At 55.0% G+C, this 52,695-nt stretch carries 42 protein-coding genes and 2 pseudogenes (1 of these 44 cut by a window edge); 24 read left to right on the top strand and 20 right to left on the bottom strand.

Annotated features, from left to right (window positions below; translation table 11 throughout):
- Positions 1-415: 415 nt before the first annotated feature.
- Together B9Z39_RS09265 and B9Z39_RS09260 are read right to left on the bottom strand one after the other, a co-directional pair.
- Positions 416-1,207 carry an ImmA/IrrE family metallo-endopeptidase gene (locus B9Z39_RS09265; RefSeq protein ID WP_108301485.1) on the bottom strand — a complete coding sequence of 264 codons (792 nt, stop codon included), beginning with the start codon at positions 1,205-1,207 and terminating at the stop codon, positions 416-418.
- Positions 1,194-1,532 carry a helix-turn-helix domain-containing protein gene (locus B9Z39_RS09260; RefSeq protein WP_108301510.1) on the bottom strand — a complete coding sequence of 113 codons (339 nt, stop codon included), beginning with the start codon at positions 1,530-1,532 and terminating at the stop codon, positions 1,194-1,196. The genes B9Z39_RS09265 and B9Z39_RS09260 overlap by 14 nt, the downstream gene beginning before the upstream one ends.
- A gap of 129 nt (positions 1,533-1,661) precedes the next feature.
- Between B9Z39_RS09260 and B9Z39_RS09255 the strand changes: the two genes are divergently transcribed.
- The 5 genes from B9Z39_RS09255 to B9Z39_RS09235 are packed head-to-tail and all read left to right on the top strand — an operon-like array spanning position 1,662 to position 6,125.
- Positions 1,662-1,886, top strand: coding sequence for a DUF2188 domain-containing protein (locus B9Z39_RS09255; RefSeq protein ID WP_108301484.1), 225 nt, complete (start codon positions 1,662-1,664; stop codon positions 1,884-1,886).
- 6 nt (positions 1,887-1,892) lie between these two features.
- The gene (locus B9Z39_RS09250) at positions 1,893-2,882 is read left to right on the top strand and encodes a CBASS cGAMP-activated phospholipase (protein WP_108301483.1); all 990 of its coding nucleotides are present in this window, start codon (positions 1,893-1,895) and stop codon (positions 2,880-2,882) included.
- An 8-nt stretch (positions 2,883-2,890) separates the two neighbouring features.
- Positions 2,891-4,033: a cyclic GMP-AMP synthase DncV-like nucleotidyltransferase gene (locus tag B9Z39_RS09245; protein WP_108301482.1), complete on the top strand. Its 1,143-nt coding sequence runs from the start codon at positions 2,891-2,893 to the stop codon at positions 4,031-4,033.
- Positions 4,030-5,661 (top strand): ThiF family adenylyltransferase, encoded by a 1,632-nt coding sequence (locus tag B9Z39_RS09240; protein ID WP_108301481.1) that lies wholly within the window; start codon positions 4,030-4,032, stop codon positions 5,659-5,661. The genes B9Z39_RS09245 and B9Z39_RS09240 overlap by 4 nt, the downstream gene beginning before the upstream one ends.
- Positions 5,649-6,125 carry a Mov34/MPN/PAD-1 family protein gene (locus tag B9Z39_RS09235; protein ID WP_108301480.1) on the top strand — a complete coding sequence of 159 codons (477 nt, stop codon included), beginning with the start codon at positions 5,649-5,651 and terminating at the stop codon, positions 6,123-6,125. Before B9Z39_RS09240 ends, B9Z39_RS09235 begins: the two co-directional genes overlap by 13 nt.
- Before the next feature lie 475 nt (positions 6,126-6,600).
- On the opposite strand, the gene B9Z39_RS09230 is transcribed toward B9Z39_RS09235, so the two are convergent.
- On the bottom strand, positions 6,601-8,046 hold the full coding sequence (locus B9Z39_RS09230) for an IS1182 family transposase (RefSeq protein WP_108301479.1): 1,446 nt from the start codon (positions 8,044-8,046) through the stop codon (positions 6,601-6,603).
- Between the two features lie 315 nt (positions 8,047-8,361).
- On the opposite strand from B9Z39_RS09230, the gene B9Z39_RS09225 reads away from it, so the two are divergent.
- The gene (locus B9Z39_RS09225) at positions 8,362-9,549 is read left to right on the top strand and encodes a hypothetical protein (protein ID WP_108301478.1); all 1,188 of its coding nucleotides are present in this window, start codon (positions 8,362-8,364) and stop codon (positions 9,547-9,549) included.
- A 98-nt stretch (positions 9,550-9,647) separates the two neighbouring features.
- Here B9Z39_RS09225 and B9Z39_RS09220 read toward each other — a convergent pair whose 3' ends face one another.
- From B9Z39_RS09220 to B9Z39_RS09200, 5 genes are all read right to left on the bottom strand, one after another.
- Positions 9,648-11,024: a TniQ family protein gene (locus tag B9Z39_RS09220; RefSeq protein WP_108301477.1), complete on the bottom strand. Its 1,377-nt coding sequence runs from the start codon at positions 11,022-11,024 to the stop codon at positions 9,648-9,650.
- Positions 10,981-12,432: an ATP-binding protein gene (locus B9Z39_RS09215; RefSeq protein WP_158269479.1), complete on the bottom strand. Its 1,452-nt coding sequence runs from the start codon at positions 12,430-12,432 to the stop codon at positions 10,981-10,983. Before B9Z39_RS09215 ends, B9Z39_RS09220 begins: the two co-directional genes overlap by 44 nt.
- Complete coding sequence (locus B9Z39_RS09210; RefSeq protein WP_158269478.1) at positions 12,425-14,668, bottom strand: hypothetical protein; 2,244 nt, start codon at positions 14,666-14,668, stop codon at positions 12,425-12,427. Before B9Z39_RS09210 ends, B9Z39_RS09215 begins: the two co-directional genes overlap by 8 nt.
- A 50-nt stretch (positions 14,669-14,718) precedes the next feature.
- Positions 14,719-15,717: a hypothetical protein gene (locus tag B9Z39_RS09205; protein ID WP_108301474.1), complete on the bottom strand. Its 999-nt coding sequence runs from the start codon at positions 15,715-15,717 to the stop codon at positions 14,719-14,721.
- 296 nt (positions 15,718-16,013) lie between these two features.
- The gene (locus tag B9Z39_RS09200) at positions 16,014-16,451 is read right to left on the bottom strand and encodes a helix-turn-helix transcriptional regulator (protein WP_146183308.1); all 438 of its coding nucleotides are present in this window, start codon (positions 16,449-16,451) and stop codon (positions 16,014-16,016) included.
- 182 nt (positions 16,452-16,633) lie between these two features.
- On the opposite strand from B9Z39_RS09200, the gene B9Z39_RS16900 reads away from it, so the two are divergent.
- The 8 genes and pseudogenes from B9Z39_RS16900 (at position 16,634) to B9Z39_RS09165 (ending at position 28,700) form a co-directional block, all read left to right on the top strand.
- Positions 16,634-17,611 carry a hypothetical protein gene (locus B9Z39_RS16900; protein WP_146183307.1) on the top strand — a complete coding sequence of 326 codons (978 nt, stop codon included), beginning with the start codon at positions 16,634-16,636 and terminating at the stop codon, positions 17,609-17,611.
- Between the two features lie 9 nt (positions 17,612-17,620).
- Positions 17,621-18,631: a TniQ family protein gene (locus B9Z39_RS09195; protein ID WP_108301472.1), complete on the top strand. Its 1,011-nt coding sequence runs from the start codon at positions 17,621-17,623 to the stop codon at positions 18,629-18,631.
- Between the two features lie 216 nt (positions 18,632-18,847).
- Positions 18,848-24,163: a hypothetical protein gene (locus B9Z39_RS09190; RefSeq protein WP_108301471.1), complete on the top strand. Its 5,316-nt coding sequence runs from the start codon at positions 18,848-18,850 to the stop codon at positions 24,161-24,163.
- 87 nt (positions 24,164-24,250) lie between these two features.
- On the top strand, positions 24,251-25,627 hold the full coding sequence (locus tag B9Z39_RS09185; RefSeq protein WP_108301509.1) for an IS30 family transposase: 1,377 nt from the start codon (positions 24,251-24,253) through the stop codon (positions 25,625-25,627).
- Positions 25,599-25,910: pseudogene (locus B9Z39_RS09180) on the top strand (IS3 family transposase); the annotation flags it as partial. The gene B9Z39_RS09185 and the pseudogene B9Z39_RS09180, both read left to right, overlap by 29 nt.
- A gap of 589 nt (positions 25,911-26,499) precedes the next feature.
- Positions 26,500-27,267 carry a DUF1353 domain-containing protein gene (locus tag B9Z39_RS09175; RefSeq protein WP_199221191.1) on the top strand — a complete coding sequence of 256 codons (768 nt, stop codon included), beginning with the start codon at positions 26,500-26,502 and terminating at the stop codon, positions 27,265-27,267.
- A 291-nt stretch (positions 27,268-27,558) separates the two neighbouring features.
- Positions 27,559-27,678: pseudogene (locus B9Z39_RS09170) on the top strand (IS5/IS1182 family transposase); the annotation flags it as partial.
- A 383-nt stretch (positions 27,679-28,061) separates the two neighbouring features.
- Entirely contained in the window at positions 28,062-28,700 is a 639-nt protein-coding gene (locus B9Z39_RS09165; RefSeq protein WP_108301470.1) for an MBL fold metallo-hydrolase, read from the top strand.
- A gap of 44 nt (positions 28,701-28,744) precedes the next feature.
- On the opposite strand, the gene B9Z39_RS09160 is transcribed toward B9Z39_RS09165, so the two are convergent.
- The 10 genes from B9Z39_RS09160 to B9Z39_RS09120 all read right to left on the bottom strand — a co-directional run bounded on the left by B9Z39_RS09160 (position 28,745) and on the right by B9Z39_RS09120 (position 40,175).
- Positions 28,745-29,344, bottom strand: a complete 600-nt coding sequence (locus B9Z39_RS09160; RefSeq protein ID WP_146183306.1) for a hypothetical protein — start codon at positions 29,342-29,344, stop codon at positions 28,745-28,747.
- Between the two features lie 26 nt (positions 29,345-29,370).
- Entirely contained in the window at positions 29,371-30,639 is a 1,269-nt protein-coding gene (locus B9Z39_RS09155; RefSeq protein WP_146183305.1) for a hypothetical protein, read from the bottom strand.
- A 13-nt stretch (positions 30,640-30,652) separates the two neighbouring features.
- Entirely contained in the window at positions 30,653-31,312 is a 660-nt protein-coding gene (locus B9Z39_RS09150; RefSeq protein WP_108301467.1) for a type 4 pilus major pilin, read from the bottom strand.
- A gap of 59 nt (positions 31,313-31,371) precedes the next feature.
- Positions 31,372-32,466 carry a hypothetical protein gene (locus B9Z39_RS09145; RefSeq protein ID WP_108301466.1) on the bottom strand — a complete coding sequence of 365 codons (1,095 nt, stop codon included), beginning with the start codon at positions 32,464-32,466 and terminating at the stop codon, positions 31,372-31,374.
- Positions 32,463-34,352, bottom strand: a complete 1,890-nt coding sequence (locus B9Z39_RS09140) for an ATPase, T2SS/T4P/T4SS family (RefSeq protein WP_108301465.1) — start codon at positions 34,350-34,352, stop codon at positions 32,463-32,465. Before B9Z39_RS09140 ends, B9Z39_RS09145 begins: the two co-directional genes overlap by 4 nt.
- 8 nt (positions 34,353-34,360) lie before the next feature.
- On the bottom strand, positions 34,361-34,951 hold the full coding sequence (locus tag B9Z39_RS16895; RefSeq protein ID WP_146183304.1) for a hypothetical protein: 591 nt from the start codon (positions 34,949-34,951) through the stop codon (positions 34,361-34,363).
- Complete coding sequence (locus B9Z39_RS09135; protein ID WP_108301464.1) at positions 34,938-36,416, bottom strand: type 4b pilus protein PilO2; 1,479 nt, start codon at positions 36,414-36,416, stop codon at positions 34,938-34,940. The genes B9Z39_RS16895 and B9Z39_RS09135 overlap by 14 nt, the downstream gene beginning before the upstream one ends.
- 1 nt (position 36,417) lies before the next feature.
- Complete coding sequence (locus B9Z39_RS09130) at positions 36,418-38,061, bottom strand: hypothetical protein (RefSeq protein WP_146183303.1); 1,644 nt, start codon at positions 38,059-38,061, stop codon at positions 36,418-36,420.
- An 18-nt stretch (positions 38,062-38,079) separates the two neighbouring features.
- Complete coding sequence (locus tag B9Z39_RS09125) at positions 38,080-38,718, bottom strand: TcpQ domain-containing protein (protein ID WP_233248965.1); 639 nt, start codon at positions 38,716-38,718, stop codon at positions 38,080-38,082.
- Between the two features lie 623 nt (positions 38,719-39,341).
- Positions 39,342-40,175 carry a M48 family metallopeptidase gene (locus B9Z39_RS09120; RefSeq protein WP_108301462.1) on the bottom strand — a complete coding sequence of 278 codons (834 nt, stop codon included), beginning with the start codon at positions 40,173-40,175 and terminating at the stop codon, positions 39,342-39,344.
- A 38-nt stretch (positions 40,176-40,213) separates the two neighbouring features.
- On the opposite strand from B9Z39_RS09120, the gene B9Z39_RS09115 reads away from it, so the two are divergent.
- From B9Z39_RS09115 to B9Z39_RS09105, 3 genes are all read left to right on the top strand, one after another.
- Entirely contained in the window at positions 40,214-41,581 is a 1,368-nt protein-coding gene (locus B9Z39_RS09115; protein ID WP_108301461.1) for an AmpG family muropeptide MFS transporter, read from the top strand.
- A gap of 63 nt (positions 41,582-41,644) precedes the next feature.
- On the top strand, positions 41,645-42,367 hold the full coding sequence (locus B9Z39_RS09110) for a response regulator (protein WP_100146647.1): 723 nt from the start codon (positions 41,645-41,647) through the stop codon (positions 42,365-42,367).
- A gap of 7 nt (positions 42,368-42,374) precedes the next feature.
- Entirely contained in the window at positions 42,375-43,631 is a 1,257-nt protein-coding gene (locus B9Z39_RS09105; protein ID WP_108301460.1) for a HAMP domain-containing sensor histidine kinase, read from the top strand.
- 41 nt (positions 43,632-43,672) lie between these two features.
- Here the strand turns inward: B9Z39_RS09105 and B9Z39_RS09100 are convergent, their stop codons facing one another.
- A complete protein-coding gene (locus tag B9Z39_RS09100) occupies positions 43,673-44,788 on the bottom strand; it encodes an LLM class flavin-dependent oxidoreductase (protein ID WP_100146645.1) in 1,116 nt (371 codons plus the stop codon).
- A gap of 40 nt (positions 44,789-44,828) precedes the next feature.
- Positions 44,829-45,821 carry a tripartite tricarboxylate transporter substrate binding protein gene (locus B9Z39_RS09095; protein ID WP_108301459.1) on the bottom strand — a complete coding sequence of 331 codons (993 nt, stop codon included), beginning with the start codon at positions 45,819-45,821 and terminating at the stop codon, positions 44,829-44,831.
- Positions 45,822-46,029: 208 nt separating this feature from the next.
- Between B9Z39_RS09095 and B9Z39_RS09090 the strand changes: the two genes are divergently transcribed.
- From B9Z39_RS09090 to B9Z39_RS09055, 7 genes are all read left to right on the top strand, one after another.
- On the top strand, positions 46,030-47,010 hold the full coding sequence (locus tag B9Z39_RS09090) for a tripartite tricarboxylate transporter substrate binding protein (protein WP_108301458.1): 981 nt from the start codon (positions 46,030-46,032) through the stop codon (positions 47,008-47,010).
- Between the two features lie 34 nt (positions 47,011-47,044).
- Positions 47,045-47,956 (top strand): polysaccharide deacetylase family protein, encoded by a 912-nt coding sequence (locus tag B9Z39_RS09085; protein WP_108301457.1) that lies wholly within the window; start codon positions 47,045-47,047, stop codon positions 47,954-47,956.
- Positions 47,956-49,401, top strand: coding sequence for an amidase (locus tag B9Z39_RS09080; RefSeq protein WP_108301456.1), 1,446 nt, complete (start codon positions 47,956-47,958; stop codon positions 49,399-49,401). Before B9Z39_RS09085 ends, B9Z39_RS09080 begins: the two co-directional genes overlap by 1 nt.
- Before the next feature lie 151 nt (positions 49,402-49,552).
- The gene (locus B9Z39_RS09075) at positions 49,553-50,545 is read left to right on the top strand and encodes a tripartite tricarboxylate transporter substrate binding protein (RefSeq protein WP_100146640.1); all 993 of its coding nucleotides are present in this window, start codon (positions 49,553-49,555) and stop codon (positions 50,543-50,545) included.
- Between the two features lie 21 nt (positions 50,546-50,566).
- The gene (locus B9Z39_RS09065; protein WP_158269477.1) at positions 50,567-51,736 is read left to right on the top strand and encodes a tripartite tricarboxylate transporter substrate binding protein; all 1,170 of its coding nucleotides are present in this window, start codon (positions 50,567-50,569) and stop codon (positions 51,734-51,736) included.
- Positions 51,733-52,668, top strand: a complete 936-nt coding sequence (locus tag B9Z39_RS09060) for an NAD(P)-dependent oxidoreductase (RefSeq protein WP_108301453.1) — start codon at positions 51,733-51,735, stop codon at positions 52,666-52,668. The genes B9Z39_RS09065 and B9Z39_RS09060 overlap by 4 nt, the downstream gene beginning before the upstream one ends.
- A gap of 20 nt (positions 52,669-52,688) precedes the next feature.
- Positions 52,689-52,695 carry the start of an amidohydrolase gene (locus B9Z39_RS09055; RefSeq protein WP_108301452.1) on the top strand. It continues 902 nt past the right edge of the window, so 7 of the gene's 909 nt are visible here — the first part of the coding sequence; it begins with the start codon at positions 52,689-52,691; its stop codon lies beyond the right edge, outside the window.

The following is a 52,695-nucleotide window of genomic DNA, read 5'->3' as shown; positions in this document are numbered from 1 at the left end:
CTTGAATTCAAGTGAGTGAGTGCGGCGAATGAGAGTTTTGGGATGCATAGGTGTCCACCAAATTTAAGTGGACACCATCGTCTGGCCAAATAGATTTAACTTCAATATGGGATAACTGGACGCTCACCGCTCTCCAGTAGCTAGCGAGGGTCGGCGATGCAGCGTAAGCGGGTATTCCAGGTTGACTGGCTAACTTACACAATGGGCCACCTACGGCCATTCCCGAATGACCGATAACTGGAAGCCAATCATAGATTGGCTTCCAGCATAGATTCGCTCCCAGCTATGACTTGGGTGCTGCGAATGCCGACATACAGCACTGCAGGATGCGCATCAGCGATGTTAGCAAACAGATGACTGCGTATGCACCACTGAAAATTTCAATGTCCTCGGTGAAAAATTTGCATCTTTGTGCTCAGTCGTATGCCAGAAGCGTCACTTTGTACCCATCATCCTGACACAAGGTTTGCTCATAAACAGACTCTGGAAATTCGAGGCCCTTACGCTCTTGAAGCCACCAGGTTGCATCAATTTCGAACCAATCGTCCGGATCGGTTTCTTTTTGTCGACTGAAACTTTTGGACGGCAAAGTGCTACCTTTTCGTATGCAAAGTTTTTCAGTGAAATTGTCACTTTTCACTGAGTACCGGACTTCGTTGTCCTTTGAAAACACGATTGCGCAGGCGTATTCGCTCAGCTCCGTCAGTCGGCGGGAAGCCATTTCAAAGCTAGTTTCAAATTCTTCTGTCAACGCTGAAATGTGAGCGAGTTCGGGGTCTTTGTTAGCGACAAGTCGCCTCTTAACCAGTTGACGAGGCATCAGGAGTTCTGCGGAAAATTGGTTGGCTTGAATCTCCCAGTCTGCGTTTGCGCGCGAAGAAATATCGTCGGATGTGCAACTGAAGTTAGTCTGTCTGTGCCAAGGAAGTAGGAAGTGCCCTAGCTCATGACCAATGGTGAATCTGCGTCTTGGCTTTGGACGATTTGCGTTGAAAAAAATTGCACCTTTTGATTTCTCCGGGTTCGAAATCAAAGCGCCTTCAAAGCCTTCGCTAGTGACAGCTTCAATTTTGGAAATTCCAGCAAGCCTTGCCAGGTCCTCAATGGGCACTGGGAGTGGAAGGTTCGGATTCTGTTTCAGAATTTCATCGACTAGCTGCTCGGGCCGTACGAGGTCGGCCAATTCAATGAGGTCAAGTGTCAACATCTCCCTGGGGCCTCTTGTTCTTGAACACCTCCAGAGTTTGCATCAGAACAGCACGTTCAGGTTCAGAAAGAGACTTGAAGTCCCGGAAAAATTGGTGTGCAACCTCTTCATCAAGACTGCTGACCTCGCCGGTTCCAGCGAGGTACTCAACAGTCACTTTAAAGTGGTCCGACAGTTTTTTCAACAAGTCCAAAGAGGGATTTTTGGTGTTGCCTCGTTCGAGGGCCCAAACATGAGTCTTGGAAACACAAACCGCATCTGCGGTTTGTTGCAGCGATTCACCCTTGCGCAACCTTAACTCGGTCAGTTTGGCTCCAATAGACATGAATGTCTCCAGTTGTGAGCATGCACTCGGTGTGCTTGCGATTATATATATAAGACGATACATCAACTGTACTTGACGCAACATTGCATTAACTATATATTACGACTTGTTAACCATCGGAGAAGCAATATGCCCGGAAAAAATCAACACGTTGTTCCCCACAAAGACGGCTGGGCCGTCAAAGGCGAGGGAAACAAGCGCGCCACAAGCGTTCACGACACCCAAAAGCAAGCTTCGAATGCCGCAAGGGAAATTGCTAAGAACCAGCATTCAGAGACCGTGATTCACCGTCCTGATGGCCGAATTCGGGATAAAGACAGCTACGGAAACGACCCGTTTCCTCCAAAAGGTTGAGTAGCAATGACCGAAGAGCAGCCGATTTTTCATGTTCTTGCGCTTTCTGGTGGGGGATACCGAGGTCTGTACACGGCAACGGTATTGACCGAGCTGGAGGCTGCTCTCGGTCACCCTATCGCAAAACATTTCGACTTGATATGCGGGACTTCCGCAGGTGGGCTTTTGGCATTGGGTTTGGCGCAAGAAGTGCCAGCCAAAGAATTGCAGGCGCTTTTTCTGGAAAAGGGAAAGCGGATATTTGATGACCGCACCCTGATTCGCCGATTGCTTGGATTTTGGTTTGGGGCAAAGCACTCTAACGTTGGCCTGAGGGAGGTCCTTGAGGCGCAGTTCAAAACGGCAACGATTGGCGACCTCAAGCACCGCGTACTTGTTCCAACGGTGAACTATTCCACAGGCCTCGGGCAGTTTTTCAAGACGCCTCACCACGAGAAGTTTGAATTGGACCATCGCATGAGCCTTGTCGATGTGGCCATGGCCACATCTGCGGCACCTGTTTATTTCCCGCTCGTCCGCAATAGCCGCGGCGTGTATGCCGATGGGGGGCTCGTTGGCAATGCCCCCGGATTTTTTGGGTTGCATGAAGTAAATACGTTTTTGGCACCTGACCGAAAGGCGAAAGTGCGCGTACTTTCCATCGGAACTATGACGATTGGTACCACGATTCGCGGTGGGGCTAGTCTTGACCGTGGCATCTTTAACTGGGGCGGTAGCCTATTTGACCTAGTAATTTCTGCACAGGCCTCGTCCTCCAACTACATGTTGCGTCAGTCATTGCAGGACGACTACTTCCAAATCGATGATGCGGCCACCCCAGACCAAAGCAAGGATGTCAAGGCGCTTGACCGGGTCACTCCTGCATCAACCAATACATTGCGTGACAGGGCCACCCATGCCGCCCAGAAAGCCCTTGGTGAACCTTTGTTTCAACCGTTCCGCAGTCACTTCGCAGCTGCCCCCACTTTCTTCCATGGTCCCAACAAGAATTCATAGGCTTCCCAATGCTTAACCTCAGCCCACTATTCAATACCGCAGACGGCAATCAACTCGGCTTCGTTGACAAGCTGGAGCTGGACGAGGCGGAGAAAAATTACATTGCAGCGGCAAAACTCGAAGTCCGAAACTGCCTGAAGCTCGGCATTCCCCGCGTATTGAAGAGTCAGGGCTTTGAGGGAGAGGTACCCGACCCGCGATTTTTTACACAGGGGTCATGGGCGTATAGGACACTAAACGCGCCAGCTCAAAACCCGCAGCAAGCGGATGTGGATGATGGAGCGTACATGCCACTCAGTTTTGTTGCTCAGACGTCGCGCCCAAGCGTTGCAAGTTCCATTTTCTTTGCTGCGGCAGAGGCGGCATTGGCTCCCCTTATTACCGCCAAATCCTGGCAGCTGGTGACGGATAAACCGACTTGCATCCGCATAGTCATAGGGCCACGTGCCCACATTGACGTACCCCTCTATGCAATTCCAGACAAAGAGTTCGGCACCCTTGCAAAAGCCGCGTTCGACCATGGACACAAGGGACTAATGGAGGCGATGCGTGCAAAGGCAGAAAAAGACGCGTGGACCGCACTGCCTCGTAATTCCGTATTACTGGCGCATCGCGAAGACAATTGGATTGCGTCTGACCCACGACCTGTCAAAGAGTGGTTTGTGAACGAAGTGACCGCCAAAGGAGAACAGCTCCGTCGTGTGGTTCGCTACCTTAAGGCGTTTCGTGACTGGAAGTGGTCGAGCGGAGGTCCCTCATCAATTCTGCTTATGGCGGCGGCAACCCCGCATTTTGAAAAACGTGATCGCAGGGATGATTTAGCTCTCCTCGAAGTCGTTGCCAAGATACCAGAGACGTTGCGCAAGGGAGTAGTAAATCCAGTGGACAAGAAAGAGTCCCTGACTGATCGTTTGGGTGCGGAGAAAGTGGAAGAAGCTGCAAAAAGCTTCGAAGAGTTTGAGAAGTTTTTACGTGGTGCGGTCAATGCCGGCAGTGCTTCTCAGGCCTGCGTTTGGATGGTCGGGCAATTTGGACCCCGCTTCCCTAATGAGCCTTCACGGGTAGTAGTCACGTCGGTTGCCGCAACCGTTGCAGTTGCACCTGCGGCTTATGGGCCTTCCGAAATTGTTGGGCGCTCCCAAGCGGGATGAATCCGTCTAGGGAATCCACTTCCATAGTTATCGACGCGTTGAAGTCGAGGGGATTTCGCTACGTCAGCACATCTCAAGACGGGTGGCTTCACTTAAAAGGTTCTCTCAACGCGGGTGATGCAGCGCATCCCTGCGAAATAGATATTGACCCTAATTTCTTTGACCTGCCATGCATTCGACTTCTTGATGTGCCCGCACAGCTGCGCCCAATTGCGCCGCACATCAATGATAAGGGAGAGATTTGCTACTTGGCCAAAGCCGTCATTGTTCTAGATATTTTTGACCCTGTCGGGCAGACCATTGCTTGCCTGGAGAGAGCAGAGCATGTTCTCGGCCGTCTTCTTCGCGCCGAAATGGTCGAAGACCTTGAAGAAGAGTTTTTCGCCTACTGGGACGGTTGGCCATGTGTATCTGACCTTGAGGATCATGCGGACGGAAAGCGGCAAGCTGTTCTTGGGACCGTCGAAGATTTAGACTTTCCGGTAGTGTCAGACAACCTGGAACGAACCAAGAAGAAGATTGCGGTGTTGGGTTGGCGGCAGTCGGACATGCCGCTTGCTACCTATCAAATCTCAACTACCGCAAAGCCACGGCCAAGCCAAGTCGTATGGCCTCTTTCAAATTTGCGAGAGTTCCTTTGGTGGCAAGCTCAATTCGACTCTGCTAGCCGCCAAAAAATTGAAACCCATGTAAAAGATGCGGCGAACAATGGCTCGTTTGGCACAGTTTTACTCATTGAGTCGCCTGCCTTGGTTTACGGGGTACTGGTCCTATTCAATAAGCCCGCAGGTGGTTGGGCTGCAAACGGTAAGCCTAACAAAATCCCTAATCTCTTTGAATCCAGAGTCAAGGCTCTTTCGGTGACCAGGGTTGACGACCGATACATTGCTGAGCGAAACGTGCCAAATAGAAAAACTTTAGCGGGGAAGCGAATTGCCATCGTTGGTATTGGCACCATCGGGGGCTACTTGGCGGACATGTTAGTAAAGGCTGGCGCTGGCACCGGTGGTGGGCAACTGACCCTTGTAGACATGGACACACTTGGCACCAACAACATTGGCCGGCATCGGCTTGGTTTTTCCAGTCTCTTTTTGAACAAAGCAAAAGCCCTTCGCAAGGAACTTCTCAGAGATGCTCCCAGTGCCGAAATCCGCGCATTACCGGTAAGGGTTCAAAGCGCCAACATTATTGGCATTGACCTCCTGATTAACGCCACAGGAGAAGAGGCGCTTGGACATTGGTTAGCGGCGAACCATGAATCCAGCACTCCTATGCTGTCAGTATGGATTGAAGGTCCTGGAGTCGCTGTTCGGGGGCTAATGCAGAACGACATGGGAGGAGCATGTTGTCGGTGTTTGACCAGTCACGTTCGGAATGGCCGCTACAAGGCCACGGAAGAAGATATTCCTTTAGTCACTTCGGGACAGGGCTGCGAGGGACTCTACGTTCCATTCCCAGCGACGGTTTCTGTTCAAGCTGCCAGTCTTGGTGCAGAAATGGCGATTGATTGGGCGAATGACTCGAACACCCCAAAACTACGAACCCGCATCACGGACTCAAAGTGGAGTTTAGGTGCAAATGATTGCAATCCAAAGCAAGTGGAAGGCTGCCCAGCATGCAGCAAGTGAGCACGTGGGGCACGGCAGACCTTCGCCTGCTCGTATCAATTAACGAACTGTCTTTGAGTGCTTTTGAGAGGCATGTTCAGCATCATGAAGCTGACCCCGAGAGCGGCGGAATTTTGCTAGGTTGTGTGCGTGGGCCTCACTTGGAGGTCCTTGAAGCGTCAACCCCGACAAAGTGGGATAGGAGATTTCGATACTTTTTTGAAAGGCTACCGTTTGGGCATCAACTGCTAGCCGATGAAAAATGGACGAAGAGCAGCGGTACTGTGCGGTATTTGGGAGAGTGGCATACACACCCTGAGGACGACCCGTCGCCATCTAGTCTCGACCGAAGTGAGTGGCAAAAGCAGGCCGCACGCCGTAAGGATGGTAGGTCTACGCTATCCATCATCGTTGGCAGACATTCTCTGCACGTCGAGCTTGTTGCTAGCGATGGAGCGAGCATCAAACTACTGAGGGTGGAATAGGCTACGTCTTAGCAAAGCCTTTAAGTACATCGAGCCATAGAGGGTTCTATGTAGCAAGGAACTGAGGTAGCGTGCCTGAGTTCGCAACTGGTCGATTCATGACGGCCACTACGCGATGGGGTAATCGCTAAGCGGTGACAAGCACTGCGATTTCGGAAATCAGTGAATATCGGCTTTCGGGCGTGGAAATCGAGGGACGCTAGGGCCGCTTTGGGTCGCTGTGTGAATTCAACCGGCACACCAGTCTGACCGGAATCAGCCTGAAGCCGCTGCTTGTCAATATTCGCAAAGTCAACAATATTGTTGGTCTGCAGCAGGCTGAGGCCGTGTGATAACTCGCAAGGAGCTCGTTCGACATTAACGCAACGAGCCGCCTTGCTGGTTTTCCCGATTGGACGCATCTGCGCTCCGTCAAATTGATCTTGGAGCCTCCTCTGGGTCGCAATTTGGTCCTGTAGCGACCGTAAAAGGGTGCCTATGCACCCATCGACCGCATCGCGTTTCTGGTCTTCTCGAAGCCCAAGATGCTGAGGACGCGTTTGAAGTTGTATGCAAGCACGTTCAGACTCATCTCGGTTGACACGTTCTTGATGCCTCGCGTTAGGAAGTGCGTTGAGCCCATCCAGTGTTTCAGTGTTCCAAAGACGTGTTCGATTGTCCGTCGCCGCACTTTCATGGCATCTGGCTCGCGATCAAGTCGCCGCTGTACAGCGTCCATCACGTCCTCATGCTCCCAGCGCCTGATGCGACGGTATTTACTTGTCGTGCACTGCTCCTTCAGCGAACAACCAGGGCAGGCACTCGGCCAGTACACGTGGATCTGGAGTCCCCGCTCATCGTTGGTGAAGCGATGAATGGCACGCTGCCCCGATGGGCACTGGTATTCGTCATCTCGAGCTATATAAATGAAGTCGGCCTTGTCGTAGCGACCCGCCGCTTTTGCGTTTGAGGTCATTGGCTTGGACACATAGGCCGCGATCCCCTCGTCTTGGCCGGCCTTCAGCTCGACACCGTTGTAGTAACCCCGATCAGCGAGGGCGTGCAAATCGAGGATGCCCATGGCTTCGCGCGAAGCCAACGCCATCTTGCTCAACTGCGATCTATCGCTACTGTCGCTTGTTACTTCGTGGGCAACGATCAGGTGGTGTTTGGCGTCAACCGCCGCCTGGACGTTATAGCCAATGATCGCAGAGCCGGGTCGGCTGGTGGCCATAGCGCGTGCATCGGGGTCTGTCACTGACAGCTGTCCATCGGGCTCTGCTTTCAGCTTCTCCCTGATCTGCTCGAACTGTTGCATGCTCTTGCGCAACTTCTTGACCTTCTCATGTACCCGTTCAGTCTTGGCTTGTAATTCAGTTGACTGTGTACGGTCAGCCGTCTCCAATCCATCCAGATAGCGCTGAATGCTTTGCTCAATGTGCTCTTGAAATCGGTCGATCTTCACCCCAGTGAAATTCCGGTCGCGGTTGTTGACGGCCTTGAACTTACTGCCGTCAATGGCCACGACAGCCTCAGTGAAGAGTCTCAACTCGCGGTACAGCATCACGAAGCGGCGACAGACGTTGCGGATACCTTTGCCGTTGTCGCGGCGCAAGTCAGAGATGGTCTTGAAGTCGGGAGCGAGCCGGCCGGTCAACCACATCAGTTCGACGTTGCGCTGGCATTCGCGCTCCAGTCTGCGACTGGACTGGATGCGATTGAGATAGTCGTAGAGATAGAGCTTCAATAGCACTGAGGGGTGATACGAGGGTCTGCCCGTTGTCGCCGGCTTTGCGCCATCGAACCCCAAGTCAATCAAGTTCAACTCATCAATGAAGACGTCCACGATCCGAACGGTGTTGTCTTCTGCAATGAAGTCATCCAGGCACTCTGGCAACAGCGTGACCTGCTGTCTGTCCTGACCTTCGATGTATCTCGACATATTGCCCCCAGCGCTCAATATGTCTGTGAACTCTACCGAGTTTGGCCTCGGGTCGTGACAGGGTTTTCACACAGCCTCAGCCTTTTCCAGACTAACAATAGTGTTTGCCCTGTGAATATTGAGTGCCGGTTTTAGGCTGAACAGAGTCTTCGCGGCTGGAGACCCCTACCGGGCATTTGGTTGGCAGCGGCTCGTGCGCAGGAAACTATCCGTGTGCCGCTCGATTTTTGACCGATGGTGGCAAGTGGCCAAGCTGTTATGCGATAGGCTTAACAAGGGCGACAAACGCTGAATATCAAAATTGAGGGAGGCTACATGCCAGACATGTTGGAAACGCGGGGTGACTTCATGTCCATGGCCCGAAGCGCTGGAGCGCTCAACTTGCTTGCAGCGGTGGAGAAACCGCTTAATGCATACGGGCCTTGTTGGTGCGCGTCCGGCAAAAGCTGGAAGTTTTGCCACAAAAACCGTGAGAAACAACAGCCTCTGCCATTCGGGAGGGCCAATGCAGAGCGACTGAAGTACTACGCCACCGGGCCTTGCCAGCATCCGCAGGCGTCCGCAACGACATGCTCATCGCCGTCTTCCATAAAGTCCCACACTATCCAACGTCGGGGAGGGCTGGGCGCCATCGCCGAAAATGGTCATGTTTGCTCGACCAAGAAGGCCTTCTCGGACTTGGAGAAGCGGGGTGGTCAGGTTGATATGGAAAAGATTGGTGTTGGCCAAGCATCCACCTTCCCCGGCTTCTGCAGCTATCACGACACGGAACTATTTCGGCCGGTGGAGCAGGTGAACTCGAAGCTAGATGCTTATAGTGGCTTCCTGCTGTCACTTCGTGCGGTTACCTATGAGTTGGCCATCAAGGGCTCCCAGTTGCGCTCGCATGTGGCAAGCAAGGAGTTCATCGACTATGGTCGCTCGTTCGAACAGCAGGCGATGCTTCAAAATTTCCTCAGCATGCAACAGGTTGGAATAGAGCAAGGCCTCATGGACATCACTCAGCTGAAGGCACTGTACGACGATGCTTTCCAGTCCCAGGACTTCCGTAAGTTCAGCTTCTATGGTGTTGAATTTGATAAGATTCTGCCGTTCGCTGCAGCGGGTGCCTTCATGCCGGAGTTCGATTTCTCGGGTGCTCAGCTCCAGGAGATAAAAGTAGGGCTGCCGGTCAGCCATATCGCACTGAATATCACGCAACTGGGCGACAACACCTGCGTTGTCTTCGGCTGGTTCGGGGGGCCTGACTGTGCTGCAGCTCGATTCGTGGACTCCTATAAGGCCATCCCGCACGAAGAGAAGGCGAACTCACTGCTGGTGCTAGCCATGGAGCACCTTGAGAACTTCTTCTGCACACCGAGCTGGTGGGCCGGTCTGGCTCCCGAAGTCAGCGCAAAGTTGCATCAGAAGATTGCGGGGGGCTTGCAGACTCGGTCTCCATCGGCGCTCGTTGAGCTCGGTTTGAATGCTGTCACCGCAGGCGTAGCAGGGAGCATTGGATGAGTCTCTCGCTGGGAACAAACGGCACTTGCATGTCGAACGCCCGCTTGGCAACGCCCATTGGTCCTTGTCATGTGGCAAGTAAACAGCAGCAACGCTTATTACACCCCCTGTGTGTAATTACTCATCTCAAGTTCAAGTTGTCGTTCTCGCACCTCAGGTATCTGAGTCATCAGTGATGCCAAGAGCTCTGGCTCCCACTTTGACAACCAGCTGACCGCCCCTTTGCACTTCCGGTGGATTTCTGATTTTGAGACATCGGGGTTAGCTTGAATCAGTGATTCAATTTGAGCCAGCGCCTCATTTTTCCTGATCTGCCGCCTATCTTCAGCATGCACCAACCTCGGTGAACATTGCGCCTCCCGCATGTAGCGCCTGACCGTCGCGATGGAGACATTTAGCTGCAGAGCTGCATCTCGGATCGTTTCTGCATTCCGGACGATGGCTTGAACACGGTCATCTCCTTGAAAATTTTCCTCCACCCAAAGCATTCCTTGCCCGTCCTCTTGCCAGATGAGGGTGGCATCTGGCTCATGAAATCCCCGCACCATTTCTTGCTGGGACGATCCTTGAAAAGCGGACACCCAGAGCATCATCCAAAGCAGGGGGTGATTTGAGCGGCGCTTGAGCAGGGTTTCGTAGATCCAGGGACCGTCAAGAACGGGCTGCAATTCAGACTCAAATAGCTGAATTGCTTTAGCCAGATACGTTTTGGTAAACCACTGCTGCAAACCTTCTGGGGATACCGGTTTCATAGATGTCACCACCCCGATGTCCCTCAAGCGAGAAAGAAGTGCTCGCTTCATGAATACCAAGTCGATCCGCTCACGGCCAATAAGACTGGCGGTCAATGCCGACAATATTCGCAACACTTGCCGCTCATCGATGTTCAACAGCACATCTGGGATCGGCTCTGAACCATTGGGCACGGACCACTCTGCCCGTTGAGGTTTCAACCTGTTGAGTGGTATATCGTGTTCTACGCACCACCAAGCTCCTGGCATTTGGTGAGACACCCGCCATCTGGACGCACCCCACATGCGTACATCTTCCTCGACACAGTACCGGCACCAGCGCACTTCAGATCCATCAAGGGCGCTGGCACGCATGCCAAATCGAGTCAGCCAGGGGGTTCGCTGAGCGTTTGCTGCGCGGTCATCAAACTCTTGTCGCTGTTCTGCCCGAAGGAAAGGGTAGTAAGCCGCGAGCACAGTTCTATTGAGCAAGATGCTTCGACTGCTCCCGAGCAATCCATCTGTAACAGACTTCAGATGATCCAATCGACTGCTGGCAGCCCATTCTTTGTACGCATGAAGAGCGCCAAAGAGCCGCTGCCCCGTCTCTTTGGTTGGCCCGCCCAGAAGTCGATGCATACGTGCAGACCATGAGTACAGCGTCTCATCCCCGCGCCAATCGGGAATGAGATGCAGCAGATTACTCGGCATCTTTTTTTCTACGCTTACTTGCCTGTCGGACATGTCGTGCGAGGCTAGCTTCTTTGGTTAGAGACTTCAGCCCGGCTATCAATCGCTTTCGCTCCGCAGTATCTGGCGATTCTTCTTGGTCTCCAATGCTCACTTTGGGATGTCGAGGCTCGAGAGATGGTCCAGGTTTAGGCTTTTTCGGGTACGTGCCAGGCATATCCCTCAACCAATATTCACGCAATTGATTGAGAGGTAGGTCCCGATACCCCATCAGAGCGTTCATGTCATGGTTAGCCAATGCACGATTTCTTGCCTGCACGCCAGAGAACTTCGGCGACTGAACGAACACTTGGAAAACAATATCAGTCGTCACCTGCGACATCTTGTTGATCAGTGCCCAGTCCATGACTTCGGCTCTCAACCTAGCCAACTGCCTTGGTAAACCTCCAGTCATTTGCCACAAAAGCGATGGCCAGTCCGTTGCTTCCGGCATAGTGTCCAGAGTTTTGAATGGTGCATCCACCAAATCGAGCAAGCACGGTTGCCACAGCCCAGGTAGCCACGACTTAGTCCAAGTATCGCTTTGTGGTCCCCATTCCGGAAGCATGGTGAACCACCCGCCCTCCGAAAATCGATCCACGTCCTGCGCGTGTGTTCGCAACTCCAAGAATGAAAGCGGATTGCCCACAATCATCGTCGGTATGCCCCAGTTCAGAATTCTCAAGAAGAAATTTAGGAAGTCTCGCGAGAACACCTTAGACCCCAAATTGGCCTCTTGAGCCTCTTCGATAATCAACATGCCGCATCGGTGCTGAACTAGTAGCTGCATCACCCCAACAATCAGGTTTTCGATCCTATTAGTGGGGCGCATCAAAGACCTGTAATAGTCGGTCTCTAGCACGCGGTCCATTTCGGCCAAGATGGAAGCTAGAAGACCTCGTCTGGAATGGTCAGCAGGCATAGGCACCTTGAGCCACACCAGTTGCCTGAGCTTGAGCATCCCCCAGTCACCCTTGGGCTCATGGTCTACCACCTGCGGCAACAAGCCAAGCACTCGCTCAACGATGTGCGATTTCCCGATACCGGTCATCCCTTCCAGGATCATGCCCTTGGCCTGAACTGGATTCCATGGAATTTCATCCACACTGCGCCGATACCACTGCTGAGTCGAGTTGATCCAACGTTGCACCTCCGGCCAGGTTGGATTGCGCCGTTCCAATCCGTGCTGCAGCGCACTCAGCATGCGGTCAGCAATGCGTATGGCTGGGTAGGTGGGCACAAAGATCTTCTGGTACTGATCCGTCAACCTGCGGCGTTGCGACATGGGCAAGGAGCACTCTCCGGCAAACGGGACGGGTGAATGAATCAGCGCCTTAACCAGCAATTTGGAGTCAGCAAGCCATCCGGAGATGGATGAGAGTCCTGGTGCTTGCAGTAATGGGTTTTCAACGGAGTTATCCATTGGGTCCTCCACTGTGGTTTTCATAGATCTGAGCGGCGATGTCGAGCCACAGGTCATTGGATGAGTTGGGCTGTGTCTGAGGGACCATCTGTGGCTCAGAGAGCAGTTTTTCTGCCTTATCCGCCTCTTGCGATTCCCATGGCAAGGATTGCTTCACCGGCACGCCTGTCAGGATGGCTTTTTCCATTTCGGTCATGGCTCGGACATCTCGTTTCATGCCGGTCTTGGTGAGCTTTCCGTGCGTCTTGATGGCCTGTTGCTGAGCCCTCTTCCCCACCTTGTAGCGGTTCTCCACATTAGCCAGCTTGTCAGCTAGATGCTGTTTTTCAAACCTATTGGCTAGAAACCTAGCCAATCTGTCGTCTTCACTGATGGCCAGCCAGTCCATCAGCGTCACCCCTTCGAAATCCTGGTCGCCCGTAGCAAGATCAAAGCGCTTAAGCCCGTCAATGTTGGCCCAGATATGGGACAGGTCCATCGGGTTCATGTGAACCAACAGCCTGCCGACCTTGCGTCGGCTTTGGTGTAAGAGACCTTGTAAGAGCAGGTAGTCGCTGCGATAGACCAGTCTGCGAATCAACCGCTTCCCACCAGAGCCTGGAACAAAGAGGTGAATGCCATCGGTATGCATGGAGGCTTCAAACCGAGGCAGGCAGGTCACCCGGAGGACATCAATGTCCATCGGGGAAGACGACAGATAGTGGTGGTCGATCATCCACTCGACAACACCTCTGCGTGTCCGCTCCTTGATTTTTGGGTACATCTCTATGCGAGGTGGATCGAGGTATTCTTCGTTGTTGTGCCTTAGGATTTCGCCTATCAGCAAATGCATGTAGTCTTCAAACCGTAACCCGGCGGCCTCTATCCGGTTGGCCTCTCCCCGAATCTTTGTACGTCCCATCGTGGTGCCGGGCAGTAAATGGTCATTTCTTTTTTGGCGCTGGTGGTGCCCTGACTCATTGGGTGCTTTATTGATAGCGTCATACACCTTGCCGTAGCTGGCAGATGTGCTCAGCTCTTGCAGCGTGTACATGGTCAGCTTGTTCTTGGCTTCCCCGTTGTCCGCCTCAAACATATTGAAGGTGCTGCCATACCAATCTCGGGGTTCGATGATGTGCCCGAACCGGGCGCACATGTCTACCTTGTCTGTGGCAGCGCTCAATATCGCCAGCAATGCTGTAGTGGCGCTAGCAGCCTCAAATCCCACATAGATCCCGAAGATGTAATCAATCGAAGCACCCAAGACTTCTGTTCGCCATGGCGATTTCAACCGCTTGAGTGGATGAATGGAGGAAATCAGGGTTTGGTCAGTGGATGTGCTGTCGATGTATGCAACACCGTTGAGAGTGTCATATCGGTCTCGGGCCTTGTGCATACGTCGCAGCGTCTCATCTCGCGATGGCAACAATCCGCGATTCAATTCAATAGAGCGCAGCGTTTGCTGACTCCGTAGCCCCCAATACGCAAACATGGCCTGGCTGATATCAAATGCCTCTGGCAAAAGCTCTACCTTGATGCCTTGCCCCGAGGGAGTAACCGACTTCACGAAATAGTCGTTCAGTGTCTTGGCTAATGCCACCCGATCCGATACCCCTTTGGTTTTGTGTCGCTGCCACCCTAGGGCCAATTTGGCCCTCGCTTCTGGCGAAAGATTAGGCTTGTGCTTTTTTTCTCCCAGCATTCGGGCCGCGATGGTTGGACGTCCTGTATCTTTGGTGCTGAATTTTTGCTGACCTGGGGCTCCGCAATTTGCGTATCCAGGCATCAGTGCTCTCTTGTCGCCTAATCCCAGCAAATAGGCTTGAAGTGCCCGCCTGATCTTGATCCCAGATTTCAAGCCCAGCTCTTGTGCACGCTGTGCGGGCCAAGACTGCAAATCGGGATGCTCCAAAATTTCTTGAACCGTGCACCTCTCCACAAATGGTTGGATTAACTCATAGGATCTGTCACGGACCTCTTTCCACTTACCAAGTTTTCGCCTGTGCCGTCGTATGGGGTTGCTCTCAAGCTCAGACTCAAGCTGAGCATCTGTCCACAGCCAGTGTTCTGGCGTCTTGAAATCCACCAGTTCACATTTCTCGGAATTCTCCAATGCCTTTGCCAAACCAATGGCCGAAATTGCGCGTGGAGCTGGGACATAGTTGGCTAGTCTTTTTCCCAGTGACTTCGGAAACGGCACATGGATCACTAACTCTTGTGCCAAATCCACATGAATGATCCTAGACGTCTGAATCATCTTGCCAGTCGCCGACCTCTGAACGATGCATTTACCCACCCAACTTCGACTCATTTGGCATCTCCCAGGAAATGCGCAGCCAGCAGCCCAAGACAGCGGTCTTTGCCACGCTTGATTGGTTTGAGCATGGAAATACGTTGCCCCATGTCTATATCGATGAGATGCACCCAAGCCCCCACGCGCCAAAGCGTAGATGCCAACGGATCACCTATGCGAACAACCTTTCCTGCTTGAGTAATGGCCGCGTGCAGTGGCTGGCCGTCATAGGAGAGATTTAGGTGATTACAGAAATCCTGCAATTGCCCAGTACTCGCCCACTTCAGCACCTCGTGTTGGGCTGGTTGATACGCCTGCAAATTCTTGACTAAGGTGGGGTTGAATTGCGATCCCCCTTCGCGAAGATGCATTGCTCCGACCATGCGGCAATAAATTTCGTCCAGCGTCGCCCGCTCTTGCGCTCTGATACTGCCCATCAGAATTTCCTTCGGCTTGCAGCTGACCCCCAGATGGTGCGTTTTGCCTTGCCACTGGATCGTGGCCATCATGTCCACCGAGGCTATGTAAGGGACATCGCTGCCCACAAAATTCCCGTGCTCAATGCCAGCATCGCGGGCGATATCCATCAACCCAACCGTTCGTGCCTTCGGATCTATCTCAATCGGGTGTTGATGCTCTGTCGGCCACAACGGTAGGCATTCCCGCAGCTCCACAGCCCCCAAATACGCCAGCTGCAAGGCCGTGTGATGTTCCAGTTTGCTCAAAAAATGGTGGTTACGCTTGTGGATGCTCAACGATGAAAACATCTGATGGCTCACCGGACTTGAAAAGCCCCTGGTGATTCGAATCCACGGGCTATATGACTCCCCACGGCCTAGTCCTCGACCTGCATTGATCCAACCGAAAACCTGCTTGAGTTTTCGCTCCGTGTAGGTCTTCTTGAGCTTGCTGCGGTCCATTCGCGTGATTCGATCGAGCAACCGGTACTCATAGAGGTACTGGCCGGGTGAATCTTTCACGTCCAAATACTTTTGCGCCCCAATATCTGACATGCGTTATCCCTCCGAGCGCACATGCGCTCAGTCATTCGTTGTTGATGCAGCAGCGAGTGCCGTGCATGACGAGGGAGCACGGAGATGAGTTTGTTGGCTTTTCTGAAAATTTACGGACGCGTTCTCACCACGCATGCCAAATTTCTTGGCAAACGAATGCAAATTTCCGGAGGTACATCGACAGACGCAACCCGAGCCCCATTGACAGGGAATCGAGCTGGCTAGAGAATAAAGGTGCTTATTGGTTTGGCTCTAGCCAGATCGTTCCCGGCGGGCCCTGTGCCCGCCGTTTTCTTTTAAGTCATAGCAACCTCCAGCAAAGAGGTGGACTTACCTAGCGCAGCAACAAGACTGGCACTTTTATCTATTTGTTGAAGGCTAGCCATCAGTCCCTTGATCTGCTGGGGTTGCAGATGCCGAAGCGCATGCAGTCCCGTAGAGATGAACGCCATTTCGGCCTCGGTTGCTCCTTTATGCCCTAGGTGGCCAACTAATCGATCATGATGTGCTGCCCATTGCAGTTGAGCGGCCTCCTCTTCTGAGAGACGTAGCACATCAATTACTTGTTTGATTTGCTCATCGTCGAGTGGTGCACGCGCACCCTTTTCAATGGCGCAAAGCACTGTCGGGTCAATTCCCATCTCCAACGCTGCAGTTTTTTGCAATACAGCACGGCTTTTTCTGAGTCTTGTGAGGACCATTGGAAATAGAAATGGAATAGTTTTTGTATTCATTGTCTTGGTGCTTTTTTGTAAAACAGTTGAGCAATCTTATGAATTCCAGACCTTGTTGACCACCTACTCAACTTCTGTCGTGGAATACTTCAGGTGCGTGTTTGAAAGTGACTCGGAAAACACGGATTCAAGAGTGAAATTGAGGCAATAAAAAACGTACTTTTTTGTCGGAACACCTGAAAATGAAGTCTCACACATTAGCTATCGACGGCATCAGATCACGAGTTTGGCTTGCTGAAATTCGCGCAATGGCTGACCTACAACCTGTACATGGAATTGCATCAAGGTTTGACCCTGATTCAATTTGGAGAGATGACGCTGGGATTCCTCATCAATCCAAGTGGTACAGGTATGAAAACGGTACGGCCGTACCATCTGAAAAATTGACCCGGACAGTCACTGCAGCTTTACCGACGCTGTCATTTCAAGTTCATCATCCAGTTTGGACATTGCTACGGAATCCAAAACCATCGGTTAGAACAATTGAGCGAATGGTTGCCCATATGCCGATTAAATGGAGACAGATTTTTCAAGATCTGAAGAGCGAATACTTCCCGTATCGACAGATCAATCTGCGATTGGTATCTAAGTACAACATGGCTGAAATGTCGTACCTGGATGCGCTTCTTTTATTTGAGCTCGTGCGACGACAAACAAGCCTTAGAAGCGTAAAAAAATTAGAAAATTTGACGTTTGTGATCTTGGTCTTGCCGTTGCTTTACATCGATGACCCCGTCTGGAAGTACCAAGATGCAGAACAAACGAAAGCTAGCTTACGCACTATCGTTCAATCAATGAGGTTGAGTGGTGGCTACTGGGGAGAAATTCTTTTTCCTGTCGATCGCTTGGTCCAAGCTATTTCAATGCAACGAGTTTTAGTTGAACGTCATCTACAACGCAATCCAAGAGCATTAAATACAAGACCGAGGCGAATACGATTTCTGGCCAGTGCGCTCAGTAATGATTCAGATGAGCATTATGTTATTGCAACAACAGCTTTTTTTCGGGAGCACCCTTTCATTCTTCATGGAGGGACTATTTTTTGGAATCCAGATGCTTGCGTTAAAGCCGTTTGGCGGAGAGCTTGGCAATCTCTAAAACAAGATGCGAAGTACAGCCATTTTGCGGGTTGCCTCACAAGGCCGAGCCATTGCAAATAATTTTTGAAAATGTACGCAAACATCCCCGCACCTTTGCCAGACGAATTTCTTCGCAGTTACGGATTTCGGATTGGTCTGATGAATTCAACCCATATTGCTAAGCAAGAAAAGCCCTTATCTCGACTAGTTGAAATCACTGGGTTGAGCATTTCATATTTCATTTATCACCACACCTCTCTCGGATATCAACGATTTGTGAGTGGTGACTTTTTTCATAAAGACATAGGCACTCATCCTGACTTGCTCACAAACAATCGAATTTATGGAAGCGCGCTTTCAGTTGAGCTTCCACAATTTTGCCCATCTTGCGTTCAAGAGGATATGGACTTTCATGGAGTCAGCTATTGGCGAAGAGGGCATCAACTTCCTGGTGTAGATCACTGCACTAAGCATGCTCGATCCTTGATTGCAGCTAAAAGATGGTGCATGGATGGTCGTGCGCCACTAAATGCAGTAGCTGTTAATGAATCCATTCCAGAAATGGAGCGGGATCTTTATTTCTCGAACCCATACATTCAACGCTATTCGGTGTTGAGTGATTTGGCAATGCATACACGTGTACCTCTGAGTCCATCCGTCATAACACGTACATTAGTTTCCAAAGCAAACCCATTGCTGGGCGGGGAACGCGGCGTTCTCACTAAATTTGCACTTAAAAAACTACCACCAGCTTGGCTTATGCGTCACTTTCCGCTGATATTCACGAAGCCGGAAGATGCCAGATTTGCGGCTGTAGATGAGGTTCTTCGCTCTTCAAGAAATGCATATGCAACGAAACTGTATTTGCTTGCAATGGCGCTTCTTTGGGATGACCCCGATGACGCTATGAGGGCGTGCCAACAAGAAGCCCGAGTTCATGTCAGTGGATTTCACGAAAGCGGTGGAGAAATGGCGCTGAAGGATGTCTTGTCAGGGCAGTCGATCATCAAATCTTGCCGTCGCCACGGCGTTCAACTTCGAGATTTTGAATACGCCCTCCAGCAGTTTCTAAAAAGTATTCGATCTGTTTCCACATCGTAATTGTCAAATTTAACCGCGCATCTTTAATGACCGTGATTTGGCCTTCTTTGTTTAGATTTGGCCCAGAAAGTTGAGCATCTATGGCGAACCGCTTGCGAACCTCCGAACGTTGACTTTCTACTCGAGGTCAGCATCGTGCGAAAGGGTCCCGAACGGAGTAAAGCTGCAAATGCAAGGAGTAACATTAAGAAATAAACAGTTACTTAGGTGGTAAAAATGGCCAAAAAAAAGGACCAAGGGGATCAAGCCACAGGCACGCCGCACGAAGTACAAAGTGGGACCTCGCCTGAGCTGACTGGCGGTCAAGGCTTTAGCTTCGAGGATGCTGTCTCTTCGGTGTATGTGGCCGCGTTGCTTTGCGAAACGACAGCTCCAGGTCTGCCGGGTCGCGTCGTCAGGCATGTCTCTGTGCAGCAAGGTTCGTTCGGACAACCGCTGGACGACCTTATTGTTCGCGCACAAGGTACCGACCAAGTTTCTATAACCTTTAGTGTCCAAGTTAAGCGTAGGCTGGTAATAAGCGCGGCGAAGACGAATACTGATTTTAGGGAAACGATTGAGCGCGCATATGAAACGCTCTTGAATGCGGGTTTTCAGGTGTCATTGGACAAGGTGGGCGCCATCGTTGGTGAAATTTCGGAGGCAGCCAAGAGGAGCTTCGAGACGCTTTGTGAGTGGGCGCGGGCAGATAGCTCCTCGGTACAGTTTGTCCGTAAGCTGCAAACAGATGGCGCCGCCGGAGACAAGCTCTCGCATTTCGAAGCGGTTCGCGACATCCTTTCGTCCAAGGTGGCTCCTGGCGAGCTTGATGCAGCCACACACAAACTACTAGGTCACTTTGTCCTCATACGCCTGGATTTGCTTTCCGAAGGCTCACCCACCGAGGCGCAGGTAGTTGCTAGCCTTGCCAACACTTTGGCACCAGTGGACCGTCCTCGCGCTGACGACCTATGGCGTCGGTTGCTGGCGTTAGTGCGCGTTTCGCAAGGGCGCGCTGCAGGGTACGACCGCAAGACCCTCGTCGCTCGTCTGAACGGTGCATTCCGGCTTACAGGGGCGTCGAGTGCGCAAGGAGCACTGCAAGCCATACAGCAGGAAAGCCGACTTGCCACTACCGAAATCACGAGCAGCATCTCTGGCTTGAGAGTGCCGCGCGACACCAGCGTTCAAGCGGTGGTCGAAGCTGCGAAGTCGCCTGGGTTTGTGCAGATTGGTGGCATGCCCGGTGCGGGCAAGTCTGTCGTCCTCCGCTCGGCGGTCGAACAACTTGCCGCCTCTGGCGCTGTCCTTTTCCTAAAGTCCGACCGCCTGCGCGGGAGCACGTGGGCTCAGTACGCCGCCGCCTCGGGCATGACGCACAGCAACTTGGAAGAGCTTCTGGTGGAGCTATCCGCGTCCGGCTCCAGTGTTCTGTTTGTCGACGGTATTGACCGTGTCGAGGTCGAACACCGTGGCGTCCTACTTGACCTATTGAACACCATCCATTCCTCTCAGCTGCTGTCAGACTGGTGCGTTGTGGCCACCGTGCGCGACACGGGAATGGAGCCTCTACGCACTTGGCTACCCGCGCGTCTGTTCTCCAGTGGAGTGCGGACGCTGACCATCGACTCTTTCGACGATGATGAGGCTGAGGAGCTCGCGCAAGCCAAGCCCGCTTTGAGGCCCCTTCTTTTCGGAAGTGATTCTGTTCGCGCAGTCGTTCGCAGGCCATTCTTTGCGGCAATCCTTGCTAAGGAGGTTGACGCCTCCAATGCTCCCGCCACTTCTGAGGTCGACCTTGCGGCTCTGTGGTGGGAGCGCGGCGGCTATGGCGTCGACCCGACGCGCACGGGCTACCGGCGAAATGCCCTGGTGCAGTTGGCTAAGGCCGGTGCACATCAATTGGGAAGGCGAATTCCTGTAGCAGATGTCGATGCGCAGGTGCTCTCCGAACTCGAAGCTGACGGCATCGTCCGACCCGTCAGAAGCGGACATACCGTGCAGTTCTCCCACGACATCTTCTTCGAATGGGCGTTCCTCCAGCATCTGGTCCGGGCGGATGACGCCTGGCCAGAGGTTATTCGCGAAGTTGGGGAGCCGCCGGCGCTTGGGCGGGTCGTCGAGCTGCTCTCCCAAGCCGAGCTCGCCCACGGCGAGAACTGGGCCAACCACTTGGCGGCCTTGGAGGAAAATCGAAGACTTCGCTCCCAGTGGCTGCGCGCGTGGATGGCCGGCCCGTTCTCCCTGGAGACGTTCGCGCAGTACTCCGCCGCCTTCGACCGAGCGATGCTCGACACTGCCCACTCGCGGGTCCGCAAGGTGGTCGTTTGGTACCAAGCTGAAAAGACGAAGCCGAATACTGCCATCCTCGAGAGGTCCGACGCTCCTGACCTAGACCTGGCCAAGCGCATGCTGTACGCAGACATGTGGGGGCACCCTTCGGATGTAGCAGCCTGGGCTCGCTTCTGCGTCTGGCTTCTGGACCACGCCTCAGACCTACCGACCAGTGTCATTCCCGACGTGGTCTCGGCGTTCGAGGTATGGCAGAACAGGTTCGCCTACAACCGAAACTGGGTGTCTGAGCGCATTGTTCAGACCTGCCTCGCTTGGCTGTACCACATCGAGCATCAGCGATATCGCGTTGGGTTCTCGACGGATCGTGGCGTCTGGGCAGAGATTGAGGACTGGCGGAGTGGGCTCGACGAACTCGAGTCTGCTCTGCGCACGTTAGTGTTCAATGCTTCGCTCATCCAAGGTCCCTTGGTCACTCAATATCTCCGCGATTTGCGCCATTTGGAACGGATGCCACGTCAGGCCGTTAAGTCCGTGTTCACGCATGCTCCATTTCTTTCGCGTGCTTGCCCTGCGGAGTTGGCCGAATTTACTCGTACCGTCGTGAGCAAGTTACTGCCAGTGGACCTAGAGAAAGACAGGCGAGGTCGGGACTACTTGGTTTCGCGCAGCTTCACTCATTTCGAGTGGGACCATCTCTCCATCGACGATCACTTCTCCTTTTTCCCTGCGGCGCCGACAAGGGAGCCGTTTCACTCGCTGCTGCAGCAAGCACCGGACCAGGGTAGAAGACTTATTCGGGAACTTGCCAACCATTCCATTCGGTCTTGGCGGCAGTTGCATCGTCTCTCCCGCGATAAGGATGGAACACCTATCCCGCTCGTCATGCAGTTTCCGTGGGGCAGGCAAGTGTTCTGGGGCGACAGCCGTCTTTATCTGGGTGCGCGTGGTCTTTTCGGGTCTTCAACCGTGAACTCGGGCTGGATGGCTCTTGAAGCATGGGCTTTTCGAGAAATTGATAAGGGCACCCCGGTAGACGACATCCTCAAGGCGGTTCTGGAAGGGCAGCAGTCTGTAGGCGCACTGGCCATTGCCGCTGTGGTTGCGCTGCAGACCCAACACACTTCTGCGGTGAGTTTGCCTATCGCGACGAATCAACGCCTTTGGCATTGGGACATTCGACGCCTAGTGGAAGACAGGCCGCAGATGGCAAACCTCATCGGGTTCTTCAAACCGCAGGACAGACTTCACGGGTTGGCTGTTAAGGAAGGCAACGAACGACCAGTGCGTCGTACGGAAATCCGCTCGCTCAGCACCCTCATGGTCCTGAGGGGAGGTGCACTAGGGGCGCAAGCGGCTGCGGCCATCCAGGGCTTTACGGGGGACCTTCCCTTTGACTACGCCGAGCAGCGGGAGAGCGATGGAGTGCGCTCGGACCTGGCAAGAACTGCGGAAATTTGGGCGGAAGTCGGTAAGCCAGAAAACTATCGCGCAGAGCTCAGTCCGGATGAATCCCAAATAGTCATCTCTCTCGAAAATCCCAAGGCAAATGACGAGGACATCCAGGCGATACAGGCGCATCAAAGCGAGATGGGGCGCAATCTCACTCTTTTGAACTGGACCTACTCCTACTTTGATGACGGTAAGCTGAAGGAGTCACTCACGCTCGAAGCTGCTGCGACAGAGGCAAAAGCGCTCGACTTCGAAGACCTTTTCGCCACTGGGTACGACCACATAGAGTTGGCACATCAACGTCAATCAGCCGTTGCCGGTGTAGCTGCAATTCTTTTGCTGGAGAAGGCTGAGGCGCACATCGAATGGGCCGCTGAAGTGTGCGCTCGTGCCGCGAGAACACCGGAGGTGCCGCAGCAGTTTTTCACCCGGAGCGTGAAGCTCATGCACCATCCGGTGCTCTACGCGACCAAAGGGCTTGGTGCATTGTTCACACTTGCGGGAGACGACGAAGACGTCAAGCCGCTGCAGTTTTTTCTAACGGAGCTGTGTGCCCATCCCTATGAGGAAATCGCAGTCGCAGCATTCGGCTCCTTGCTGAGTGCCTGGCCAATGTATCCAGACATCGCGTGGGCTGCGTTGCGGCTGGCAACTGCGCTTGCTCTCTTCGAGGTTAACTATCTTCCCGAGGGAGACGCAGAGACGCGGCAATACGCGCGAATTCAGGGCGTCATCAACGAGGAACTCCAACGTCTTCAAAATGGAGCTCCAGTAGCGAACGTTTTTCCGGCCTGGCCGGAGCCTTGGCTACCCATCACTGAGGGTGAGGCTGTTCAAGCTCGCCGCCGACGTGGTCGAACTGCAGATGCCGAGTGGCGGACCAATCCAGTGCACGTCGATACATCGCTTCTGGAGAAGGTTCTGCAGGTCATTCCTTTGGAGGCCGCATTGGAGGACCAATTGCACGCGGCACTTTTCTTGGACTGGTGCGAGGGCTTGGCCAAGTGGACCGTCAAACGAATCGCGCCTGAGTGGGCGAGGAGCCGAAGGGACCTTGATGACCACTACGGTCCAGACTACTTCGAGTGGCGTCGTCATCTATACCGCTTTTTGGCTCGAATCTCACTAATGCTGCCTGTTGAGGAGGGCGCACGACGTTTCCTGCAACCTGCCATGGCCGCCAATGACGAGGCCTTTGCGAGTCTCGGTGAATGTTTCACCAGTCATCTGGTTGCCCAAATTGCAGATAGCGCTGAGATTCCTCAAACCGCCTTGGAGTTGCTCGCGGTCGTCGCCCAGCGCGTTCTTGCATGTCAGGACTGGCGCTACGCTGGTCACGGAGGACTCGCAGAGCAGGACCTTGAAGATATCGTCAAACACTTTTTCTTTTCAGACTTCAGGTACGCAGGTGGCGCAGTTCGCTTTGCCAACCGAAACTGGTCTGAAGTTAGTGTTGTGATTCCAGTTTTTGAACCAATATTGAGCGCCCACGGGTCTGTCACTTTTGTCGCTCGCGCTTGGATGAACCTTTGCGAAAACAGCTTGGAACACTACCCAGTTCAGCACTTCGTCGATAACCTTGAGCACCTCTTGGTCGGAGAGGAAACACCGCCTGGATGGCGCGGTACGCAATTGCCGGCGCGGCTTTCGGGGCTGATTCAGCGCCTGAGCGAGCGGCAACAACATATGCTCTTGCCGATGGCACAGAAGTTTTTACGAGCACTCGACCGGCTCGTTGACATGGGCGACAGGCGCGCTGCTGCTGTGCAGCTTAGCGAGGTTTTCCGGTCAGTTCGTATTGTTAGCTAAAGACATTACTAGAACACTAGGCGGATTCAACCGGTCGTCGCAACACCTTTAACAATGGAGGTGTTTATGGGTCGACCTGCGGGATGGATGCAAGAGGTGACGGGGCGAGGAGCAATGCGCTCACCAGGTGCTCCGTCGCATCGAAATGAAATTGAGCGGCGATTCTGGAAAGAGGTCGCGACCGGTGTTACGAGCGAGAAAGCTGCAGAGGCGGTTGGCGTGTCGCAGGCGGTAGGCTCGCGTTGGTTCCGCCATCGTGGCGGCATGCCATTATTTATGTCAAAACCTCTTTCTGAAAGATACTTGTCGTTTGCGGAGCGAGAAGAGATTGGGCTGCTGCGCGCCCAAGACGTCGGCGTGCGCGAGATAGCTCGCCTTATCGGGCGGAGTCCCTCGACGGTCTCGCGGGAGCTGACACGCAACGCTGCAACACGGGGTGACCAACTCGAGTATCGAGCTTCGGTTGCGCAGTGGAAAGCAGAGCTGGTGGCCAGAAGGCCGAAGCCGGCAAAACTTGTGATTCATCCGAAGTTGCGCCAATATGTTCAAGACCGCCTGGAAGGCAAAATCCATGGCACTGATGGACGTGAGATTACTGGCCCCCAACAGGCACCGTTCAAGGGGCGCAACAAACCCCATCGCGGTGACCGCAAATGGGTCAACGGCTGGTCGCCAGAGCAGATTGCCAATCGACTGCAAATTGACTTCCCGGACGACAAATCTATGCGAATCTCCCACGAAACCATTTACCAATCTCTCTATATTCAAGGCAGAGGCGCCCTCAAGCGCGAATTGGTAAGTTGTCTAAGGACCGGACGGGCCTTGCGCGTGCCGCGGGCCAGGGCCCAGGCCAAGGCGTGGGCGCATGTCAGCGAGAACGTGATGATCTCCAGTCGGCCCGCAGAGGCGAAAGATCGGGCTGTGCCTGGACATTGGGAGGGTGACCTGATCATTGGTCTGAACCGATCGGCGATTGGTACGCTGGTGGAGCGATCAAGCAGATTCACCACGCTTGTTCACCTACCTCGGGAGAATGGCTATGGATTGAGTCCTCGGACGAAGAACGGTCCCCCGTTGGCCGGCTACGGAGCCATCACCATGGCCAATGCGCTCAAGAAAACTGTGACCACCCTTCCGGCCCAGCTATGGCAATCACTGACTTGGGATCGTGGAAAAGAACTATCAGACCACGCTCGGTTCACGATCGAGTCCGGGGTGAGTGTCTTCTTTGCTGACCCTCACAGTCCATGGCAGCGCGGCACAAACGAGAACACGAACGGACTGCTGCGGCAATACTTCCCAAAGGGCACTGACCTGTCTCGGTGGAGCGAACAAGAGATCCAGGCCGTAGCTCACACCCTGAATACGAGGCCGCGGAAAACGCTTGGCTGGAAGACGCCAGCCGAAGCCTTGAATGAGTATCTAAAATCCGTTCGACAACCAAGTGTTGCGACGACCGGTTGAATCCGCCCAGTTTGGCAGTGATGAGTTCAACCGCTGGTGCAAAGACAACCACCTGGTGCCCAGCATGAGCCGGCGCGGGAACTGCTGGGACAACGCTGTTGCGGAGTCGTTCTTCAGTAACTTGAAGAAGGAGCGAATCAAGCGCCGCATCTATGCTTCCCGCCAAGAAGCAAAGTCAGACGTATTTGATTACATTGAAGGTTTTTACAATCGAGTCCGCAGGCACAGTCATCTTGACCAAATGAGCCCGCTTGCGTTCGAGCAACTTCAAACCGGAAGTTGATTTATGTCTACGAAAGCGGGTGACATCCATCCGTTGGAAAAAATTCTACTTCTCAGCCCGTTGGTTCTAGGGGACGATTACCGTCATACTTATTGGTCGAGCGCTTCAGCTTAATTCGACCACTTACGAGATCATCACGGATTGTGATGTCACAGCCGTGATAGGCGAGTACTAAGTTACAGTGACTCAACTGTATGCAAGAGCCAGTTTGCCACTGGGGGTGACGATGCCCATAGCTCTGAGAAGATCCAAGGCTTCTGGTCCTTTAAGGGGCTTTGTCGCAACCAACGACTGAGCCTCTGACGCCACTTTTACATTGGCTGCGAAACGAGCTTTCTTCGCACGAACTGCAATTCGTTTGTGAGCGGCTTTTTTAGCGGGGCTGGTAGATGCTTTAGGCATGCGAAAAGTATGGCACATATTTGATGAATGCTCAATGACCCCACTGACGAAGACGAGGCCTGGTAAAAATCAATTCAGAGGAGTGCCGACGGTCTAACGCTTAAAGAAAAACACCCTGTTGGGTGCTTGCGCCTTTCGAAAATGTTTTCTTAATGGTAAAAAAGAACACATGGCAGAAAGGAATCCTATGTTCTTCATTGACATGGCCAGAAGCAAGTCATGGTGGCTGGTTCATTCACTCAAGAATGCCTTACTTCTCGGGATCATCACTCTGAGTGCTTCTTGTGCAGCCCAATCTCCAGTGCGATCACCAAAGAAAGCCATACCGCCCCATCCAACAGTCACAAGCTTTGCTGACTTTAGGGTCTTCATGCTCAAAGAAGACATGCGTTGGGAAATTGGTAACACAGGTGTGTTCGTCACGGTTCCAGCTGGCTTCGTCACCGACCTGGCCAGCGTGCCACAGGCGCTGTGGTCCTTTGGCTTGTCGCCCATTGATAAGTACACACGAGCTGCAATCATTCATGACTACCTGTATTGGTCACAGAGCTGCTCCAAGGAGCAGTCTGACAATTTGTTGGCGATCGCTATGAAAGAGAGTGATGTGGGCTGGCTTCAAGGCGGTGCGGTGTATACCGGCGTGGTGGTTGGTGGCCAGAAGAGCTGGGACAACAACAAGAATGAATTTGCAATTGGCCTGCCAAAGATTGCCCCGCCTGAGTGGCGAAATATTCCTCCTGGAATCGATTGGGATAATCAACGTGCCGCCATGTATAAAAAAGGAGTTCGCGACCCAAGGGTCAGCAAAGACCTGCCATATTGCAAGTTTGGGGACTCAACCAACGTACCTTTTGATGCAACTAGGCCCGCCAGCACCAAAAGTTTTTATAACGAATTGGGTGACTTGATCACGGTTTCGTATGTCACTCGCAAAGTCGATGTTAAGAGTGAATAAGTCCTGACCAAAGCGACGAAAGACTGAATCGCTTTGCCTGCGCACGCCCTGGATCTGGCACCAAGCAACTAATTGGAACAAGTCATGAATTCGACCATCTAAAGATGTCAAATTTTGAGCGCAAAGGCAAAAACTGATGGTTTCACGTTCGATGAGCAAGTCGTAACTGGAGCAATGAAAAACTAGGGCGTGTCATCATTCTGGTGATGTCGAACGTTCAATGCGTGTTGCAACAACGGGTACAAAGCGATGGGACGCAGATACGCATTGAGAGACGACCAATAGGAGCGCATCAAAGAACTACTGCTGGGACGCCCGAGACACGTCGGTGTCACCGCCAAGGACAGTCGGCTGTTTATCGAGGCGGTGCTTTACCGATACCGCGCTGGCATACTGTGGCGCGATCTACCTGCCTGTCCTGACCCTCGATGTATCTCGACATATTGACTCCCGTGTTCAATATGTCTGTGAACTCTACCCAGTTCGACTTCGAGCAGAGAGAGGGTTTTCACAAAGCCTCCAGCGATTGCGGACAACAGATTCGTTCTGTGCCAAGGGCGGCACTCTGCCTTAAACAGTCACTGATGAGAACGGCTCAGCCCATCCCTGAACTTACAAGCCGTATGCCTTTTCAATCAACGCAGTTCTAGACATTGACTCACAAAAGATTAGGCATCTGTCTCTACTGGGCACAGATATTCGACACTTTTACAAAGATTTTTTGACCTGATTTCGTCTTTTGACAGATGAAGTCAAGTTCTAAACTTTGTTATCAGATCCCATATATTGGCAACATGCTCCAGTACGAAACCATCCCCGTCACACCTTTCCAGCAAAACTGTTCCATCGTGTGGTGCGATGAAACGATGCAGGCGGCCATCATTGACCCAGGTGGTGACTTGGATGTGTTGCTGGCTGCAGTCAAACAACTTGGCTTGACGCTAGAACAAATCTGGATCACCCATGCCCACATCGACCACGCAGGTGGCACCGCCGAATTGGCTGAGCGCTTGGGGCTTCCCATCATCGGCCCACAAGAAGACGATCAGTTTTGGATTGACGGGTTGGCGCAGGCTGCAGCGAGTTATGGTTTCCCGCCATCGCGTGCCTTCACGCCCACGCGTTGGCTGCATGACGGTGATACCGTCACCCTGGGTGCGCACACACTGCAAGTGCGCCACTGCCCAGGCCACACACCAGGACATGTGGTGTTTTATTCGCCAGAGATCAAACGTGCGTTTGTGGGCGATGTGCTGTTTGCAGGCAGCATAGGCCGCACCGACTTTCCAAGAGGCAACCACCAAGACTTGATCGACAGCATCACTCAGCGGCTATGGCCCATGGGTGACGACACAGTGTTCATCCCAGGGCACGGACCTGAAAGCACATTTGGCCGCGAGCGTGTGAGCAACCCTTATGTGGGTGGGACCTGAGCAGAAACTCTGCAACCGTCAAAATGCGCTTTGACATCGGTCGATCACTTAGGTCCTGGGCCTTTGCCTGAAGCCCCGGTTTTTACTTTTGAAGGCTTGGCTTTGCCCGAGCCTGATTGGTCCACATCGCCGCCGCACGTATTGGTTGTCGTGGTAGTGCCTTTTGGTCCCGTACTGACCGTTGTCGTTTTACCCCGGACAGACAAGGTCCAGTCCGATACTGAGCCAGCTGTGATAGTAGGCTTGATGGTGAATGTGCAATCGGTCCCAACCAATGAATAACTGGTCAAGCCATTGCTGACATACCAAGCAGGTAGGGTCACACTCCAGTAATCGGCGGTGCTCGCTGTGGCATCGCTGCTCATTTCCTGCAAATAGATGCTGCCATCCGCATTGATATGCGCCAAAGCGACGTTATCGACATAGCGATATGACAAAGTGTCTGTTGCCGTGAACAAGCACGTCCATGTCAGGTTGGTATCACATGTGATGCTTGGTTTACTGGGTACCGTTGCCGTGCCCCCGCCAAGATTCGAGCGTGTGAAATCCATCACCACCGTACTCGCGGAGTGGACGGAAGCAGCACACAACATGGTCAGCGCAATGGCTGTGAAATAGTCAGCACACAGTTTTAAGTTTTTCATACAGTTCCTCATTTCCAGTTGAAACATCAATAAACACAATACGTCATCGCGAGTGCATCGCCCTGAATCGCCGCACTGTTGGCATCAGCAATTGAAATCGTCCAATACGTGGTGTTATCGGTTGCACTCCTGTACACAATTTGGTTGGTTTGCACATCAGTCATGGGAAATAAATAAATGGCCGAATTGGCACCTGAAACGGCACAACTGGGCTTAGTGACCGTTGAGCCGTTAGAAACAATTCGTGACTCCATCGCCACCAGCCCCCCCATCCGACTGACAAAATCTACATACTTCAAAGTGCCTGTTCCTTGACAAATCAATGTGGCCCCAGTCGCTGTCGCGGCCAGCCCGCCTGTTGTCGAACAAACAGAACCTGCTGTCGAAATCGGCAACCCGCCTCCTGCGGCAACCCAAACAGTCCCATTGCAACGCGCAGGTAAAAAGGCGCTGCCGCTTTGCACCCATGCAATCGCACCTGAGGCGGCGCAAGAGGCACCGCTTGCAACGCTTGTAATGGCTAAGGTGCCTGTCGCATTGACAACGCCCGTGGCATTGACAACTCCAGAAAAATTCAAAATTCGTCCATCTTGTTGACGCGCAAAAGAACTGTAAAAAGCGTTACTCAACAAATTAACCGAACACAAAATACCAACCGGCGTGCCCGCCACAGGGTTAGGCAATACACCCGAACCTGTTGCCATCAAAGCGCCACGGATGGTGGCACCGCTATCAGCGATCACACTGCGCCCCCCTCTGCCAGACATGGACTGCATAGCAACAGTGACCAAATCATCTCTATAGCCACCGCGCCATCTCAAAGGCGCATTCAGGCATGCCGTAGCTCGAAGCTCAACCGCACCAGCAGCGTTCGTAATGCGCTGGATGTCAAACTGCAAGGCCTGCTTTGTTGGTGACAAAACAGGGAAGGTGTTAGGCAGCATGGGGCTGTTGTTCACTGTCAAAGCTTGTAACTCGACCAAGGTGGGCTGCAAAGCAATCGCTACACCCGTGACCGCTTGCGCATTCGTCAGTGCAGTCGTGTTGGCCATGACATACGTTTCCAGACCAGCCGCACCGGCTAACACATAGGTACCCGTTGCTGCGGCAACCACATCGTCCATTTCTTGCAGTGCCACAGAGCGGGTATAGATCGCGATCACGCCTACCAACATCAGCGTGATCGCCAACTCCAGCAGCAAATAGCCTTTGGCTATGCGCTGTCGCGCCTCAACGCGCGACGGCAAGGCTAAACATATTGCCTGACTTGCGTGAAACAAGCTACGACTGCGCATCTATTACCGTTAATTAACGGAAAGTAAACACGAATGTATTGTTATTACCCGCTGCACAAGCAGCTTGCGCTGTTGTACCGTTATAGGCTGTCGCATTAGCGTTAACAGAATTAACCGTAGATTTCACGGTAGTACCGTTGATGGTCGTGATCTCCGTTTGTGCTTGTAGCGCAGAAGCGAATTCTGGGCATGCAGCATCACTCACGTTATTAAATGTGATAGAGAATGAATCTCCCGCAGCACCACCCGCTGCTGCAAGTCCAGTTTGCAAAGCTGCCACAGCCGTGTTGGCCCCGTTAGCACCAAGTCGATGCAGAACAGTCGAGTTTGCGGGTAACGCAGCCACTGTAGGTATCAGTGCATTTGCACGGTTATCTAAAGCTCGCGCCAGTGCGTCAATTCCGATGCCAACATAAGGCTGTGCCGCAGCAGCATTGGCAGAAGCATTCGCACGAATCCGCCCAACTGCCGCTCCAATTTCAGTAGCTGTAGGCTGAACCTTACCGCCAATCAGATAGCCTTGCACGCGAGGCACTGCAAACAAAGCCAAGATGGCCACAATGGTCAAGACAATGCCCAGCTCAATGAGGGTGAAGCCACGCATTTTTTGTTTCAACTTTTTGCGCGGTGTGTCAATAACGGCTTCAGGTGCAGTTGCGATTTCGATAGTCATGATGTAGTCCTTTTGAAATTTTTAAAACAATTAGAGATTTGGTTAACAAGGAGTCAAGGTCATTGCATATAGCTCATGGCGGCTCCTTTCATTTCAAAGCTGACAGCCTGAATCCAGAAGGACATGCCCCCGGTACAAACCACGCCGAGCAGTAATAAAACCCAGCGCCAACGGCTGAGGTTGTTGATCAACCGGGGCACCAAGTCAGCGGCCACGTATTCACTGGTCACTTGAAATGCCGTGGCAAAGCCACGGCCTTCTTCAACATCACGTAACCGCCAAAAAATATCTTGTGATAAAAGACCCACATCAAACACCTCACAGGTGGTGGCCCCAGTGTCTGCAATGCGTTCCAAAATTTGTTCAATGCGCCAACGCAACCACACCGACACCTGGCTCTCCGTCAAGTTCAGCAAGGCATCTTCTAAGGTGTGCATCACGTTGCCACGCCGCTGGGTCAGGGTTGAGAGCGTCATCAAAAATCGCACAGCGGCCACGTCACGCTGCATGCTGTAGAGCACGATGGTTCGGTCTGCCACATTGCGCAAAGGTCCGACCCAGTTGTTGAACGACCACACCAACCAAGTCAGCGCCAAGCCCAAGCAAGCAGCAAACGGCAGCGCATAGGTTTTGACCGTGGTATCCCACGCCAACATCGCTTTGCCCATGGGGCCCCAGTGGGCCACCGGTATGTCCATGGCTTGCTTCACCGCGTTGATGGCATAACCCGGCAACACCGTCAAAGCCCCCGCCGCCAGGCCCAAGGCCAACAGGCCCACGCCCAAAGTGGTAATCACCGCCGCACGCATGCGGTCCACCAAGCGAGCCATCACGGCGAGGTCGCGCAGTGCAGAGGGCACAGCGTCACTGCCCGCTTGTTGCTGGACTTGCAAAATGGCAACTTCAGCGTCGGGCAAGCTGCCCTGCCAGGCCATGGCCAAGTCAGCCCCGTTGTCGATGAAGCGTTGCGCCCAGAGGGTAGCCAACACGCCCCTGGGTGTGCCTGCAAAACGCTGCGCATCGGCCTCAAAAATGGACAACATTTTGCGGCTGGTAGTGGTCAGCAGCGACGCCATGTCCTCGTAGTAATCGGCACGCTGCTTATGAAACTTTTTAACCGCGCGCTTTTGCGCCAAGGTCAATGCACTGCTCATGAGAGACCTGCGGGCACTTGTGTCTGAGGCTGCACGACAGAAACACGGGGACGTTGCGCAACAGCACGCTTGTGCTCAATCGCGGCAAAGCTTTCAAACTGACGCTCTATTTCTCTAGGGTCTACTTCGCCACATGACGCTTTATAGATAGCTGACTCCATCGCCGTTTTACCAGTGAAGTCCGGGCTGTCGAATTGGTTATTCGACAACTCTCGCCAGTAACGAAACAGTTGCACATGATTACCCGCTAACAACAACTCGCACATGTTGTCATCAGGCTCGACCATTTCGCACGCAATGGTGCGACCTGAAAAACCAGTAAGTGCGGGCAAGTCTTTGTTGACGCAATGCATACAGCCATTAGGGTTGCGCAACCGCAGTTTGTTGCGGTCAAACTGATACAGCCGCTCAAACCGCTCCATGTATTGTTGGTGACCGCTCAAAGTCAAAGAATCAAGCTTGAAATCCAGGACGTAGTCATTCGGCGACAACGCACAATGCGGACAGTTTTTTGCCAACAGTGTTTGGTAAACATTCAAACGTACGTTGCCAGGTGTAGCCAGCACATCCACCGGGATACCGACTTGAGGACTGATGAATTTCGAAAAAATACCTAATGCGCTAGGCGCATGGGTGGTGGTGAATACCGAGTGCCCAGACTCCAACACAGCACGTGCTACCCGTGCGCCCTCGGGGTCACGAATCTCACCCAACATGAAAACATCCAAGGCTGAACGAAACAGAGCACGAACACCTGCCGCGAATGACGAGTTGGAACCCTCGCCTGTTTGCACCAAATCACGGATGATGGTTTTTTGGTAAACACCCGGCATGTCCAATTCCACCGGATCTTCAAACGTCACTTTTTTGATGTGACTCGGCAACATGCACATCAAAATAGCTGTGGTCACTGATTTGCCTGACCCAACCGTGCCCGCTAACGTGGTCAAACCACCTTTGGTTTGCAGCACACGATGGAAAACGTCCATGTGCCACGGCAAATAACCGGCACCTTCTAGTGTTCTTACCATGGCCGATGCGCCTAGTTTTTGTAAACGCAAGGTGATAACGGGGCCTTTGTCCGTGGCCATGCCCGACCAACGCAAGCGGACATGCACATTGTTGGCCAAATCAATTTCCAGCTGACATTGCTGTTCAATGCGCTGTTGAAATGTGGCGTCACTACCACCATCGCCACGTTGCCACGCAATGCCGAGCATTTGCAGCATGGTGTCGGTAGGCAAACGCCAACGCTCAGGTTGCAAGTACCGTCCATCAATCTTGAACGCCACTTGGGACATCGACTCATAACTGTGCACAGCAAAGTCAATGTCATTTGCGCCTTGGTCGAATGCCCATTGCGTGACATCCACAAACGATTGCCACAACGCGCTCTTGCTACTTTCTCCTTGTTGAACGCCCGCGTTTTGCTGGTTACCCATGTGGCCTTGGTTTACCGCGATGAGGATGGAAGGCGCAGCACGCCAAACACCAATGCCTTCATCAGGCAACGACCAATCATGCTCGCTAAGTATTTCTACAAAACTATTGATCTCTTCAAGGCTGACGCTGGGTGCAACAAGCAACACAGCTTTTTTATTGACTTTCGAGGCCTGAATAATCGCCACAGACACATATAAATGCGAAGACAACGACAACTTGGCGTTCAAGCAAGCTTCAAACGGTACATGGGCCATGTCCTCTACACGTTCAACCACCTGTTTGGCAAATCGGTAGGTACCGATTTGCATCCAGGCCTGTCGATCAAAAGACTGCGTCGCCTCCTTTGCAGTCTCGGTGCTGGTGGGGTCAAGCGTGCGCACGACAAGTCGGGACAACCGTCCGTCGGTGTTCGACTTTTCTTTGTTGTGACTGAATGCAAACATGCGAGAGCCTATTGAGGCACCGACGGCAGGGGGAGGGACGAAGGAATTACACCGCGCTCGAGACCTAGAAAACCAGCAACCCCAGGCAGGGAAGGCAAATTCATGCCACTGGGTAAAGGGGTGTTTTGAACTGGATCAGACTTTGCCGGGGATGGCATCGACTGACGGTTCGCCACCAGTTGTGACCAGCACTGTCGAACTGGTCGATGGTCTTCTTGCGAGATCAAGAGCTGAGCACACACTCCGTCGATAGACACCACTTGAAGTGGGCCTGCTTTTTGACCTGGGGTGAGGCCTACATAAATGAAGTTACCATATTTCACATCGATGCGTAAATCGGAAGAGACGCCATAGACCGACAACAAAGCAAGTTCTCTGTTGACCAGGGCTGCTTGGGAGTTTGCTGCCCCTTGGGCAACACTTTGCCGATTCGTCGCATTGACGCGCTGCATGATGGCTTTGTTCTCTGCTTGTAACAACGCCTCGACGGTGTCAGTGCTGGTGATCGCTGGCGTGGATTGTGCACATACGACTGGTAAATAGATGTGGCAACACATAGACAGTGCAAACACGAAAACAGAACGTTCAATCCTTTGCATAGAGCACTCCATCTAGCTGAGCTTCCAATACAGAACTGAGTGGGCGGTCTTTGTCGATACCACCTTCAATGTATGAAAAAGAAATCGCCCGCCACTCCGCACTGAGATCGCGCTGCACAAGAGCGTCAATGGTTCGCAAAGGGCCTCGAATCGTCAGTGGCGCTTCGCTAGGAACATACAAATTGGCAGGCTTGATAATTTCTGTGCCAAGACTCGTTTTAGGTGGCGTCACTTTCAACGACGTAAATACAACCTCAGAAACGGACGACATGACAGGTGAATAGCGTTGTAACAGCGAGGTTGTATCTAGCAAATGCACCTGTCGGGTCGGTAGCTTGCTGATGTTCAGTGGCTGTACATTGCCTGTCACAGACCACTCCAAAGAAGCCTGTTTCATGGTCACGAATTTCGCCTTGAACCCTTCAGGTGCAGCCGCATTCAATTCCAGATTGGTTGCAACATCTACACTTGTTTGCGGACCATAACTGGCTGAACAATTCCAAGTTTGTTTGCGAGCCACGACTGACTGTGCCTTGCAATATGCAGAGAGCAATTTCCAGTTTTTCCAATTTGCGGGTAACTGTCCTAAGCGTTTTCTCACTTCGGAAAAATTTTCTGCATTGGGATCGACGTGGGAAGCACTTAATTCATCCAACACCTGCCGCCACCGCAGGATGGGATCGTCTGACTGCTTCTGCAAGACAGCAAGCGCGACTTCCGCTTGTTCTTTGGCATGAGCATTCCATAGCTCGTAGGCGTAATTGCTCAACCACAAGACGACCACGACACCGCCAAGTTGCATCACTGGCTTAGGAATTTGAATTTTTGTCAACCAACTGCTGGGTGGAAGCACCCGCAAGATATCGCTGGCCATTGCAGTCGACGACATCAAGCTCGCCAATGAACACGGCTGCGGCTTGACGTCCATCAGCCCAATATCGACGTCGGTGTAGACACTGGCGCTGGCACATTGGTCTGTTTTGGTAAGTAACCAATCGCGTGTAAGGCCCGCCAAATTACCAGACGGGTCGATCAATACCTCATCAAATCCATGCGGCCTGCCGTTGCGAATGGCCACCACCCAGACTTCGGTAGAACTCAATGTGAGTGCAAAAAAGCCTTCACTTGAAGTCATTCGGCTCGCAAGCAAAGCTGCCGGATAAGCTTTCTCGGGAATGAGGGCTTGGTTTTTATTTGATGGCACCTTTCCGTAGGCCACGGTTTGTACCCCAACCATGCAGTAGTGCGTTGCACCGGCTTGGCGTGCTTTCTCAAGCGCAGAATTGACACCGCCAGAAATCAAAATGGCGCGCCAATTCAAGCCCAATACCAACGTGCGACTTCCATTGGCGCTCTGCAAAAACTGCAAGGTGCGTGCTGCCAGTCGATCTGCCTCGCGGATCGATGGCAAGGCCTTGGTTAGCCCTTTTTTAGGCCACAAACTTGATAAAGAAAGGGCCGCCATATTAAATGCTGTCCTCGGCGATAGCGGTGACCAACAACACCATGTGTCGCTTGGATTGACTGGTGGCATCCGAGCCACCCAAGACGATAGGTGCGTTTTCGTCTAAGCGACGCGAAGCGCCATCACTCAATGCTTCATCCAAGCCCCCTATCATGTGAGTCACGCCATTTCTCACCACGGTGCGTGCCGTTAGATTGGCCTCTTTGATATTGCGTTGTTGGACAGTGGTTCCCGCGCCATTCACTTGAACGGTATAGCCGGACAAAGTACCCGATCTGTCAGCCATGGTGAGACCAATCAAAATTTGGCCATCGTCTTGCGCTTCGGGTGTCACCGTCAAAAACACGCCGTATTTGTCTTCTTTCTGTGTGATGGTGGGTGCGCTGAACGTCCCGGTAGTACCCGATGACGTACTGCTGGTGACGGACGCAACATAGTCAAAAATGGTAGGCAAACCGATAGTTTGTGCGTTGCCCGATAAGGTCGAAATAGGAAAGGTTCTGCGCGTGACCGTCATGCCCATTTCATCCAGGGCTTTGATGAAGCCCGTCGATCCAGCGTAGTCGCCCATGGTTGCAGCACTGAACCCCGTCTTGCCCACGTTGTCTGAAACCAAACTACCGGGCGAGGTCAAACTTCCAGTTGCACCGTTGGTTTTTGTATACAACACATTCCAGTCGATGGCAGTTTCACGGCCTTGTTTGCTGGTGACGTACAACTCCTCAAAGATCAGGGTGATGCGTCTTGTGAGACGTTTATTCTCAGAGTCCAAGTAAGCTTCCATTCGAGCGATGGCGGGGGGGGTGTCGATGACGATGACCGATTTGCTCTCGGGATTAATTTCCAAGGTCCCTGCCATCGTTCCCAAGGCCATCAGCGATGCTTTCATGCTGGTCAACGCATCAGTCGCTGTGTTTTCGTAGGTAGTTCTTGACTCGTCTTTGAAACCAGCCGAAGTTGTGACGGTGGAAGGAATTTTTTGCGCCAGTGCTTTGAGACGCAGCACGCGGCTGTCTAGCCGATAGATTTCAATCGTTCCGTTGTCGCTGACGCGGTGGTGCACACCCCACGTGGCGTCTGCTAAATCAAGCAAGGTGTTGAGATCCATCTCGACGGGTGCGACGCTCAACAATTCCGCTTGTCCAGAAGCAGTGGCACCGCTGGCAGGGGCCGCCCCCACGGATGCGCCACCTGCTCTGCGCATAGCAAACTGCGAAGCGGGCTGCAATGCATCGGGCGCAATGCGAACAGGCACGCCCACCAAGGACATGATGCAACTGGCCAAACGCTGCAAGGTATACGTGCTCGGATTGCATTCAGGGGAGATGACCGTGACCTTGGTTTGACCCAACACATCCACACCTTGACCGCTCAAATGCAAACGTGTTCTGAGCACCGCAGGGAGTGACACATCACGTGCCAGCGGAACACTTTTTCCCGCCAGCCATGGTTCGTCTACCTCTTGTTGCTCCAACACTTGCGGTGAATAGTTCTTTGCTCTTTTTATTGCGATGCGTTGGTTTGCCAAGGCTGTTTCTGCTGCATCAGCGTTGTCGGCCTTGATCTGTTGCACAGCAACATGTGTGCCGCAACCCGTGGCACAGAGCATGGCCCCTGCTAGCAAAAGATACGGTATGCGTTTCATTGCTCGGCTCTGCTTAATTTAGTGTTCTGACCGCGAGCAAAGCTCAGACGCAGGAATCACACGCAACACCTTGTTCGAATAAAAACAAGGCTGCACGGGCAAATCAGTCAACAACGTGCTTTTCAACAAGCGCCTCACGGCTGTTTTGAAATCGCTCACCACAGAGTCAACGCCACTGACTGGAATGTCTCGCGCTACGCTCCAGTGCTCTGGCTCAAACATCCAACCCGAAACATTGGCCCAACGCGTCAATACCTTGCGAAAATTCTGGTCAGACATCCCCAACGAATAGGTTTGCACTTGCATGGAAGACACGGGCATCGTCACTGACGCGGGTACTACGGCCTGAACTGAAATTGCTGGCGTCGTGATCGTCGCCAAAGGTTCAACCTGCGAGATTGTTCGGGGATCAGGCTCTTGAATGTCATCGCCGCGCATGAGCCAACGACCGTCTACCATTACTGCAGCAAACGGCAAGGTCGCTTGTCCAGTTTTCACATATGGAAGTGCTTGGGTCACCTTAGCTTGGTCAGCCCTGACATACAGGGGTAACAGCATGGTCAGGTCACCCAAGGCGACGCCACGTTGCCACTGTGTGACCAGTTGTTGCAAGCTCTCCAAGCCCGCTTCGTCTTTGGCGTAGGACGTAGACAGCATGCACATAGCGCACACAACGGCTATGCCTTGTCGAAAGAATGAAACACAGGCGCTCATGGTTTTGTACCGACTTGACTCAGCCCTGGAATTAACTTAGCAGTCACTTTTCTCAGAAGCAGGTTTTCTGAATCCAAAAATTGGAGCAACTGATCAAGCGAGACAAACGCCCAAGACAACGTGGCGGTCACAATGAATCCTTTCTCGCCTCGAACAATAGGCACCTATGTCACAGCCTTAGCTTTTGCGCACTCACGCAACTGGCCTTGCATCATTTTTTGCAGCGTCACCCAAAAATCCATCGGCTTAGACGGTTCTGTGGAACACAAAGCACCGCTCGTATTTTGTAAAGTCAAAGTATCTAAATTTTTCATATTTACATCAAATGTAATTCTTTAGATGTATGTTATGGCTTGCGCTATGTAAACGCCATTGAGTAAATTAATTAATTAATTAAATCTTCTAAATAGTTGTTTTATAGATACATTTTTATCAATTTTTACCAATACGAGAAATTTCTGAAGGTGATTTGACAAAACAAATCGACATCAGCAGTTCGGGCAGCGCCATGCCACGCACGGCCCATGACCACGCGCTTTACCTAAAGTTAAGTAATAGAGGGGGGCTTACTTACTGTCTTTGGCCCGCTGGTACAGCGGCAAGACTTTGGGCAAGTTGGCCTGGATTTCATCAATCCGGGTCGTGCCCGAAGGGTGAGTACTGAGCCACTGCGGAGGTGCCCCTTTGCTGGCCGCACTCATTTTTTGCCACAGCGTCACGCCCGCACGCGGGTCATAGCCCGCACGAGCGGCCAACTCCATGCCCACCAAGTCAGCTTCAGTTTCGTCGTCGCGGCTGAATTTGAGGTTGATCAGGTTGGCCCCTTGCTTGGCCACGAAGTCGGTCAAGTTGGGGTTGACGCCAAAAAACACCGATGCCACGGTGCTGCCAATGGTGGCCAGCCCATTGGTGGCGGCCGACTTGCCCATGCGCTCGCGCGCGTGTTCGCGCAAGGCATGGGCAATCTCGTGGCCCATCACCATGGCCACTTCGTCGTCCGTCAACTCCAGTTGCTTCAAGATGCCCGTGTAGAACGCAATCTTGCCGCCGGGCATACAAAAGGCGTTGATTTGGTTGGAGCCAATCAGGTTCACTTCCCACTTCCACTCGCGAGCGCGAGGGTTCCAGTCATAACTGTGTGGAATCAAGTCTTTGGCAATGCGGCGCAAGCGCAGCACTTGTGGGTGGTCGGCAGGTCCCAAGGCATTTTTTTCTGCCGCCTGTTTGAGCATTTGGCTGTATTGCTGCAAGGACGATTGCTCCACCTCTGCAGCGGGTACCAGTTTGGCAAACGCCGACTCTTGCCCCACCTCCACGCCTTCACGCGCCAACAACGCACCGGTGGGTGCGCAGCACACAAAAGCCAAACAAGCATGGAGAACAGCACGTTGAAGACGCATGGCAAAAAGCCCTCTGAGAAAGCCTGAAAATAAGGACGATGAACGATACAACAAGTCCCCCAACTGCGCAGCCTGCGGCCAAGCCCGCGCAAAGCTGGCACGATGCGGTGCGGGTGTACTTGGAGCCTGCCTCGTGGCGCATGCTCTGCCTGGGGTTTTCGGCCGGGCTGCCCCTGCTGTTGGTGTTAGGTACCTTGAGTTTCAGGCTGCGGGAAGCGGGCATCGACCGCAGCACGATTGGATTTTTAAGTTGGGTCGGCTTGACCTACGCCTTCAAGTGGGTGTGGTCACCTTTGGTCGACCGCTTGCCGTTGCCACTGTTGCACCGTTGGCTGGGGCGACGCCGCAGCTGGTTGTTGTTGGCGCAAAGTGTGGTTGTGGCCGGGTTGGTAGGCATGGCACTGCTGGACCCGCAGCAGGCCCTGGAGCCTGTGGTGTGGTGCGCCTTGTTGGTCGCCTTTGGTTCAGCCACCCAAGACATTGCGCTTGACGCCTACCGCATCGAATCGGCCGACCAGCAACGCCAAGCAGCCTTGGCGGCCACCTACCAAACCGGTTACCGACTGGCCATGATTTGGGCCGGAGCCGGTGTGTTGTGGGTGGCCGCACGCGCCTCCGGCACAGACAGCAATAGCTACCAACACGCAGCGTGGCAAACCGCTTACCTCGTCATGGCGGCGTCCATGGGCCTGGGGGTACTCACCGTGTTGCTGTCGCCAGAGCCTGCGCAACGCCCTACGCCCCCTGCACGCAACCTGCGGGCCTGGTTGCAACAGGCCTTGGTGGCACCCTTTGCCGACTTCATTGGCCGCTACCGCTGGCAAGCCGCCTTGATCTTGGGGTTGATCGCGGTCTACCGCATCAGCGATGTGGTGATGGGCATCATGGCCAACCCGTTTTATGTCGACATGGGGTACACCAAAGACGAGGTAGCCGCCGTCACCAAAGTGTTTGGCGTGGTCATGACGCTGTTGGGGGCATTCATCGGCGGTGTGTTGTCGATGCGCCTGGGTGTCATGCGCATCTTGATGCTGGGTGCCATTTTGAGCGCGCTCACCAACCTGCTGTTTGCTTGGCTGGCCACCCGTGGGCATGACCTGACCGCGCTGGTGTGGATCATCTCCGCCGACAACCTGGCCAGCGGCATCGCCTCGGCGGCCTTCATTGCGTATCTCTCGGGCCTGACCAACGTCAACTACTCCGCCACGCAATACGCCTTGTTCAGCTCCATGATGCTGCTCGCCCCCAAATGGCTGGCTGGCTTTTCCGGCGTGTATGTCGACGCCCACGGCTATGAAGCCTTCTTCACCAGCACGGCCCTGCTAGGGGCACCAGTGCTGGTGCTGGTGTGGCTGGCTTCACGCGTGCTGCCGGTTCAAGCCAACACGTCTGAGGGCAGACATTGATTTACACAGTCTTTACAGAGCAGCAAGCGCGTCTTGGCAAAGCTTGTCCATGATGGAGACACCATGAACACACTGTTAATGATTGAAGATGACCATCGTCTCGCACAGATGGTGGGCGAGTACCTCACCCAATCGGGTTTTCAAGTGCTGCACGCGGCCAACGGGCAAAGCGGTTTGAATGTGTTGCAACACAGCCTCTCACTCAAAACCCCTGTGGACTTGGTGCTGCTGGACTTGATGCTGCCCGACATCGACGGACTGGAAGTGTGCCGCCGCATCCGCGCCCTGCCTGGCACCTTGGCACAAACACCGGTGCTCATGCTCACCGCCAAGGGCGACCCAATGGACCGCATCGTGGGCCTGGAACTGGGGGCTGACGACTACCTGCCCAAACCGTTCGAACCGCGAGAGCTGTTGGCGCGCATCCGCGCCGTGCTGCGCCGCCACCAACCCGGCAACACAAGCGCCGCAGGTGCAGAGCCTCTCAAGTTTGGCTCGCTGGTGCTCGACCGTGACGCACGCAGCGTCACCGTGCGCGGCCAGCCCTGTGATCTCACGTCCTACCAGTTTGATTTGCTGTGGGTCTTGGCCGAGCGTGCCGGGCGCGTGCTCTCGCGCGATCAAATCATGGAGGCCGTGCGTGGCCGTGAGTTAGAAGCATTTGACCGCTCCATCGACGTCCACATGGGCCGCATCCGCGCGGCCATTGAAGACGACGCCAAAACACCCAAACGTATCTTGACGGTGCGCGGCGTGGGCTACGTGTTTGCCAAACAACAAGACTGACAACTCCATGCCCGAAGTGACCCCGTCCAGCCGCGCCTTGCACCTGCCCTTGTATGTGCGCATTTGGCTGGCCGTGGTGTTGGCGGTGGCCTTGCTCACCCTGTTGGCAGGGTGGGTGGCGCGCATCAGCGCAGACCCACCCTTGCGCGAAGTGGTCTTGCGCAACGCAGCCGGGGAAGTGGTGGGTCAAGGTCGCCGTCCTTTGCACCCGCACGAAAGGGAGGCGGGGGACGGGCCTGCAACACCCATGCCCCCTCAAGGCATGCACAACTCACCCGACATGGATACACCACCACCTGGCCGCTTCGGCACCGGGCCTGAATTCATGGTGCGCATGCAAGACGGCGAACTCATCCACATTCACTTGCCACGCCAGCAACGGTCGTTTTGGACGCGCCCCCCGTTTGGTTTTTTCTGGACCCTCGGTCTGGTAGGCCTTGCTGTGGCCTTGGCCACCTACCCCATCGTGCGACGGTTGACGCGTCGGCTCGAACAATTGCAAAAAGGCGTCGAGCAATGGGGCACTGGCAATTTGTCTGCCCGCGTGGCGGTGCACGGCGGTGACGAAGTGGCCTACTTGGCCGAACGCTTCAACCATGCCGCCGAGCAAGTCGAGCAGTTGGTCACCTCGCACAAATCGTTACTGGCCAATGCCTCGCATGAATTGCGCTCGCCGCTCACGCGCATTCGCATGGGGCTGGAGTTGATGGGGGACACGCCTTCGCCGACCATGAAAGAAGAAATCTCGCGCAGCGTGGGTGAGCTGGATCAGTTGATTGACGAAATTTTGCTGGCCAGCCGACTGGATGCCAAAGAGGCCGACATTGGCACGGTGGAGAACGTCGACCTGACCGGTCTGGCCAGCGAAGAATGCGCGCGCGTCAACGCCGCGCTTGAACTGGGTGATCAACCCCAAAGTTTGCTCGTGCCCGGTGTGCCCAAGCTGCTACGTCGCATGCTGCGCAATTTGTTAGAAAACGCGCGCCGTTATGGCACCGCAGACATCGAGGTGCAACTCGAACCCAGCGAGCCCAACCGCGTGGTGTTGCGGGTGTGTGACCGTGGTCCTGGCGTGCCGCCCGAGTTGCGAGAACGTATTTTTGAGCCGTTTTATCGCCTGCCCGGCGCCAGCGAACGCGATGGTGGCGTGGGCCTGGGGCTGGCCTTGGTGCGCTCCATCGTGCAGCGCCACGGTGGCGAAGTGCACTGCGAAGACCGCCCAGGCGGCGGTGCCAGCTTTGTGGTGCAACTGCCCAGAGCTTGAGGTGCCCAGCGCACAGGACACGCGCCCAAACAACGCCTGATTTAAGCGTTGATCACCGAGCCCAAACCCAAAGCTTGGTTGACACGCGGCATCACCTCTTGCGCCATCAACTCCATGGAGCGGCGACCCAAAGCGGGGTCGACCAAGTCCATGCCCGCGTAGACGATTTCGCCAAAATCACCAGCGGTCTCGCGCAGCGCCAAAATTTGGTCCACCACCTCATTGACCGTGCCAGTGATCACCAAGTCGCCCATCAAGCGGTCCAAGGTCAACAAGCTGTCGTCCTCGTCGGGCGAGCGCTTGAAAATGACGTGACGGTTGGAGATCTTCATCTTCGTCAACATCTGCTGGTAGTAGTAGCGGTAGGGGCTGTTGGCGTCTTCGTGGCCATAGCGCTTGGCGGTGCTGGCGTCGTCGCTGACAAAAATCGTGCGCGCCACGCGCCAGTCGGCGGCTTTGGCTTGCTGGCCCACCGAGGCCTTGCCTTCGGCATAGTTGGCCCAGTGGCTGGGCAACCAGTGCGACAACAAAAAGTTGGCCGACATGGGGTGAAAGTCGCGCTGGCCCATGGCAATCACGCCCTTGGAGAACGGTGCCACCACCGTGCCCACCACTTCGGGGTAGGGCTTTTGGAAAGGCTTCATCAACTCCCCGCGACCAATTGCGGGCACCGCCGTTTGACGGGTGGTGACCTTGAAGCGGTTGTTCTCAAAGTCAATGTCATAGGGCGGGTCGCGCTGCCAAATGGCCAAGATCACGTCGATGGCTTCGGCAAACAATTTGTTGCGGTCTTGGTCCAACATGCCCAAAGACTCGGCGTCAGACGCCAAGGCGCCAGGGCTGATGCCAAAGATGAAGCGGCCTTTGGCCAGGTGGTCAAACATGGCTGCTTGCGACGCAATCAAGGTCGGGTGTGCATGCGACAAATTGCTAGTGCCCGAACCCAACAAGATGCTCTGCGTTTCAAAAATCAGCGTGGCCAAAAACATCAGGCTATTGGTCACGTTCTCGGCTTTGTCGGTCAAATGCTCGCCCACGAACGCGTCGTAAAACCCCAAGCGGTCGGCATAGATGATGGTTTGCCGATCTTCGTGCAGCGTCTCTGTGGTGTCCCGATGCAAGGGGTGCAAGGGCATGGTGAAGTAGCCTAAACGCATGGTGTTTCTCTCTGTGTTTTCAATTGAAAATTTCTGCCGCTCATTCGGGCTGCACGCCCGCGTCTTTGATGACTTGCGCCCAACGCGTGATCTCGCTGCCGACAAACTTGGTGTAGTCGGCGCGTGACAATTTAGACGGCTCCAAACCCAGCTGGTTCAAGCGCGCCAAAAAGCCTTCGTCTTTCAAGGCGGCGCTCAACCAGCCCTCCATTTTTTTCATCAACTCAGGCGGTGTGCCTGCGGGTGCAGCGAGCCCCAAGAAGAACCCCAATTCATAGCCGGGGTAGGTCTCGGCAATGGCGGGCACGTTGGGCCAGGTCTTGAACCGCGTGGGCGCGGTCACGCCCAACGCCAGCACCTTGCCGTTGTCGATTTGCGCCATCGCAGGCAGGTACTCGATGAACATCACTTGCAGCTGTTTGCCATAAAAGTCTTGCAGCGCTGAGCCAATGGCTTTGTAGGGCACGCCGGTCATGGGCGCACCGGTTTTGACGCGAAACATTTCTGCCGTCATTTGCGAAGCCGAGTTGTAGTGGCCATAAAACACTTTGTCCGGGTTGGCCTTGGAATAGCTCACCAAATCGGCCACCGAATTGATGCCCGAGCCTTTGAGCACCAAGGCTACCGACGCTGCGGTGCCAAACATGCCCACATGGTCCAAATCTTTGAGCGGGTCGTAGGGCACTTTTTTGTACAAGCTCAAGTTGGCAGCCAACGTGGTGTTGGTGGTCAACAACATGGTGTAGCCATCGGCGGGTGCGTTCTTCACCATCTCGGTACCCAAGATGCCGTTGGCCCCCGCCCGGTTGTCAATCACCACCGGCTGCTTGGTTTGCGCTTCGAGATACTGCGCAAACGCACGCGCGGTGATATCGCCCGAACCACCCGGCCCAAAAGGCACCACCAAACGAATCGCTTTGTTGGGATAGGTTGACGCTGGGGTCTGAGCCTGGGCATTGAGCACCGTCAGTGTCAGCAAAGCACAGCAGACACACAAGAGCCATTGGAGAAATGACGCACGTTGTTGTTTCATGTTGTTTCTCGGTTTTGTCGCTCAGGACATACGCGATGTGTGGATGAGCTCGGATTTTGACGGCGCGCCGGCAAAGTCCACGCGCTGCTGAGCGTCGGATGTGTAGCCTTTGCGACTCGACAGGTTGGGGTTTTACGCCGATTGCACATAGAAACAGCTCAGCGCATACTGCGCCACCTTTGACAACCCCTACCTAGCAGGAGAACTCATGAGCATGCGCCGATGGCCCCTCTACGCCGCACAAACGCTTCTCACGGTGTGCGCCATCGCATGCAGCGCAGGGGCGCACGCACAGACCTATCCCAACCGCCCCATCAAGATGGTGGTGCCCTATGCCGCCGGCGGCTACTCAGACCAAGCCTCGCGCATCTTGGCCGAGGGCATGTCGCGTGCACTCGGGCAGCCCATCGTCATCGACAACCGTGCCGGTGGCGGCGGGCGCATTGGCAGTGAAGTGATCAGCCGCGCCACCCCCGACGGTTACCAGTTGCTGATGACCACCAACGGCACCCACACCTACATGGCGGTGACCGAAAAAAACCTGTCGTATGACCCGGTGGCCGACTTCACGCCCGTCTCGCTGGTGGGCAGCTATGGCTTGCTCATGGTCACCCACCCCTCGGTGCCTGCGCGCAACTTGCAAGAATTCATGGCCTACGCCCGCGCCAACCCCGGCAAGGTCAACTACGCTTCCTCGGGCATGGGCAGCGGCTTGCACTTTGCCGGTGAGTTGTTCAACGGCATGGCCAAAACCAGCATGGTCCATGTGCCCTATAAAGGCTCGGGCCCCGGCATGCAAGACGTGCTGGCGGGCGTGTGCCAAGTCATTTTTGACGGCGCTGCCAAGCCCCAAATCGACGCCGGCAAGGTGCGGTTCTTGGGCACCACCAGCGCCATTCGCGACCCGCGTTTTCCAGACATGCCCACGCTGGCTGAAGCGGGCTTGCCGGGCTATGACTTGACCTACTGGGTCGGCTTGTTTGGCCCCAAAGGCATGGCCCCCGACATCCAGGCGCGCTTGAACGCCGCCGTGCGCACGGTGCTGGCAGAACCCGAGACACAACGCAAACTCACCGCCATGGGCATGACCCTGGTGGGCAGCACGCCAGACCAACTGGTGCGCGAAATCCGCACCGAGACCGACAAGCTGCGCCAAATTGCAGCCGCCATTCCAGGCGGCATTCAATAAACCACTCCCCCTCTCACACAAGGACACCTCTCTCATGTCAGACGAAGAAGCCAACGCATGGCGCCCGCACGAGCGGCTTGATTTTTCAGCCATCGTCGACCGCCCCCCCTTGCAGCTGCCCGACGGCGCACGCGTGGTGGTGTGGCCCGTGGTCAACATCGAAGAGTGGGACATTTCGCGTCCCATGCCCCGCATGGCCTCGCCCCCGCCCGGCGGTGTGGCGCCAGTGCCCGATGTGCCCAACTGGACCTGGCATGAGTACGGCATGCGGGTGGGCTTTTGGCGCTTGCTCGACGCCTTCAAGCGCTACGACATTCAACCCACCCTGTCGATCAACGCCAAGGTGTGCGAGACCCGCCCACGCGTGCCACAAGCAGCCCTCGATGCAGGCTGGGAGTTCATGGCCCACTGCTACGAACAAATTCCGATTCAAAAAATCACCGACCAGCGCGCCATGATGGAACAGACGCTCGACGTCTTGACCCGCTTCACCGGCCAGCGGCCCAAAGGCTGGTTGGGCCCAGGGCGCAGCCAAACCTTTGTCACGCCCGACCTGATCAAAGAACTCGGCATGCAGTGGTTTGGCGACTGGGTGCTCGATGATCAGCCGCAATTCGTCAACACCCGCCATGGCCGCTTGGTGTCGGTGCCCTACACGATTGAGCTCAACGACATCGGCATCATGCTGACCGCGCACCAAGCCTCCGACGCCATGCTCAACCGCACCCGCGATGCGTTTGACCGCCTCTACATGGACTCGGCCAACGGCGCGCGCATTCTGGCCTTTGGGGTGCACCCGTACATTTCGGGTGCCTCACACCGCATTCGCTACTTTGAAGAAATGCTGGAGTTCCTCAGCGGCCGCGACGACGTGGTATTTTGGAATGGCCAACAAATCTGTGATTGGTTTGAGCAACAGGCGCTCACCGGCACACCACGCACGTGATGCCCGCGATGGATGTGCCGCTGCATGCCTTGTCGATCGCGCAAGCCGGTGAGCTGCTGCGCACCCGCGCGCTGACACCGCTGCACCTGGTGCAGGCGTGTTTGGCACGCACCGAGGCGCAAGAGCCCGCGCTGCACGCCTTCATCACCCGCACCGCAGACGCAGCCTTGGCGCAGGCCGAGCAGGCCACGCGCGAGATCGCCGCCGGCCAGTGGCGCGGACCCATGCATGGCATTCCGATCGCCCACAAAGATGTGCTGCTCACCCGTGGCGTGCGCACCACCGCACACTCGCGGGCCTTGGAGCACTGGGTGCCCGACACCGACGCCGTGGTGGTGCAGCGTTTGACACAGGCGGGCGCCATCAGCCTGGGCAAAACCGCTTGCCATGAATTTGCTTTTGGCTCGCCAGCAGCAGACGATGTGTTTGCGCCCGCCCGCAACCCGTGGAACCCGCTGCACATGCCGGGCAGCTCCAGCAGCGGCTCGGGCACCGCAGTGGCCGCCGGCTTTTGCCTGGGTGCCACGGGCACCGACACCGGCGGCTCGGTGCGTCACCCCGCCGCCGCCTGCGGCTTGGTGGGCTTCAAGCCCACCCGGGGCGTGCTGCCCATGGACGGGGTGATTCCACTGGCCCCCAGCATGGACCATGTGGGCTTGCTGACCCGCAGCGTGGGGGATGCGGTGTTGATGTTTGACGCCATGCGCGGTGACACGGCACATGCGCCCAGCGTGCACACGTCTAACACGCCTGGTGCGCCCTCGCCACAAGCCAGCGCGTCCCCAGGCACCTTACCCCCACCGCGCACCGCCTTGCCCGGCCTGCGCATTGGCGTGATGCGCCGCCAGTTGCAAACGCAAGCCCACGACCCCGAAATTTGGCAATGCTTTGAAGCGGTGCTGGCACGCTGCCGCGCCAGCGGCGCGCACGTCATGGAGATCGACCTCGAGGGCAGCGACCAAGCCGTGAGCCTGGCCAACACCTTGATTGGCTTTCAGGGCTACCAACAGTTGCAGCACTGGGTGCGCGACCAGCCGCAGCTGCTGGGCCAAGGCCTGCGCCGCCGCTTGGTGAGCGCCGCCGAGGTGACCCCACAAGACCATTGGCAAGCCAACGTCACCCGCTGGCAACTTGAACAAGCGCTTGAACAGGTGCTGACCCAGCAGGTGGATGTGCTGCTGTCGCCCGGGCGCGAAATGCCACCCGAAACACTGGAAGCCTTGATGCACAACCCCACCGGCCAGCGCAGCAGTTGCAACCGGCTCTACAGCCTCACCGGCCACCCGGCACTCACCCTGCCCATGGGCCTGCACAGCAGTGGCCTGCCCATGGCCTTGCAACTGGCCACCGCCCAACACAGCGACGACCGGCTATTGGGCCTGGCATTGCGGCTGCAAAGCTGCCTGCCGTGGGACCCACTGCACCCGGCGCGGCCTTGGGTCTGAACCAAATTCTGAGTCAAGGCCTGCGCCATCTGGCTGGCCTGTTGCAGCCCTCTTGCAAACCTCTTGGAAAGGGCTGTCACCGACTGGACGCCCGCCAGTCGGCAAGCGGCTTGCGGGTGGTCAGAATCGCAGCACCCACCGAGAGACCCTGATGCCGCACACCTTCAACCCACACCGCCGCCAATGGCTACAGGCCAGCGTCGCGGCGAGCTTGGGCGCGCTGGGGCAGCACGCACACGCGCAGAGCTGGCCCAGCAAACCGATTCGCTTTGTGGTGCCCTTTGTGCCTGGCGGCACGTCCGACATCGTGGCGCGCACGGTGGCCCAAGAGCTGTCGCGCCAGCTGCCCTTTCCCGTCGTACTCGACAACAAGGCGGGCGGCGGCGGCGTGCCCGCCATGCAAGAGGTGGCGCGCGCGGCGGGGGACGGTCACACCGTCATCCTGGGCCATGTGGGCTCGCTGGCGGTCAACCCCTACATCTTTGCCAACACCGGCTACGACGTGAACCACGACTTCGCCCCTGTGACCTTGCTGGCCAAAGTGCCTAGCTTGTTTGTGGTCCACCCCGACGTGCCGGCCAAAAACCTGCGCGAATTGGTGGACTACGCCAAACGCCGCCCCGGACAGCTCAACTACGCCTCGGCAGGCAACGCCAGTGCGGGCCACTTGGCCATGGAGTACCTCAAGCTCACCACCGGCATGTTCATGACCCACATTCCCTACCGGGGCACGGGCCCAGCCTTGACGGATTTGTTGGCCGGGCGCACGCAAGCGTTTTCTGCTGGCACCCCGGCCTTGCTGCCCCACATCCGCAGTGGCCGACTGCGCGCCATTGCCACCGGCACGCCGCAGCGGCTGGCCTCGCTGCCCGACTTGCCGACCGTGGCCGAGTCGGGCTACAAGGGCTTTGAGTCGGTGCAGTGGTACGGCATGATGGCGCCCGCCAGCACGCCCAGCGACATCGTCAAGCGCTTGCAAGAAGAGTGCAACAAAGCCTTGCACACCGCCACCATTGCCGAACGCTTTGCCAGCGAAGACGCCTTGGTGGGCGGCGGCCCGCCCGCCGAATTTGCCGCCCTGATTGCCCAACAACAACGCCTTTGGAAAGACGTGGTGGCGCGTGCGCGCATCCGCGCCGACTGAAACACACAGGAGACTTCGCCCATGACCGCACACACCGCACCCGAGGCACCACGCGCTGGCTCCGGCTCAAGCTATGGGTCTGGGTCTGCCTCTGCCTCTGCCTCTGCCTCTGCCTCTGCCTCTGCCTCTGGCTCTGGCTCTGGCTTTGACTTTGGTCTGCGCGCATGGCATGGGGCCCACCAGACCACAAGACGCGTGCAGCAGTTTTTGGGGCTGTCTTGGAGGCTGTCTTTGGGTCTGTGTCTGGGCCTGCTGGCTGCGCACACCGCGCAGGCGCAAAACAACGCCGACACCTTCCCCGCCAAACCCATCAAGGTGATGGTGGGTTACGGCCCCGGCGGCACGGGTGATTTGACGGTGCGTTTGGTGGCGCAAAAAATGGGCGACAAACTAGGCCAACCGCTGGTGATTGAAAACCGCCCCAGCGCGGGCGGCATCGTGGCCTCACAGACTGTGCAGCAGGCCGCGCCCGATGGCTACACCCTCAACTTCATCGCGGCAGGCAACTTTGCCATGACGCCCTCGCTGTTCAAGTCGCTGCCGTTTGACCCGGTGAAAGACTTTGAGATGGTGTCGCTGATCGGCACCTTCGGCTTTGCCTTGGCGGTGGACGGCAATGCCAAGTTCAAAGACACGCGCGACTTCATCGAGCAAGCACGCGCCAACCCGGGCAAGCTGTTCATTGGCACCATCTCGGTGGGCAGTGCGCAGTTTTTGGCGGCCGAGGTGTTCAAGTCGATGGCCAAGATCGATGTGACCATCGTCACCTACAAAACCTCGGGCGACGTGATGCGTGCCCTGCGTGGCGGCGATGTGCAGGCGATTTTTGAAACCTTGGCCCCGGTGATTCCACAGGCCAAGGCCGGCACCGTCAAGGTCTTGGGCGTGACCGAAGAGCAGCGCTTTCCAGGCCTGCCGCAGGTGCCCACGATTGCCGAGAGCGGTGTGCCCAACTACGCCGTGGCCGGTTGGAACGGCTTGGCCGTGCCCGCCAAAACACCGCGTGAGGTGATTCAAAAACTCAACGCCGAAGTCAACGCGGCCGTGGCGCAACCCGACATCAAACAAAAATTCCTCGACCTGGGCGTGACCGCCAAGGGCAACACCCCCGAACAAATGCAGGCCCTGCTGGTGCGCGACATCCAGTGGTGGCGTGACGTCATTGGCAAAGCCAAGATCGACAAGCAATGAAAAAAATCTACATCCTCGACGCCTTCCACGAGGCCGGCATCGCGCTGGCCAAGGCCCATGCCGAGGTGGTGTGTTGGCCAGACCCGGCCATTGCCGACTGGCCCGAACACGCCGATGGTGTGATGGTGCGCATGCGCCCCATCACCGCCGAGGAGATTGAGCGCGCCCAGCATGTGCAGGTGATTTGCAAGCAAGGCGTGGGCACCGACACCATCGATTTGCAAGCCGCCAAGCGACACGGCATTGCGGTGTCGCGCACACCGGGCGTCAACAGCGAAGCGGTGGCGGAGTTGGCCTTTGCCTTGTCGCTGTCGGTGACGCGGCGCGTGTCACGCTTTGACCGTTTGTTGCGCGCGGGCGCACCCATCGTGCGGCCCCAGCATTTGGGCATCGAGATGCAAGGCAAGTCGGTGGGCATTGTGGGCATGGGCAACATTGGCTCCATCGTGGCCAAGAAGTGGCGCGGCGCCTTTGACGCGCAGATCTGGGCCTACGACCCCCATGTGTCCAGCGACCGCTGGGCTGACCTGCCGCACCAGCGCGTGCAGCACCTGCACGACATGCTGCCGCATGTGGACCTGCTGACGCTGCACCTGCCGCTCACGCCAGAGAGCCGCCACCTGATCGGCGAAGCCGAGCTGGCTTTGATGAAACCCGATGCGGTGCTCATCAATGTTTCGCGCGGCGGCATCGTCGACGAGGTGGCTCTGGCTGCTGCTCTGCAACGTGGCCATTTGTTTGGCGCAGGCTTGGATGTGTTTGAGGTGGAACCACCGCCGCCCGACCATCCGCTGCTTGCGTTTGACAATCTGATTGCCACCCCACACGCCGCTGGCGGCACCCACGACACCCAACGCCGCAGTGCCACCCAAGTGGCTCAGCAAGTGATTGATGTGTTGAACGGTGGCCCGGTCGCCCACCGCGTCGTCTGAAAATTTTGAACAACAGCCCCATGAATA

Origin of the sequence: Limnohabitans sp. JirII-29 (assembly GCF_003063395.1) — a bacterium.
Taxonomy (GTDB): domain Bacteria; phylum Pseudomonadota; class Gammaproteobacteria; order Burkholderiales; family Burkholderiaceae_C; genus Limnohabitans.
The sequence above is the reverse complement of the archived record's forward strand: the minus strand, read 5'-3'. Positions and strand labels throughout refer to the sequence as shown.

What these genes read in the sequence shown, in the direction of transcription:
- B9Z39_RS09265 (WP_108301485.1), bottom strand. Translation starts at nt 1,207, where the DNA reads ATGTTGACACTTGACCTCATTGAATTGGCCGACCTCGTACGGCCCGAG.
- B9Z39_RS09260 (WP_108301510.1), bottom strand. Translation starts at nt 1,532, where the DNA reads ATGTCTATTGGAGCCAAACTGACCGAGTTAAGGTTGCGCAAGGGTGAA.
- B9Z39_RS09255 (WP_108301484.1), top strand. Translation starts at nt 1,662, where the DNA reads ATGCCCGGAAAAAATCAACACGTTGTTCCCCACAAAGACGGCTGGGCC.
- B9Z39_RS09250 (WP_108301483.1), top strand. Translation starts at nt 1,893, where the DNA reads ATGACCGAAGAGCAGCCGATTTTTCATGTTCTTGCGCTTTCTGGTGGG.
- B9Z39_RS09245 (WP_108301482.1), top strand. Translation starts at nt 2,891, where the DNA reads ATGCTTAACCTCAGCCCACTATTCAATACCGCAGACGGCAATCAACTC.
- B9Z39_RS09240 (WP_108301481.1), top strand. Translation starts at nt 4,030, where the DNA reads ATGAATCCGTCTAGGGAATCCACTTCCATAGTTATCGACGCGTTGAAG.
- B9Z39_RS09235 (WP_108301480.1), top strand. Translation starts at nt 5,649, where the DNA reads ATGCAGCAAGTGAGCACGTGGGGCACGGCAGACCTTCGCCTGCTCGTA.
- B9Z39_RS09230 (WP_108301479.1), bottom strand. Translation starts at nt 8,046, where the DNA reads ATGTCGAGATACATCGAAGGTCAGGACAGACAGCAGGTCACGCTGTTG.
- B9Z39_RS09225 (WP_108301478.1), top strand. Translation starts at nt 8,362, where the DNA reads ATGCCAGACATGTTGGAAACGCGGGGTGACTTCATGTCCATGGCCCGA.
- B9Z39_RS09220 (WP_108301477.1), bottom strand. Translation starts at nt 11,024, where the DNA reads ATGTCCGACAGGCAAGTAAGCGTAGAAAAAAAGATGCCGAGTAATCTG.
- B9Z39_RS09215 (WP_158269479.1), bottom strand. Translation starts at nt 12,432, where the DNA reads ATGGATAACTCCGTTGAAAACCCATTACTGCAAGCACCAGGACTCTCA.
- B9Z39_RS09210 (WP_158269478.1), bottom strand. Translation starts at nt 14,668, where the DNA reads ATGATTCAGACGTCTAGGATCATTCATGTGGATTTGGCACAAGAGTTA.
- B9Z39_RS09205 (WP_108301474.1), bottom strand. Translation starts at nt 15,717, where the DNA reads ATGTCAGATATTGGGGCGCAAAAGTATTTGGACGTGAAAGATTCACCC.
- B9Z39_RS09200 (WP_146183308.1), bottom strand. Translation starts at nt 16,451, where the DNA reads ATGAATACAAAAACTATTCCATTTCTATTTCCAATGGTCCTCACAAGA.
- B9Z39_RS16900 (WP_146183307.1), top strand. Translation starts at nt 16,634, where the DNA reads ATGAAGTCTCACACATTAGCTATCGACGGCATCAGATCACGAGTTTGG.
- B9Z39_RS09195 (WP_108301472.1), top strand. Translation starts at nt 17,621, where the DNA reads ATGTACGCAAACATCCCCGCACCTTTGCCAGACGAATTTCTTCGCAGT.
- B9Z39_RS09190 (WP_108301471.1), top strand. Translation starts at nt 18,848, where the DNA reads ATGGCCAAAAAAAAGGACCAAGGGGATCAAGCCACAGGCACGCCGCAC.
- B9Z39_RS09185 (WP_108301509.1), top strand. Translation starts at nt 24,251, where the DNA reads ATGCAAGAGGTGACGGGGCGAGGAGCAATGCGCTCACCAGGTGCTCCG.
- B9Z39_RS09175 (WP_199221191.1), top strand. Translation starts at nt 26,500, where the DNA reads ATGTTCTTCATTGACATGGCCAGAAGCAAGTCATGGTGGCTGGTTCAT.
- B9Z39_RS09165 (WP_108301470.1), top strand. Translation starts at nt 28,062, where the DNA reads ATGCTCCAGTACGAAACCATCCCCGTCACACCTTTCCAGCAAAACTGT.
- B9Z39_RS09160 (WP_146183306.1), bottom strand. Translation starts at nt 29,344, where the DNA reads ATGAAAAACTTAAAACTGTGTGCTGACTATTTCACAGCCATTGCGCTG.
- B9Z39_RS09155 (WP_146183305.1), bottom strand. Translation starts at nt 30,639, where the DNA reads ATGCGCAGTCGTAGCTTGTTTCACGCAAGTCAGGCAATATGTTTAGCC.
- B9Z39_RS09150 (WP_108301467.1), bottom strand. Translation starts at nt 31,312, where the DNA reads ATGACTATCGAAATCGCAACTGCACCTGAAGCCGTTATTGACACACCG.
- B9Z39_RS09145 (WP_108301466.1), bottom strand. Translation starts at nt 32,466, where the DNA reads ATGAGCAGTGCATTGACCTTGGCGCAAAAGCGCGCGGTTAAAAAGTTT.
- B9Z39_RS09140 (WP_108301465.1), bottom strand. Translation starts at nt 34,352, where the DNA reads ATGTTTGCATTCAGTCACAACAAAGAAAAGTCGAACACCGACGGACGG.
- B9Z39_RS16895 (WP_146183304.1), bottom strand. Translation starts at nt 34,951, where the DNA reads ATGCAAAGGATTGAACGTTCTGTTTTCGTGTTTGCACTGTCTATGTGT.
- B9Z39_RS09135 (WP_108301464.1), bottom strand. Translation starts at nt 36,416, where the DNA reads ATGGCGGCCCTTTCTTTATCAAGTTTGTGGCCTAAAAAAGGGCTAACC.
- B9Z39_RS09130 (WP_146183303.1), bottom strand. Translation starts at nt 38,061, where the DNA reads ATGAAACGCATACCGTATCTTTTGCTAGCAGGGGCCATGCTCTGTGCC.
- B9Z39_RS09125 (WP_233248965.1), bottom strand. Translation starts at nt 38,718, where the DNA reads ATGCTGTCTACGTCCTACGCCAAAGACGAAGCGGGCTTGGAGAGCTTG.
- B9Z39_RS09120 (WP_108301462.1), bottom strand. Translation starts at nt 40,175, where the DNA reads ATGCGTCTTCAACGTGCTGTTCTCCATGCTTGTTTGGCTTTTGTGTGC.
- B9Z39_RS09115 (WP_108301461.1), top strand. Translation starts at nt 40,214, where the DNA reads ATGAACGATACAACAAGTCCCCCAACTGCGCAGCCTGCGGCCAAGCCC.
- B9Z39_RS09110 (WP_100146647.1), top strand. Translation starts at nt 41,645, where the DNA reads ATGAACACACTGTTAATGATTGAAGATGACCATCGTCTCGCACAGATG.
- B9Z39_RS09105 (WP_108301460.1), top strand. Translation starts at nt 42,375, where the DNA reads ATGCCCGAAGTGACCCCGTCCAGCCGCGCCTTGCACCTGCCCTTGTAT.
- B9Z39_RS09100 (WP_100146645.1), bottom strand. Translation starts at nt 44,788, where the DNA reads ATGCGTTTAGGCTACTTCACCATGCCCTTGCACCCCTTGCATCGGGAC.
- B9Z39_RS09095 (WP_108301459.1), bottom strand. Translation starts at nt 45,821, where the DNA reads ATGAAACAACAACGTGCGTCATTTCTCCAATGGCTCTTGTGTGTCTGC.
- B9Z39_RS09090 (WP_108301458.1), top strand. Translation starts at nt 46,030, where the DNA reads ATGAGCATGCGCCGATGGCCCCTCTACGCCGCACAAACGCTTCTCACG.
- B9Z39_RS09085 (WP_108301457.1), top strand. Translation starts at nt 47,045, where the DNA reads ATGTCAGACGAAGAAGCCAACGCATGGCGCCCGCACGAGCGGCTTGAT.
- B9Z39_RS09080 (WP_108301456.1), top strand. Translation starts at nt 47,956, where the DNA reads ATGCCCGCGATGGATGTGCCGCTGCATGCCTTGTCGATCGCGCAAGCC.
- B9Z39_RS09075 (WP_100146640.1), top strand. Translation starts at nt 49,553, where the DNA reads ATGCCGCACACCTTCAACCCACACCGCCGCCAATGGCTACAGGCCAGC.
- B9Z39_RS09065 (WP_158269477.1), top strand. Translation starts at nt 50,567, where the DNA reads ATGACCGCACACACCGCACCCGAGGCACCACGCGCTGGCTCCGGCTCA.
- B9Z39_RS09060 (WP_108301453.1), top strand. Translation starts at nt 51,733, where the DNA reads ATGAAAAAAATCTACATCCTCGACGCCTTCCACGAGGCCGGCATCGCG.